Origin of the sequence: Microbispora sitophila, assembly GCF_014892245.1 — a bacterium.
GTDB lineage: Bacteria > Actinomycetota > Actinomycetes > Streptosporangiales > Streptosporangiaceae > Microbispora > Microbispora siamensis.
Genome location: NZ_JADBGC010000017.1, coordinates 1 through 57,671, shown reverse-complemented (window position 1 = coordinate 57,671; position 57,671 = coordinate 1). Strand labels below are relative to the sequence as shown.

Genomic DNA, 57,671 nt, shown 5'->3' with positions numbered 1-57,671 from the left:
ACCGAGCGGCCGACGTTCATCAAGCTCCGCACGATCATCGGCTGGCCGGCGCCGAACAAGCAGAACACCGGCAAGATCCACGGCTCGGCCCTGGGCGCCGAGGAGGTCGCCGCGACCAAGCGCGTCCTCGGCATGGACCCCGACAAGAGCTTCGTGGTGCCCGCCGAGGTGCTGGACCACGCGCGTGAGGTCGTCGCGCGCGGCCGGGCCCTGCGCGCCGAGTGGGACAAGGGCTACCAGAGCTGGCGCGAGGCCAGCCCCGAGCGGGCGGAGCTGTTCGACCGCATCTCCAAGCGCAAGCTGCCGGAGGGCTGGGACAAGGCGCTGCCGTCGTTCGAGATCGGCTCGCAGGTCGCCACCCGCAAGGCGTCCGGCGAGGTGCTGAGCGCGCTCGCGCCGGTGCTGCCGGAGCTGTGGGGCGGCTCGGCCGACCTCGCGGAGTCCAACAACACCACGATGAAGGGCGAGCCGTCCTTCATCCCGGACGAGTACCAGACCAAGGAGTTCCCCGGCAACCGGTACGGCCGGACGCTGCACTTCGGCATCCGCGAGCACGGCATGGGCGCGATCCTGAACGGCATCGCGCTGCACAACGGCACCCGCCCGTACGGCGGCACGTTCCTGGTGTTCAGCGACTACATGCGGCCGTCGGTGCGGCTCGCCGCGCTGATGAAGCTGCCGGTGACCTACGTCTGGACGCACGACTCGATCGGCCTCGGCGAGGACGGCCCGACCCACCAGCCGATCGAGCACCTGTGGGCGCTGCGCGCGATCCCCGGCCTGGACGTCGTCCGCCCGGCCGACGCCAACGAGACGGCGGCCGCGTGGAAGGCCGTCCTCGAGCACAACGACCGCCCGGCGGGCCTCGCCCTGACCCGGCAGAACGTCCCCACCCTGGACGGCACGGGCGACCCGGACGCCGTCGCGCGGGGCGGCTACGTCCTGCAGGACGCGTCCAACGGCCAGCCCGCGGTCGTGATCATCGGCACCGGCAGCGAGGTCCAGCTCGCCGTCGAGGCCCGCACGATCCTGGAGTCGCAGGGCATCCCGACCCGCGTGGTCTCGATGCCGTGCGTGGAGTGGTTCCGGGAGCAGGACGCCGCCTACAAGCAGACCGTGCTGCCCCCCGCCGTGAAGGCCCGGGTCGCGGTCGAGGCGGGAATCACGCTCGGCTGGCGCGAGTTCGTGGGAGATGCGGGCGAGGTCCTGGGTCTCGAGCACTTCGGCGCCTCCGCGCCGTACAAGACGATCTACGAGCAGTTCGGCCTCACCGCCGACCGCGTCGTCGCCGCCGCCAAGGCCAGCCTGGCCAAGACGGGCGCCGACAAGGGCGAGACGACCGGAAACTGAGGGACGAAGGATGAATGAGAATCTGAAGCGGCTGACGGACGCCGGAGTCTCCATCTGGCTCGACGACATCAGCAGGGAGCGGCTGCGCTCCGGCAACCTTGCCGCCCTGATCCGCGACAAGAACGTGACGGGGGTCACCTCCAACCCCACGATCTTCGCCTCCGCGCTGAGCAAGGGCGACGCCTACGACGCGCAGCTGCGCGACCTCGCCACCCGCGGCGTGACGGTCGAGGAGGCCGTACGCGCGATCACCACGTTCGACATCCGCTGGGCGGCCGACGTGCTGCGGCCGGTCTTCGACGCCACCCGCGGCGTCGACGGGCGCGTGTCGATCGAGGTGGACCCGCGCCTGGCCCGCAAGACCGAGGCGACGATCGCCGAGGCCCGCGCGCTGTGGTGGCTGGTCGACCGGCCCAACGTGCACATCAAGATCCCGGCGACCGTCGAGGGCCTGCCGGCGATCACCCAGGCCATCTCCGAGGGCATCAGCGTCAACGTCACGCTGATCTTCTCGCTGGAGCGGTACCGCCAGGTGATGGACGCCTGGCTGAGCGGCCTGGAGAAGGCGAAGGCCAACGGCCTCAACCTGGCCACGATCGAGTCGGTCGCGTCGTTCTTCGTGAGCCGCGTGGACACCGAGATCGACAAGCGCCTCGACAAGATCGGCACGCCCGAGGCCGTCGAGCTGAAGGGCAAGGCCGCCGTGGCCAACGCCCGCCTGGCGTACGCCGCGTACGAGGAGGTCATGAACTCGCCGCGCTGGCAGGCGCTGCGCGCGGCCGGCGCGCACCCGCAGCGCCCGCTGTGGGCCTCCACCGGGGTGAAGAACCCCGACTTCCCCGACACCCTGTACGTGGAGCAGCTGGTCACGGCCGGGGTCGTCAACACCATGCCGGAGAAGACGCTGGACGCCTCGGCCGACCACGGCCGGATCTCGGGCGACACGATCCGCCCCTTCTACCAGCAGGCGTGGGACGTCATGGCCTCGCTCAAGCAGGCCGGCATCGACTACGACGACGTCGTCCGCGCGCTGGAGGAGGAGGGCGTCGAGAAGTTCGAGACGTCCTGGAGCGAGCTTCTCGAAACCGTCGACGGCGAGCTGCGGAAGGCCTGAGCTGCATATGACAATCGAGGTGACCCTCGGCGACGAGGCGGACGCCGTCAAGGCGGTCAAGGACAAGCTCGTGGCCGAGGGGGTGCCCGCGGCCCTCGCCGCGGGCGACTCCACGCTGTGGGGCCCGCAGGCGCAGTCCGAGGCCGCGATCCGGCTGGGCTGGCTCGGCCTGCCCCACAGCAGCCGGGAGCTGCTGCCGGAGATCGCCAAGCTGGTGGAGCGGGCCCGCGCCGACGGCCTTGACCACGTGGTGCTCGCCGGCATGGGCGGCTCCTCCCTCGCTCCCGAGGTGATCTGCGCCACCGAGGACGTGCCGCTGACCGTCCTCGACACGACCGACCCGCACCAGGTGCGGCGCGCGCTCGCCGACCGGCTCGACCGAACGATCGTGGTGGTGGCGAGCAAGAGCGGCGGCACGATCGAGACCGACAGCCACCGGCGCGTCTACGAGCAGGCGTTCCGCGACGCGGGGATCGACCCGGCCGAGCGGATCGTGGTCGTCACCGACCCCGGCTCCCCGCTGGAGCGGACGGCGATCGAGGCCGGATATCCGGTCGTGCTCGCCGACCCGAACGTGGGCGGCCGCTACAGCGCGCTCACCGCGTTCGGCCTGGTCCCGAGCGCCCTGGCGGGCGCCGACGTGGCCAAGCTGCTCGACGACGCCGCCGCGGTGGCGCCGCTGCTCGCGCAGGACGAGGGCAACCCGGGCCTGGAGCTCGGCGCGCTGCTCGGCGCGCGGGCACTGCACGGGCGCGACAAGCTGATCCTGCGCGACGCGCCGTCCGACATCACGGGCCTGCCCGACTGGATCGAGCAGCTGATCGCCGAGTCGACCGGCAAGGAGGGCAAGGGCATCCTGCCCGTGGTCGGCGCGGAGGCCGCGGAGGCCGACGACCAGTTCCTCGTCACCATCGGGCCCGACAGCGGCACGACCGTCGACGGCCCGCTCGGCGCGCAGTTCCTCGTCTGGGAGTACGCCACGGCCGTCGCCGGCCGGGTGCTCGGGATCAACCCGTTCGACCAGCCGAACGTCGCCGAGTCGAAGGAGAACACCACCCGGATCCTGCAGGAGGCCGGGGACGGCCCGCTGCCGACCGGCACCCCGGTGCTCACCGACGGCCCGGTCGAGGTGTACGGCGACCTGCCCGGCGACCTGAAGAACCTGGCCGACGTCCTCACCTGGCTGCTGCGCGCGATTCCCGAGCGCGGCTACCTGGCGATCATGGCGTACCTCGACCGCGAGGCCGCGTTCGACGCGGCGGTCGTCGGCGAGGCGTCCTTCGAGGAGATGACCGAGACCTGGGCGAGCGCCGATGTCGCCACTCTGCGGGCGCTGCTCGACTACCGCACCGACCACGCGGTCACGTTCGGCTGGGGCCCGCGCTTCCTGCACTCCACGGGCCAGTACCACAAGGGTGGGCCGGCGTCGGGGGTGTTCCTGCAAATCACCGGGGCGGTGACCGACGACGTCGAGGTCCCCGGCAAGCCTTACACGCTGGGCAGGCTGCAGCTTGCGCAGGCGCTGGGAGACCTGGGAGCCCTGACCTCCCGCGGCAGGCCGGCCGTGCGCCTGCACCTCACCGACCGCGTCGCCGGGGTCAGGCACCTGCTCTCCGTGGCGGAGGAGCTCTGACCATGCGATGCGTTACTGGCGAAGGGCCCGTCCGCAGGGAGGACACATGACGGAGCAACAGGAGCCGCAGGCCCCCGCCGACGACGCCCGGCAGGCGCCGGAGGCGCGCAGCGCCGCGCGGCAGGCGGGAGACGACCTGACGAGCGTCGAGCAGGCGGTTCTGGCCGCCGCTCAGGCCGCCACGACCGCGACGACCGAGCTGACCATGGCCGCCAACCCGCTGCGCGACCCGCGCGACCGGCGCCTGCCCCGGGTCGCCGGGCCCTGCGTGCTCGTGCTGTTCGGCGTCACGGGCGACCTCGCCAAGCGCAAGCTGCTGCCGGCGATCTACGACCTGGGGAACCGGGGGCTGCTGCCCCCGGGCTTCTCCCTGGTCGGGTTCGCCCGCCGCGACTGGGCGCACGAGGACTTCGCCCAGGTCACGTACGAGGCGGTCAAGGAGCACGCGCGGACGCCGTTCCGCGAGGAGGTCTGGAAGCAGCTCAGCGAGGGCATTCACTTCTGCCCGGGCGAGTTCAACGACGACGGCGCCTTCGACGTGCTCGCCATGATGCTCAAGGAGATCGACGAGACCCGGGGTACCGGCGGCAACTACGCCTTCTACCTGTCGGTGCCGCCGAAGTTCTTCCCGCTCGTGATCGAGCAGCTCAAGCGGACGAACCTGGCCAAGGCGCCCGAGGGCTCCTGGCGCCGGGTCGTCATCGAGAAGCCGTTCGGGCACGACCTGAAGAGCGCCAGGGAGCTCAACGAGATCACCAGCGCGGTGTTCCCGGAGAGCTCGGTCTTCCGGATCGACCACTACCTCGGCAAGGAGACGGTCCAGAACATCCTGGCGCTCCGCTTCGCCAACACGCTGTACGAGCCGATCTGGAACCGGGGCTACGTCGACCACGTCCAGATCACGATGGCCGAGGACATCGGCATCGGCGGCCGGGCCGGCTACTACGACGGCATCGGCGCGGCCCGTGACGTGATCCAGAACCACCTGCTCCAGCTCCTCGCGCTGGTCGCGATGGAGGACCCCACCTCCTTCGACGCCGACGCGCTGCGCCGGGAGAAGGAGAAGGTGCTGCGGGCCGTCAAGCTGCCCGCCGACCTGGCCACCGGCACCGCCCGCGGCCAGTACGTCCGGGGCTGGCAGGGCGGCGAGCCCGTCGTCGGCTACCTGGAGGAGCAGGGCATCTCCCCCGACTCCGCCACCGAGACGTACGCCGCGGTGAAGCTGGAGGTGGCCAACCGCCGGTGGGCCGGGGTGCCGTTCTACCTGCGTACGGGCAAGCGGCTCAGCCGCCGGATGACCGAGGTGGCCGTCGTCTTCCAGCGGGCGCCGCATCTGCCGTTCAGCAAGGACGACACCGAGATCCTCGGGCACAACGCGCTGGTCATCCGTGTCCAGCCGGACGAGGGCATCACGGTGCGCTTCGGCTCCAAGGTGCCGGGCACGGCCATGGAGGTCAGGGACGTCAACATGGACTTCGCCTACGGCGAGTCGTTCATGGAGTCCTCCCCCGAGGCGTACGAGCGGCTGCTGCTCGACGTGCTCATCGGCGACCCGCCGCTGTTCCCGCACCAGCGGGAGGTGGAGCTGTCGTGGAACATCCTCGACCCGATCGAGGAGTTCTGGGCCTCCCAGGGCAAGCCCGAGGGGTACGCGTCCGGCTCCTGGGGCCCCGCCTCGGCCGACGCGATGCTGGCCAGGGACGGACGCGCCTGGAGGCGGCTGTGAGCGTGGCTGTCAGCGAGGCGCATCCGGGGTGGAGCGAGCGGAGAGCGGTGTGACGACCTTCAACCTGACCGAGACGACCGCGTCGAAGATCTCTTCGACGCTCACCCGCCTGCGGCACCAGATGGGCGCACCCGCCGTCGGCATGGTGCTCACCCTCGTCGTGGTGGTGGACGAGGCGGGGCAGTACGACGCCCTGCGCGCGGCCACCGAGGCGGCGCGCGAGCACCCCTCGCGCATCCTCATGGTGATCATCCGTGACCCGGCCGAGCCCAACCGGCTGGACGCGGAGATCCGGGTGGGCGAGTCGGCGCCGGGCGAGGTCGTGCTGCTGCGCCTGTACGGCGAGTTGACCGAGCACGCCGACTCGGTGATCACACCGCTGCTGCTCACCGACACGCCGGTGGTGGTGTGGTGGCCGGGCGAGTGCCCGGAGATCCCCGCCAAGCACCCGATCGGGCACCTGGGCAGCCGCCGGATCCTGGACGCCAGGTCGGCCGGAGACGCGGTCGCCGCGATCTCCTCGCGGGCCGGCAGCTACGTCCCCGGCGACACCGACCTGGCCTGGACGCGGCTCACGCCGTGGCGCAGCCTGCTGGCCGCCGCCTTCGACCAGCCCATGGGGAAGATCACCGGGGGTGTGGTGGAGGCCGCCGCGGGCAACCCCAGCGCGCCGCTGCTCGCCGCCTGGCTGTGCGACCGGCTGGAGGCGCCGATCGAGGTCGTCGGCTCCGGCGGCCCCGGCCTGACGGGCGTGCGGCTGTCGATCGAGGGTGGCGGCGAGTTGACGGTGAGCAGGAGCGACGCCAGGCTCGCCACGCTGTCGCGGCCCGGCCACCCCGACCGGCGGGTCGCCCTGGCGCGCAGGCCGACCTCGGAGCTGCTGGCCGAGGAACTGCGCAGGCTCGACCCCGACGACATCTACGCCGCCTCGATCCGCCGCCTGGCGGAGATGAAGGGGCGGGGAGGGGCGTGACCGGCGTTCCCACCGTCATCGTCCACCGCGACGCCGAACTGCTGGCCCAGGCCGTGGCCGCCCGCCTCATCACGCGGCTGGTGGACACGCAGGCGGCCCGCGGTTCCGCGCACCTGGTGCTGACCGGCGGCACCGTGGGCATCGCGACGCTCGCCGCCCTCGCGGGGACGGCGGCGCACGACGCCATCGACTGGCGGGCGCTCGACATCTGGTGGGGCGACGAGCGGTTCCTGCCGACCGGCCATCCCGAGCGCAACGAGACCGGGGCACGCCAGGCCCTGCTCGACCACGTCGACGTGGACCCGGCTCGGGTGCATCCGATGCCCGGCCCCGACTCGGGGATGACCGCCGAGGAGGCCGCCGACGCGTACGCGGTGGAGCTGGCCAAGGCGGCCAGGCCGGAGGACCACGGGCCGGTGCCCTCGTTCGACGTGCTGCTGCTCGGCATGGGCCCCGACGGCCACGTGGCCTCGCTGTTCCCGGGCCAGCCGGCCGTGTACGAGGAGGATCGGCCGGTCGTGTCCGTGCACGGTTCCCCCAAGCCGCCGCCGACCCGGGTGTCGCTGACGTTCCCCGCGCTGCGGGCCGCCAGGGAGGTCTGGGTCGTCGCGGCGGGCGAGGAGAAGGCGCAGGCCGTCAGGATGGCACTGTCGGACGCCGGACCGTTCCAGGTTCCGGCCGCCGGGGCGCGCGGGCGGCAGCGCACGCTGTTCCTGCTCGACCGCGCCGCCGCGCACAAGATCCCACCGTCCCTGGGGCGGATCGCTTCGCCCTGACAGGAGATCACAAGGGAAACGGCCGGGCCGGCGTCACGCCTCGCCCGGCCGTTCCAGGTCGCCTGATCGGGCCTCGTCGAGGGCGGCACGGGCCTGGTCGGCACTCTGGCGGGCGGACCGGGCGGCTCGTTCGGCGTTCGTCTCCTCACGGCGGGCGACCTCCAGCCGGTGTTCGGCCGCGTTCAGCTTGTCCTTGGCCTTGGCCAGCTTGGCCGTGAGCGTCTCGACCTTGGCCACGCGCTGCTCGTGCTCGCGTACGGCCTCGGCCCGCTCGGCCTCCCAGTCGGCGCGGCCCCGCTCCGCCTCCCGCACGGCCTGCTCGGCCTCGGCGAGGGCGTCCTCCATGCGCTTGATGTGACGCTCCCGCTCCGCTTCCCGCCGTTCCCGCTCCGCTTTGTCGCGTTCGGCCTTCGGCGCGGGCCGCTCCCGCGCCGCCGGTTCGGGGGCGGGCCGTACGACGGGGGCCGGAGTGAAGCCGCTGTAGCTCAGGGGGCGGGTCAGCCGGCCCAGGCGCACCTGCTCGGCCGCGTCCTCGTCCACCACCGCGGCGTCGAGGGTCTGCTCGATCTCCAGATCGGCCGCCGGGGCCAGCGGATGCCCGGCCGCCTCCGCCTCCTCCCGTACGGACCGCACGAGGCGGGCGATGAGCGGGGTCCGTTCACGGCCCGCCTCCGCCAAGGCGTCGGCATCCTGGCCCCGCCACGCGTCCCGCAGCCGCCGGCCGAGGTCGAGCAGCCGACCGAGGTCCTCACCGCGTTCCCGAGCGGTCCGGTTGACGGCCCAGGCCACGACGGTGGGCTTGCGCAGTGCCTTGATCCGCTTGGCCAGCGCGGCGTCGCCGGCCGCCTTCGCCTCCTTGGCCAGCGCGTCGCGGGCCGAGGTGAACTCCTCGGGCACCATGCCGTAGAGCCGGTCGGCCGCCTCGTCGAAGTCCACAGACCACCTGTACCTGAGTTCCCCGTGGCGTTCCACCATGCTAGGAACTCTCCGCATGGAGTTCTTCTGTTATCACCGCGATCGGCCCGGCTCGGGGGCGCTGCGCGACGAACTGGTGGAAAAGCACTGGTCCTACATGGACCGGTACGCCGCGGAGATGATCGCCCGCGGCCCGACCTTCGACCGCGTCACCGACATCGCCACCGGCAGTGTGCACATCGTGGACTTACCGGATCCCGCCACGGCGCGTGCGTTCGCCTTGGACGAGCCCAACTACCAGGCCGGTGTGTATCGGGACGTGATGGTACGGCGATGGCGCAACGTACTGGGGCGCACCATGGGGGATTTCCCCGGCGGCAGGGACGGCGGCAACCGATATCTGGTGCTGGGCCTGGGCTCCGGGGAGGCCGCCGACCTCGTCCCGCCGCCCGGCCGGGACGAGCTGATCGCGTACGGACCTCTGCTGTCCGACGACGGCGCCACCTGGCTGGGTACGGCGGTGCTGGTCCGGGCGCCGGACCCGGACGCGGCACGCGCCGTCCTGACCCGCAACCGGTACGCCGACATCGAGGTGCACGACTGGGAGTTCGGCGGGCGGCGGTGACGAATCGCGGCGATCCGTCCTGGTCCGGTGCCCTGAGCTACACCGGACCAGGAGGATCACCCGTGAGGGCGTCAGCTCGGGGAAGCCGTCGCCATCACGCCCACGGCGATCCGCGCCTCCATCACACCGGGATCCTCGGTGTGGGTGAGCGTCGCGCCGAGGGAGCCGAGCAGCCTGCGCATGCGCGTGTTGTCGTACAGGAGGGTCGCCCGCACCTCGGCGAAGCCGAGGTCCCTGGCCTGGGCGAGGAGCATGCGTGCGAGGTGGGTGCCGAGCCCCCGGCCCTGCCAGCGGTCCTCCACGAGGAAGGCGATCTCCGCTATGCCGGGGTCTGGGGTGAACATCAGCGACGCGAGCGCGACGACCTGGCCGTCGTGCCCCGCGACGAGCGACTGGCCGCGGCCCCGGTCGCACAGCCGGTCGAACGTGCGCGGCGGCAGGGTGGGGTTGGCGGTGAAGTAGCGGAACCTGCGCGTCTCGGGTGAGCAGCGCTCGTGCAGGTCGCGCAGCGCCTCGCGGTAGAGCGAGGTCAGCGGCTTGACCTGCACCTCCGCGCCGTCGGCGAGCCGCACCGGCCCCTCGGCCGCGGACGGTTCGGCCGGCGGCTGCGCCAGCCTCACCATCGCGGCGGCACGGGCCGCCTCGGTCAGGGTGAACGGGAGCCCGGAGCGGCGCAGCCGGATCGACCGTCGCGGCGCCACGGGCACCACCAGCAGGGTCGGGTCGGGCAGCTCCGGCGCCTCCCCCTCGTCCCGCTCGCCGTCCTCGTTCCGCGAGCGTACGGCGGTCGCGCCGTACACCCAGCGGGCGTCGTCGGCGCGCAGCAGCTCGCCGAGGATCTCCGGCAGGCGCCACGGAGCCGAGCGCAGCCGGGCGGCGAGCAGCAGCGTACGCGTCGGCTCGTCGGTCAGTTCGTGCGCGGTGGCGGGTACGATCCGCACCCGCCTCCCGCCCGCGGCCTCCAGCGCCTCGCGTACGGCCTCGGGGGAGGCGGGGATGTCCGTGACGAACTCGTCGACCGTGCCGTCCGTGTCGGGCTGCACCGACAGGCCCAGGATGTTGCCGCCCTTGTCTGCCAGGGCGGTCGCCAGCGACGCCAGCCGCCCGGGCCGCTCGTCCACGGTCGTACGAATCCGGAAGAACCCCATGGGTATCCGCTCCCTCCGTTGCGCTGGTCTTCAGCCTGCCGGAGGGTTGTTACACGTTTGCTACACAGCGGTGAGCCGATCGTTTCCTTCCGATGGATCATGTTACGACTACGGTTATCCGCATGTGTCTCCACGGATCTCCACGACATCCGTCGCCGAATGGCGAGATGAGCACGGATATAGCAGGATGTGCACCATGACCGCTCCCCTGTCCCCCGGATTCGTCAACGGTGAGGTGTCCTTCTGGTACCGGTCGCTGGGAGTGCCCGCGCCCGGAGAGCCGCTCGGCGGCGACCTGCAGGCCGACGTGGCCGTGGTCGGCGCGGGCTACACGGGACTGTGGACCGCCTACTACCTGAAGAAGTCCGACCCGTCGCTGCGGGTCGTCGTGCTGGAGAAGGAGTTCGCGGGCTTCGGGGCGTCGGGCCGCAACGGCGGCTGGCTGACCGGCGCACTGGCCGGCTCACCCGAGCGGTACGCCAAGACCCACGGCCCGGACGGGGCCCGGCGGCTGCAGCGCGCGATGTTCGAGGCCATCGACGAGGTCATCCGCGTCGCCCGGGAGGAGGGCATCGACGCGGACATCGTCAAGGGCGGCCTGCTCACCGTCGCCCGCGGCCCGGCGCAGGGCCTGCGGCTGCGCGAGGAGCTGACGGGCCAGCGCGGCTGGGGCTGGGACGCCGACGACGTCCGGCTGCTGACCACCGACGAGATGAACGACCGGTTGCGCGTGGCGGGCGCCACCGGAGCCACCTGGAGCCCGCACTGCGCCAGGATCCAGCCGGCCAAGCTCGTCCGCGGCCTGGCGCGGGCGGTACGGGACCTGGGCGTCGAGATCTACGAGCGGACCCCCGTCACCGAGATCGCGCCGGGCCGGGCGGTCACGCCGTACGGGACCGTGCGGGCGGACCACGTGCTGCGCTGCACCGAGGGGTTCACCGCCACCATCGCCGGTCACCACCGCGACTGGCTGCCGATGAACAGCTCCATGATCGTCACCGAGCCGCTGCCCGAGCAGGTCTGGGCGGAGATCGGCTGGCAGGGCCGCGAACTGCTCGGCGACATGGCGCATTACTACATGTACGCCCAGCGGACGGCCGACGACCGCATCGCCTTCGGCGGGCGCGGCAGGCCCTACCTGTACGGATCGAGGATCGACGAGCGGGGCCACACGCACGCCTGGACCGTGGACGCGTTGTGGGAGCTGCTGGTCGCGTTCTTCCCCGCGGTCGCCGGGTCGCGGGTGGAGCACGCCTGGTCGGGCGTGCTCGGCGTGCCGCGCGACTGGTGCTCGGCCGTCCACCTGGACCCCGCGACCGGCCTCGGCTGGGCGGGCGGTTACACGGGCCACGGCGTGACCACCACCAACCTCGCCGGGCGCACGCTGTGCGACCTGGTGCTGCGCCGCGAGTCCGACCTGACCCGGATGCCGTGGGTGGACCGCCGAGTGCGCTCTTGGGAGCCCGAACCGCTGCGCTGGCTCGGCGTCCACTCGATGTACCGTCTCTACCGCCTGGCCGACGCCCGCGAGAGCAGGGGCATGACCAGGACGTCGGTACTGGCGAGGATCGCCGACAAGATCACCGGGCACTGAAAGGCATCACGTGAGCTCCTCCCTTCTGTTCCGCGGCGGCCGCGTCTTCGTCCCCGGCGGCTTCGCCGAGGCGGTCCTCGTCCGCGACGGCGTGATCGCCGCCGTCGGCGCCGAGTCCGACCTCGTACGGCTGGCGCCGAACGCCGAGCCGGTGGACCTCGGCGGCGGCCTGCTGACCCCGGGATTCACCGACGCCCACGTCCACCCGGTGCAGGCCGGGCTGGAGCGGGCCAAGTGCGAGCTGTCCGAGGTGTACGGGCTCGACGCCTACACGGCCAGAATCGCCGACTATGCTGCGAAAAATCCGGACAAGGAGTGGATCGACGGCGGCGGCTGGGACATGTCGGCCTTCCCCGGCGGCCTCCCCCACCGGTCCCAGATCGACTTCCTCGACCGGCCGGCGTACTTCGTGCAGCGCGACCACCATGCCGCCTGGGTGAACACGCGGGCGCTCGAGCTCGCCGGGATCACGAAGGACACCCCCGACCCCGCGGACGGCCGCATCGAGCGCGACCCGGACGGCACGCCGAGCGGCGTGCTGCACGAGGGCGCCATGGACCTGGTCGGCCTGCTCACCCCGCGCCCGACCCCGGCCGACGTCGACGCCGCTCTGATGGACGCGCAGGCCCACCTGTTCTCGCTGGGCATCACCGGCTGGCAGGACGCCATCGTCGGGTCGTACGCCGGGTCGGACGACCAGCTGCCCACCTACCTCGCCGCGGCCTCCTCAGGACGGCTGAAGGCGCGCGTGGTCGGCGCCCTGTGGTGGGACCGCACCCGCGGCGCCGAGCAGATCCCCGGCCTGGTCGAGCGGCGTGCGATGGCTGAGGGTCTGGACCGGTTCCGGGCGACCTCCATCAAGATCATGCAGGACGGCATCCCCGAGAACTTCACCGCCGCCGTCATCGAGCCCTACTGCCGCTGCGGCGGCACCGGCCTGTCGTACATCGACCCTGTGCTGCTCGGCGGGTACGTCAAGGAGCTCGACGCGCTGGGCTTCCAGGTGCATTTCCACGCCATCGGCGAGCGGGCCGTGCGCGAGGCGCTCGACGCGCTGACCGGCACCGACCCCGCCAACCGGCACCACATCGCGCACGTGCAGATCATCACGCCGCAGGACGTGCCGCGCTTCGCCGAGCTCGGGGTCACGGCCAACCTGCAGGCGCTGTGGGCGACCCACCACCTGCAGATGGACGAGCTGTGCATCCCCTACCTCGGCGAGGAGCGCGCCTCCTGGCAGTACCCCTTCGCCGACCTCGTACGGCACGGCACCCGCTTCGCCGGGGGCTCGGACTGGCCGGTCTCCTCGGCCAACCCCCTGGAGGCCATGCACGTGGCGGTCAACCGCACCGAGCCGGGCAGTTCGGTCCACGCGACGTACCCCACGGCGCAGACTCCCTTCCTGCCCGAGCAGAGCCTCGACCTGCGGACGATCCTGACGGCCTACACCGAGGGATCGGCCTGGATCAACCGCTCCCCCGCCGGGGTGATCGAGGAGGGCCGCCCCGCCGACCTCGTCGTGCTCGACCGCGACCCCTTCGCGCTCGACCCGAAGGACATCTGGACCACCAAGGTCGTCATGACGTTCCTCGACGGCGAGCCGGTGCACGGCGGGTGACCGGGGCGAGCGCCTCCGCGTGAACCTCAGGCGGGCCGGCCGCCCGCGTCATGCGGGGTGTTCGGCGCACAGGCAGCCGACGCCCTTCTCGATCCACTCCCGGCCGGCCCACTCCGGGTGCCGCTCGATCATGAGCGCTCTGACCTCCTCGACGATCGTCTGCTCGCTCACGGCCGAGTCCCGGCGCGCCCAGGTCTCGTCACGCAGCAGTTCGAGGTAGTCGCGGACGTCGGCGAGCAGCCGCGGGCCGCCGACGTCTCCGTGGCCGGGCACCACCACCCGCGGCGACGCATCGGCCAGCCGCCGCATCACGGCGATCCAGCGGGTGCCGGACACGTCGGTGTCGTGCGGCGGGAACCACGGGAAGATGGCGAACTGCCCGGCCTCCACGAGATCGCCGGTGAACATCACCCCGGCGTCAGGGACCGTGATCACCTGGTCGCCCCGGCTGTGCGCCCGACCGGCGGCCCGCAGCCGCACCACCCGGCCGCCCAGGTCGAGGTCGTACGCGTCGTCGTAGACGACGTCCGGGGTGGCGATCTCGACGCCCTCCAGCTGCCGGGCGACCGGTTCGCCGAGTCCCCTGAACATGTCGAGGTAGGCGGCGCCCTTCGCGGCCAGGTCCTCGGCCTGCGCCCGGTTCACCAGGAATGTCGCCTCCCCGGCGAACACCTGCGCCCCGAACGCGTGCTCGGGGTGGAAGTGCGTCGTGGTCAGGTAGAGCCTGCGGCCCGCCGCGTACTCCGCCGCGAACCCGAGCACGGTCTCGGCGTTTCGCGGGCCCATTCCGGTCTCGACGACCAGCACGGAATGGGTGCCGCCGATGACGCCGACGTTGGGCACCAGTTGCACCCGGCGATTGGGGATCACCACCAGGTCGCGGGCGAGCTCCCGCACCTCCTCGATCCGCACGACGGGCTCGGGCAGCGTGTATTCGGACATCGCATCCAATCCTCTGGAAAGCCTGAAAAAGGGCAGCTCCAGTCCATTACGGGATCCTCTGCCGCGTCCAACACCGGTTGCGCACGCCCGATACCGTGCCGGTATCGTCGCCGGTGATGGACCTACGCTCGCTGCGCTATTTCGTGGCGGTCGCCGAGGAACGCCACTTCGGGCGGGCCGCGGCGCGCCTGCACATGACCCAGCCGCCGCTGAGCCGCGCCGTCAGGCAACTGGAGGCCGACCTCGGCGCCCTCCTGCTGCACCGGTCGCCCACCGGCGTCACGCTGACCGCCGCCGGCGCCGCGCTCTACGACGAGGCACGCGCGCTGCTGGAGCAGGCCGAGCGGGTGCGCGCCCGGGTCGCCGCGGCGGCCGGCGCCGCCACCCTGACCATCGGCACGATCGCGGACAGCGCCGAACAGGCCGGAGCCCGGCTCGCCGCGGCCTTCCGCCGGCGTCACCCCGGAGTCCAGGTCCGCGTCCGTGAAGCCGACTTCACCGACCCGACCACGGGCCTTCGGGCCGGGCTCGTCGACGTCGCCCTCACCAGGGCGCCCTTCGACGACACCGGGATCACCACCTGCCTGCTGCGCTCCGACCCCATGGGCGTGGTCCTGCGGGCCGACGACCCGCTCGCCCGCCGCGAGACCCTGCACCTGAACGATCTCGCCGATCGCCCGTGGTTCCGGCTGCCCGACGGCACCGATCCCGTCTGGCGCGCCTACTGGAACGCCGTCACGCCCGGCGGCGAGCTCAGGGACGGCCCGGTGGTGCGCACCGTCCACGAGTGCCTGCAGGCCGTTCTGTGGAACGGCACGGTCGGACTGGCGCCGACGGCCCACGCGCTGCCCGAGGGGCTCACGTCGGTGCCGCTGGCCGACATGCCGCCCAGCCGCCTCGTCCTGGCCTGGAACAGCTCCGACGCCAGCCCGCTGATCCGATCGTTCGCCCACATCGCCACGGCCGTGTACCGCTCCGCCGGCCGGGAGCCGGCGCATACGTGAAGGCCCTCCCCGCCTGAGCGGGAAGGGCCTGCACTGTCGTCCGGATCAGTAGATCGGGCGTCCGGATCAGTAGATCGGGCGGGAGGAGGAGCGCAGCCGCTCCAGCGCCTCGGCGAGGATCTGCGCGCCGTCCTTGTCGCTACGGCGCTCCTTCACATACGCGAGGTGCGTCTTGTACGGCTCGTTCTTCGGCGGAGCAGGCGGGTTCGACTGGTCCTGCCCGGCCGGCAGTCCGCACCGCGGGCAGTCCCAGAACTCGGGGACGGCCGCGTCGCTGGCGAAGCTCGGGCGCGTCTCGTGCATGTTCGCACACCAGAACGAGACCCGCACACGGGGGGCGGCCTCGCCGCGTTCGGCCTCTCCCATGGGGCCGGCGCCGACTCGGCTGCCACGGATCGCGTTGCCACTACCCACCGATGAACTCCTTGCTCGATCGCCCCGCGGACGGGGGGAGGTGAATCTCTGTCACGCGTGGCCGGAGGCCGTCCGCTACGGCTTGAGCAGCAGGCCCAGCGCGATGATGCAGACGAACCAGACGATGCCGGTGATGATGGTGAGACGGTCCAGGTTACGCTCCACCACCGACGAACCGCCGAAGGAGGACGAGAACCCGCCTCCGAACAGGTCGGACAGGCCGCCGCCCTTGCCCTTGTGGAGCAGGACGAGCAGCACCATCAGAGCGCTCGACAGGATGAGGGCGATGGAGATTCCGATTGTCACCGTAGACCTGTTCCTATGTCCGGGCGTGCACGACGCGTTGTGCACGATGCCATCGGCGTGACGATTCAATTGTGTTCTTTGAGGGTACGTCCTGATGTCAAGTCGCACCCCCCAAACGGCTCAGCTAGCCGGCGGTCTCGCCAAATCGGCAGATCTTGGCGAATTCTCCCGCGTCGAGGCTGGCCCCTCCCACGAGGGCGCCGTCGATGTCGGCCTCCGCCATGATGCCGGCGACGTTGTCCGACTTCACCGAGCCACCGTAAAGGATACGGACAACAGAGGCCACATCGGCACCGTAAAGCTCGGCGAGTCGCGTCCTGATGGCGCCGCACACCTCCTGGGCGTCCTTCGGCGTGGCGACCTCACCGGTGCCGATCGCCCAGACCGGCTCGTACGCGATCACGATGGACTTCGCCTGCTCGGCGGGCACGCCCTCCAGAGCGCCGTCGAGCTGCGCCAGCGTGTGCTCGACGTGGCGGCCCTCCTGGCGCACCGGCAGCCCCTCGCCGACGCACAGGATGGGCGTCAGCGAGTGCCGGTAGGCGGCCTTGACCTTGGCGTTGCACAGCGCCTCGTCCTCGCCGTGGTACTGCCGCCGCTCCGAGTGCCCCACCAGCACGTACGTGCAGCCGAGCTTGCCCAGCATGGCCCCGGAGATCTCCCCGGTGTACGCCCCGGAGTCCTGCGCCGACAGGTCCTGGGCGCCGTAGACGATGCGGAGCTTGTCGGCGTCCACGAGCGTCTGCACGCTGCGCAGGTCGGTGAACGGCGGGATGACCGCGACGTCCGCCTTGTCGTAGTCGCGGTCGGTCAGTGTGAACGCCAGCTTCTGCACCAGGTTGATGGCCTCGAGGTGGTTGAGGTTCATCTTCCAGTTGCCGGCGAACAGCGGCTTGCGGGCCATCTACTCCTCCAGCGCCGCGAGTCCGGGCAGCGTCTTGCCTTCGAGGTACTCGAGGCTCGCGCCGCCACCGGTGGAAATGTGCGAGAAGCCGTCCTCGGGCAGGCCGAGCCTGCGCACGGCCGCCGCCGAGTCGCCGCCGCCGACCACGGTGAACGCCTTGGAGCTCACCAGCGCCTCGGCCACCGCGCGGGTGCCGCCGGAGAACGCGTCGAACTCGAAGACGCCCATCGGGCCGTTCCAGAACACGGTCTGGGCGTCGGCCAGCTTCGAGGCGAACAGTTCCCGGGTGCGGGGGCCGATGTCCAGGCCCTCGCGGTCGGCCGGGATCGCGGTGGCGTCCACGACCTCGTACGGCGCGTCGGCGCCGAACTCCGTGGCGGCCAGCACGTCCACCGGCAGCACCAGCTCGACCCCGCGGGAGGCCGCCTCGTCGAGGAAACCCTTGACCTGGTCGATCTGGTCCTCCTGCAGCAGCGACTTGCCCACCTCGTGGCCCTGCGACTTCAGGAACGTGTAGGCCATGCCGCCGCCGATGAGCAGGCGGTCCACCTTGGACAGCAGGTTCGCGATCACGCCGAGCTTGTCGGAGACCTTCGCGCCGCCCAGCACGACGACGTACGGCCTGGCCGTGTCCTCGGTGAGCTTGCGCAGCACCTCGACCTCGGCGAGGACCAGATCGCCCGCCGCGTGCGGCAGCCGCTTGGGCAGGTCGTAGACGCTGGCGTGCTTGCGGTGCACCGCGCCGAAGCCGTCGCCGACGTAGAGCTCGGCGAGGGCGGCCAGCTTGTCGGCGAACTCGCCCCTGACCGCGTCGTCCTTGGACTCCTCACCCGGCTCGAAGCGCAGGTTCTCCAGAAGGGCGACCTGCCCGTCCTGCAGGCCCGCCACCACGCTCTGCGCGGACTCCCCGACCACGTCGGTGGCGAACGCCACGTCCTCGCCGAGCAGCTCGGCCAGCCGCCGGGAGACCGGGGCGAGCGAGTACTTCGGCGTGACGGAGCCCTTGGGGCGGCCGAGGTGGGCGGCGACGACGACCTTCGCGCCGCGCTCGATCAGCTTTCTGATCGTCGGCACCGACGCCCGGATGCGGCCGTCGTCGGTGATCGTCTCCCCGTCGAGGGGGACGTTGAGGTCGGCGCGCACGAACACGCGCCGGCCCTTCACGTCGAGCTCGTCGATTCCGATCATCAGAGGGAGGCGCCCACGTACTCGATGAGGTCCACGAGGCGGTTGGAGTAGCCCCACTCGTTGTCGTACCAGCCGACGACCTTGACCTGGTTGCCGATGACCTTGGTGAGGCCGGCGTCGAAGATGCAGGACGACGGGTCGGTGACGATGTCGCTGGAGACGATCTCGTCCTCGGTGTAGCTGAGGTAGCCCTTCAGCGGGCCCTCGGCGGCGGCCTTGAGCGCGGCGTTGACCTCCTCGACGGTGGTCTCGCGGCCGACCTCGACCGTGAGGTCGGTGGCCGAGCCCGTCGGGATCGGCACGCGCAGCGCGTAGCCGTCGAGCTTGCCCTTCAGCTCCGGCAGGACCAGGCCGATGGCCTTGGCGGCACCGGTGGAGGTCGGGACGATGTTCAGCGCGGCGGCGCGGGCGCGGCGCAGGTCCTTGTGCGGGCCGTCCTGCAGGTTCTGGTCCTGCGTGTAGGCGTGGATGGTGGTCATCAGACCCTTCTCGATGCCGAAGGTGTCGTTGATGACCTTGGCCATCGGGGCCAGGCAGTTGGTGGTGCAGGAGGCGTTGGAGATGATCGTGTGAGCGGCCGGGTCGTACTTGTCGTGGTTCACGCCCATGACGATCGTCACGTCTTCGTTCTTCGCCGGAGCGGAGATGATGACCTTCTTCGCGCCGTTGTCGGCGTGCACCTTGGCCTTGGTGGCGTCGGTGAACAGACCGGTCGACTCGACGACGACGTCCACGCCGAGGTCGCCCCAGGGCAGCTTGGCGGGGTCGCGCTCGGCGAACGCCTTGATCGCCTTGCCGTCAACGGTGATCTCGTCCGCCGAGGCCTTCACCTCGTACGGCAGGCGGCCCAGGATGCTGTCGTACTTCAGCAGGTGGGCCAGCGTGGCGTTGTCGGTGAGGTCGTTGACGGCGACGACCTCGATGTCCTTGCCGCTGGCCGCCACAGCGCGCCAGAAGTTGCGGCCGATACGGCCGAAGCCGTTGACGCCTACGCGGATGCTCACGGATCCGATCTCCTCGTACGTCGTGCGCCGGAGTACCGGCGCCAGGGCTGTGTTAAACCTCAATGACAGACCTTATCGGACCCAAATTGGTGTAGACCACCGGGCCACGCTTTGACGGCGTGTCAGGCCGGACGAGCCGGTGAGCGGGCCCTTTCCGCACGACGGCGACCCCGACCCACCCCTTCCGCGCGGCCCTCGCCCGGGCGCCAGCGGACGCCCGGCCGGACGGCGCGAGGGCGGCATGGCGGACCGTCCCGGCGGCCGAGACGGACCCGGGGAAGGAACGTCGAAGGCGTCGCTACTGCGCCAGCATGTCGGCGGTGAGGTTGGCCTCGGTGTTGGCGATGCCGAGGTCCTGGGCGCGCTTGTCGGCCATCGCGAGCAGGCGCCGGATGCGCCCGGCGATGGCGTCCTTGGTCAGCGGCGGGTCGGCGATCTGGCCGAGTTCCTCCAGGGACGCCTGCTTGTGCTCGACCCGCAGCCGGCCGGCGATCACCAGGTGCTCGGGGGCGTCGTCACCGAGGATCTCCAGCGCCCGCTGCACCCGCGCCCCGGCGGCGACGGCCGCCCTGGCCGACCTGCGCAGGTTGGCGTCGTCGAAGTTGGCCAGGCGGTTGGCGGTGGCCCGCACCTCGCGGCGCATCCGCCGCTCCTCCCAGGCCAGCACGCTGTCGTGGGCGCCGAGCCGGGTCAGCAGCGCGCTGATCGCGTCGCCGTCGCGCACGACCACGCGGTCGACGCCGCGCACCTCGCGGGCCTTGGCGTGGATCTTGAGCCGCCTGGCCGAGCCGACCAGGGCCAGCGCCGCCTCCGGCCCGGGACAGGTCACCTCCAGTGACATCGACCGGCCGGGCTCGGTCAGCGAGCCGTGCGCGAGGAACGCGCCCCGCCAGGCCGCCTCGGCGTCGCAGGTGGCCCCGGAGACGACCTGCCGGGGCAGCCCCCGCACCGGACGCCCGTGGTTGTCGATCAGGCCGGTCTGCCGGGCCAGCGCCTCGCCGTCCTTGTAGACGCGCACGACGTAGCGCGAGCCCTTGCGCAGTCCCGCGGGGGCCAGGACCAGCACCTCGGCCTTGTGGCCGAAGACCTCGCCGATGTCCTTGATCAGCCTGCGGGCGGTGGCGTTGGTGTCGAGCTCGGCCTCGATCACGATGCGCCCGCCCACCAGGTGCAGCCCGCTGGCGAACCGCAGCAGCGTCGAGACCTCCGCCTTGCGGCAGCAGGGCTTGAGCACCGGAAGGCGGCTCAGCTCGTCTTTCACCACACCCGTCATGGCCATCAGCTCGTGTCCTCCCCCAGACAGACTCTGCCCGTCAGTCTCTCGCACCTTGCGAGCACGCAATCACCGCTTCTCACGGAAAATCTCATCCAGGACAGCGGCAAGACGTGGTCCGTCGTGCCGTGCAGATCCGTCAGAGGCGGCCACATCGGCCAAAACGACTCGGCCGCCCATCGACCAGGCCGCCTTCTCCAGCGCCCTCGGGTCCGCGACCACACCGCCGTCCGCGATCACCGCGTCGACGACCAGCGCGGGGGCGTGCTCCCTGAGCACCTCCAGGTGCCGTTCCGGCGAGAAGCCGTCGGTCTCCCCCGCCTGCGGCGCGAGGTTGAGGATCACCAGCCGCCTGGCGCTCGTCTCGTGCAGCGCCCGGGCGAGCTCGGGCACCTTGAGATGCGGCAGCACGCTGGTGAACCACGAGCCCGGCCCGAACACCACCCAGTCGGCCGTCTCGATCGCCTCGATCGCCTGGGGGCAGGCGGGCGGGTCGGACGGCAGCAGCGAGATCGAGCGCACCAGCCCGGGCGTCAGCGCGCAGGCGACCTGCCCGCGCACCGTCGTGATCGTCCCGTCCAGCTCGACCTCCGCCTGGATGTCGAGCGGCACCGAGGCCATGGGCAGCACCCGGCCGTGCGCGCCGAGCAGCCGGCCCACCCACTCCAGGCCGACGACGGGGTCCTCCAGCAGCTCCCAGAGTGCGACGATGAGGAGGTTGCCGACGGCATGGCCGTGCAGTTCGCCCTCGCTTCTGAAACGGTGCTGGACGACCTCGCTCCAGGTCTGGCCCCACTCGTCGTCACCGCACAGGGCCGCGAGCGCCATCCGCAGGTCACCGGGCGGCAGGACCCCCAGTTCGCGCCTGAGGCGCCCGCTGGAGCCGCCGTCGTCGGCGACCGTCACCACGGCCGTCAGGTCGTCCGTGACGGTCCTGAGGGCCGACAGGGAGGCGTACAGGCCGTGGCCGCCGCCGAGCGCGACGACCTTCGGGCCGCTCGCGGCGGTCGCGGGGTGCGGGGGAAGCATCGGGCTGCCGGGGGTTGGGGACTTCCGGGGATGATCGGGGACGGAGGGGTCCGCGGGTTCGGGGGCGGGGTCCTTCATCGTCCTCCTCGCCTCGCCACGAGCACCGCTCTGCGGAGCCGTGGCGCTCATGTCGTGCTGATCGGCCCGGCCCCGGCGCCCGCCGGGGCTCGCCGTACGAGGTTCCGCCCGCGGGCCCGCGGGCGGCCCGGGCGGGGGCCGTCACTCGCGGCCCGTGTCCCTGTGGCTGACCTGGACGTCCATGCCGCGCTCGCGCAGGCGGGCGCCGAGTTGCTCGGCCATCGCGACGCTGCGGTGCTTGCCTCCGGTGCAGCCCACGGCGAGGGTGGCGTAGCCCTTGCCCTCGCGCGTGTATCCGGCGGCCACGACGCCGAAGACCTCCTCGTATCCGTCGAGGAACTCCTTGGCCCCGGGCTGGCTGAGCACGTAGTCGCGCACGGGCGCGTCGAGCCCGTTCATGGGCCGCAGTTCCGGCACCCAGTGGGGGTTGGGCAGGAACCGGCAGTCCACGACGAGGTCGGCGTCGACCGGCAGGCCGTACTTGTAGCCGAAGGAGACGACGTTGACCTTGAGACCCGGCCGGTCCTCGCCGCCGAAGAACGACACGATCTTCTTGCGCAGCTCGTGCACGTTCAGCAGGGACGTGTCGATGACGAGGTCGGCGTTGGCGCGGACCTCGCGCAGGATGCCGCGCTCGCGGTCGATCCCGTCGACGAGCCGCCCGTCGCCCTGGAGGGGGTGGGGACGCCGGACGTTCTCGAACCTGCGGACCAGTTCCTCGTCGCTCGCCTCAAGGAACACCACCCGGACGCCGACGCCGCGCCCGTCGAGTTCCTCGATCGCCGCGTTCAGGTCGGTGGTGAAGGCGAGGCTGCGCACGTCGACCACGGCCGCGACGCGGTCGGTCGCCATGTTCACCCGGCCCGCCTCCTCGGCGAGCGAGGACAGCAGCCCCGGCGGCAAGTTGTCGATCACGAACCAGCCGAGGTCCTCCAGAGCCTTCGCGGCGGTGCTGCGCCCCGCCCCCGACATTCCGGTGATCACCACGAATGCCGGCTCAGTCGTGCTCATCGCCCGCTCACCGCCTTGCCGCCCATGTCAGCTCGCCCAACGTCAGCCCCGTCGCCGTCCGCCGCCCACGCCGGGATGGCCGACCCGCCCCGCGGGGACCGGGCCCGCTCCCCATGGGAGGGACCCTCTGGTGCCGGAGCATGACACCTCTTCACCTGATCACGCCACCGCCACGCCGGGCGACTCCCACGGCGCCCTCCCCGGGGCGGGACATGCCGCGGTGCTCGCGCGGGCACCTCACGACCCCTGCCCCGCGGGGGACGGGCTCTCACCGCGCAGCGCCGCGACGATGGCCTCGGCGGTCGCACGGCCGATGCCGGGGACCTCGCGGATCTCCTCCGCGCTCGCCTCCCGCAGCCGCTTCACCGAGCCGAAGTGCCGCAGAAGGGCCTGACGGCGTGCCGGGCCCAGGCCCGGCACGTGGTCGAGCGCGCTCTCCTTGAGCGATTTCGACCTCTTCGTCCGATGGTAGGTGATGGCGAACCTGTGTGCTTCGTCGCGGACGCGCTGTAACAGGTAGAGGCCCTCGCTGCTGCGCGGCAGGATCACCGGCTGGTCGTCGCCGGGCAACCAGACCTCCTCCAGCCGCTTGGCCAGCCCGCACACCGCGATGTCGTCGATCCCGAGCTCGTCCAGGGCGCGCTGGGCGGCCGCCGCCTGCGCCGGGCCGCCGTCCACCACCACCAGGTTGGGCGGGTAGGCGAACTTGCGGGGGCGGCCGGTCTCCGGGTCGATCGGAGTCCCCGCGCCGCCGCGGCCGACCGCGTCGTACCCGTCCGCGTCGTACCCGTCGGCGTCGTGCGCCGCCCCGTCGTGCGCCGCTCCGTCGTGCGCTGCCGCGTCGTCCGTCCCCGCGTCCAGCTCGCCCGTCGCCGCCCGCTCCTCCAGGTAGCGCTTGAACCGCCGGCAGATGACCTCGTATATCGAGGCGACGTCGCCTTCCGCGGTCCTGATGGAGAAGCGGCGGTATTCGCTCTTGCGGGCCAGGCCGTCCTCGAAGACCACCATCGAGGCCACGACGTTCTCGCCCTGGATGTGCGACACGTCGTAACACTCGATGCGCAGCGGCGCCTGGTCGAGGTCGAGGGCGTCCGCGATCTCCTGCAAGGCCCGGCTGCGCGTGGTCAGGTCGCTCGCGCGGCGCAGCTTGTGCTGGGCGAGCGACTCCTTGGCGTTGCGCTCCACGGTCTCCATGAGGCTCTTCTTGTCGCCGCGCTGGGGAACGCGCAGGTCGACGCGGGAACCTCGCTGCTCGCTCAGCAGCTCGATCAGCGCGGCCTCGTCCGGGGGCTGCGCCGGCACGAGGATCTCGCGAGGGATCGCGGCCTCGCCGTACATCTGGAGCAGGAACTGCTCCACCAGCTCGCCGGGAGTGGCCTCCTCGACCTTGTCGACCACCCAGCCGCGCTGCCCGCGGATCCGGCCGCCGCGCACGTAGAAGACCTGGACCGCCGCCTCGAGCGGGTCCTCGGCGAGGGCGATCACGTCGCAGTCGGTGCCGTCGCCGAGCACGACCGTCTGCTTCTCGAGGGCCCGTTGCAGCGCCTGGATGTCGTCGCGCAGCCGCGCGGCCCGCTCGTACTCCTCCACGGCCGCGGCCTCGCGCATCTCGCGCTCCAGCCGCTTGATGAAGCGGCCGGTGTTGCCGGCCATGAAGTCGCAGAAGTCCTCGGCGAGGGCGCGGTGCTCCTCGGGGGTGACCCGGCCGACGCAGGGCGCGGAGCACTTGTCGATGTATCCCAGCAGGCAAGGACGTCCGATCTGGCCCGCCCGCTTGAAGACCCCCGCCGAGCACGTCCGTACGGGGAAGACGCGCAGCAGCAGGTCGACGGTCTCCCGGATGGCCCAGGCGTGCGAGTAGGGGCCGAAGTAGCGGGTTCCCTTCCTCTTGGCCCCGCGCATCACCTGCACCCGGGGGAAGTCCTCCCCCATCGTCACGGCCAGGTACGGGTACGACTTGTCGTCGCGGTACTTGACGTTGAACCGGGGGTCGAACTCCTTGATCCAGGAGTATTCGAGCTGGAGCGCCTCGACCTCGGTGCCGACCACCGTCCAGTCCACGGACGCCGCGGTCGTCAGCATGGTCTGCGTCCGCGGGTGCAGGCCGGCGAAGTCCGCGAAGTACGAGTTGAGCCGCTGCCGCAGGCTCTTCGCCTTGCCCACATAGATCACCCGGCCGCCCGGGTCGCGGAAGCGATAGACGCCTGGCGACTCAGGAATCGAACCGGGCGCCGGTCGATAGGTTGCCGGATCCGCCACACCCAAAGACTACTGGCCCCCGCCGACATTCCCGTCGCCCTGACGGCGATGGAAGACGAACTGGCCTTTACGCTGTAGATCAAAGACGTGGGGAGCGAGAACCCTGCCGTGGACCGGCCAGGGAACGGAACCCGTACGCCGATCCGCTGGTGCAGGTGCCCCCGTTCAGCAGCAGGCGGCGGGCGGTGGATCTTCCGGAAGGAACCGCGGCGGTGCCGCGCTGCCCCGTGAAGCCGTGGCGAGCGGCTGCCGGTGCTGCCGCGCTTGACAGATCAGGATGGCTGGACTTCCTCGAAGAGGGCGAGGGCTTGGGTGGGGTCCGGGCTCACGAGCCGTTCCAGACCGGCCATCGTGATCTTCGCCCACCTGCCGGCCCGTGCCCACATCTGCTCCTCGAAAGCGAGGACGGCCTCGTCCAGATCGCCAGGGCCGGGGGCGGCGACGACGGACTCGGCGAGTTCGGCGCCTTCCAGCATCGCGAGGTTCGCGCCCACTCCCAATGGAGGCATCAGGTGGGCGGCGTCGCCCAGCAGCGTCACCCCGGGGACGTGGGTCCAGGTGTGGGGCACGGGCAGGACATAGAGGGGGCGGTGGACGAAAGCGGTGCCGTGGCGGAGGAGGTCGAGGACGGGAGCGGCCCAGCCGTCGAACAGGGCCAGCAGGCTTGATCGCACGGCCTCGACGTCGGCGAGATCCAGTCCTGCGTCCAGGCCCGCACGCCGGTTCAGGCCCATATGCCGGTCCAGGTTCGTGTGCCAGTCCCGCGGCGCGCGGAACTGGGCGTACACCTTGACGTGGCCGCCGCTGTTGCGCTGGGCGACGAGATTGCGGTTCACGCCGTACACAGCCATGGCACCGTCGCCGATCAGCCGGGCGAGGTCGGGGTGGCGGGTGTCGACGTCGTCCAGGGAGGTCTCGACCGCGGTGACGCCGGTGTAGTGCGGCGTCGCGGACGAGACTGCCGGGCGAACCCGGGACCAGGCGCCGTCCGCGCCGACCACAAGATCGAACGTCTCCTGTCGCCCGTCCGCGAAACGGACCAGCACGCCGTCCCGGGTCCCCGGCACCACCTCGGTCACACTCCGCCCCCACTGAACGTCCAGGGGGCCGAGCAGCAGGTCACGGAGTTGTCCACGGTCGATCTCGGGATTGGCCCGGTCATCCGCACGGGGTCGCCAGTCGCGGAGGACGGTCCCGTCCGGGTCCAGGATGCGCATGGCCTGCCCCTCGGGGCGGGACAGCGCCTGGAACTCCGCCAGCAGCCCCGCCTTGCCCAGCGCGAGCTGGCCCAGCTTTTCGTGCAGGTCCAGCGCGCCGCCCGGGGGACGGGCGTCGGGGGCGGGATCGCGTTCGAGGACGGTGACAGGGTGATCGTGGCGGTGCAGGACGCGCGCGAAGGTAAGGCCGGCGGGGCCGCCCCCGATCACGGCGATACGATGTCTCATATCTATACACTGTATTTTTCTAAGACGGTGTATCGCAACCAGTACGATGCATGCATGACTGTGTGGGACCGGCCGGAGCCGCCGGCTCGCCCAGCACCGCTCGATCGGGAGCGAATCGTCGCCGCCGCCATCGCGCTGGCCGACGAGGGCGGGCTGGAGGCGGTGTCGTTGCGCAAGGTCGCCGCCCGGCTGGACGTCGGCCCGATGCGGCTGTACGGATACATCTCCACCAAGGAGGAGCTGTTCGACCTCATGGTGGACGAGGTGTACGCCGAGATCCTCCCCGAGGAGCAGCCCGGCGACTGGCGGGAGGTGCTGCGCGTCCTCGCCCACCGCACCAGGCAGGCCACCCGCCGTCACGAATGGCTGGCCGACCTGCTCGGCGGCCGTCCGGCCCTGGGCCCGAACGCCCTCGCCGTGACCGAGGCCACGCTGGCCGCCTTCGACGGCCTCGCCGACCTCGAGACCGTCATGCGTGCTGTGGAGACCGTCAGCGCCTACTTCACCGGCGCGATCAGGCGCGAGATCGCGAACCTGCGGGCCGAGCGTGCCACGGGCCTGTCCGAGCGCGACTGGCAGCGCGCCTCCGGACCGCATGTGATGAGGATGCTGGCCACGGGCCGCTTCCCGGCGCTGGCCAGGTTCGTGCACGACGGCACGGAGGTGGATGCCGAGGTGTCCTTCGCGACCGGCCTGGACTGGGTCCTCGACGCCGTGGCCGCCAAACTCGCCCGGCCGCCGGCGTGATGTTCAGGCCGCGGTCGGCCGGTTCCTGCACGAGTTGAGGACCTCGCGCAAGTTGCGGCCAAGGCGTGCGGCCAAGGCGTGCGGCCAAGGCGATCGAGCGTGTGCACGACGATCGTGTCGCCCGCGCGCGGGCGAGCGACCGCCGCTGCAGGCCGTCCCGCTCGGCCGAGGCGCCGGGCCTGCCAGAACAGCAGGCCCGGCAGCTCCCCGTCAGGCGAGGGTGATGCTGTCGCCGCTCACCGTGATCTTCTTCTCGGCGAGCGGCTTGGTCGCCGGGCCGTTGGTCACGGAGCCGTCCTTGGCGCTGAACTTGCTGCCGTGACACGGGCAGACGATCTCGTTGTTCGAGACGCTGGCGACCGGGCAGCCCTGGTGGGTGCAGGTCGCGCTGAACGCCTTGAACTCGCCGGACGCCGGCTGCGTGACGACGACGTCCTTGTCCTTGAAGACCTTGCCGCCGCCCTCGGGAATGTCGGCGGTCTTCGCGAGCTCGCCCCCGCCCTGTGCCGCCTGAGACTGGTCGCTCTGGGACCCGTCCTGGCCCGCCGACGCCGTCGTGTCGTCCCCGTCGGAGGCGCCGCACGCGCTCAGCGCCACGGCCAGCCCGGCGCCTCCGGCGCCGAAGATCACGGTCCGGCGTGTCGTATCCGTCATGCTCATCCTTCCCTGATGCGGCGGCCCGGGACGTCCACGGCCCCGGGTCCTTCCCCTGCGCGACGCGTCACCCTGTGTGTCCTCAGGTACGGCCATCACCCCGTGGCCGGTTCAGAGTGATGCGGTCGGAAGGAGAACAGTAGGGAGAAATCATGAGACGAATACTCATACGCCCAGGATCTTGCGGAGGAACGCGCCGGTGTGGCTCTCCTCGACCCGGGCGACCTCCTCGGGCGTGCCGGCGGCGATGACCCTGCCGCCGCCGGACCCGCCCTCGGGCCCCATGTCGACGATCCAGTCGGCGGTCTTGATGACGTCGAGGTTGTGCTCGATCACGATCACCGTGTTGCCGGCGTCCACGAGCCGGTTGAGCACGCCGAGAAGCCGCCTGATGTCCTCGAAGTGCAGGCCGGTGGTGGGCTCGTCCAGCACGTACACCGTGCGGCCGGTCGAGCGCCGCTGCAGCTCGGAGGCGAGCTTCACCCGCTGCGCCTCGCCGCCGGACAGCGTGGTCGCGGGCTGGCCCAGCCGTACATAACCGAGACCGACGTCGTTGAGGGTCTGCAGGTGGCGGCGGATGGCGGGGATCGCCTCGAAGAACTCCAGTGCCTCCTCGATCGGCATGTCGAGGACCTCGGCGATCGTCTTGCCCTTGTAGTGGACCTCCAGCGTCTCCCGGTTGTACCGGGCGCCGTGGCAGACCTCACAGGGGACGTAGACGTCCGGCAGGAAGTTCATCTCGATCTTGATGGTGCCGTCGCCGGAGCACGCCTCGCAGCGCCCGCCCTTGACGTTGAAGCTGAACCGGCCCTGCAGGTAACCGCGGACCTTCGCCTCGGTCGTGGCCGCGAACAGCTTGCGCACGTGGTCGAAGACGCCCGTGTACGTGGCCGGATTGGACCTCGGCGTGCGGCCGATCGGCGACTGGTCGACGTGGACGACCTTGTCCACCAGGTCGGTGCCGACGACCCGGGAGTGCCGTCCGGGCACGGTCTTCGCGCCGTTCAGCTCCTTGGCCAGCGCGGCGTAGAGGATGTCGTTGACCAGCGTCGACTTGCCGGACCCCGAGACGCCGGTGACCGCGGTGAAGACGCCGAGCGGGAACTCGACGTCCACCCCCTTCAGGTTGTGCTCACGGGCGCCCTTCACGACGAGCTGCCGCTTCTTGTCCCGCGGGCGCCGGATCTCCGGCACGATGATCGCCTTGCGGCCCGACAGGTACGCGCCGGTCAGCGACTCCTCGCTGGCGAGCAGGTCCTGCACGGTGCCGGACACGACGACCTGGCCGCCGTGCTCGCCCGCGCCGGGGCCGATGTCGACCACCCAGTCCGCGGCGGCGATCGTGTCCTCGTCGTGCTCGACGACGATCAGCGTGTTGCCCATGTCGCGCAGCCGGATCAGCGTCTCCAGCAGGCGCTGGTTGTCCCGCTGGTGCAGGCCGATGGACGGCTCGTCCAGCACGTACAGCACGCCGACAAGGCCGGAGCCGATCTGGGTCGCCAGCCGGATCCGCTGCGCCTCGCCACCCGCCAGCGTGCCGGCGGCGCGGTCGAGCGTCAGGTAGTCGAGGCCGACGTCGAGCAGGAAGCCCAGCCGGGCGTTGATCTCCTTGACCACCCGCTCCGCGATGTGCATGTCGCGCTCGGACAGCCGCAGGCCGGACAGGAACTTGGCGCAGTCGGCGATCGACATCGCCGAGACCTCGGCGATCGAGGCGTCCCCGACGGTCACGGCGAGCGAGACCGGCTTGAGGCGGCGGCCCTTGCAGGCCGGGCAGGGCACCTCGCGCATGAAGCCCTCGAACCGCTCCCGGCTGGCGTCGCTCTCCGACTCGGCGTGCCGGCGCTGGACCCAGGGGATCACGCCCTCGAACTCGGTGTAGTAGGACCGCTGCCTGCCGTACCGGTTGCTGTAGCGGATGTGGACCTGCTCGTCGTGGCCGTGCAGGATCGCCTTCTGCGCCTTCTTCGACAGCCGCTCCCACGGGGTGTCCAGGTCGAAGCCGAGCGCGTTGCCCAGCGCCTCCAGCAGCCGCACGAAGTAGTCGCTGGTGTGGCCGTTCGCCCACGGGCTGATCGCGCCGTCGCCGAGCGTGCGCTCGGGGTCGGGTACGAGGAGGTCGGGGTCGACCTCCATGCGGGTGCCGAGGCCGGTGCACTCGGGGCAGGCGCCGAAGGGCGAGTTGAACGAGAACGACCGGGGCTCCAGCTCCTCGAACGACAGGTCGTCGTAGGGGCAGTAGAGGTGCTCGGAGTAGAAGCGCTCACGGTTGGGGTCGTCGTCCGGAAGGTCGACGAAGTCGAGCGTGATCGTGCCGCCGGACAGCTGCAGCGCGGTCTCCACGGAGTCGGTGAGCCTGCGCCGCGCGCTCTCCTTGACCGACAGCCGGTCGACGATCACCTCGATGTCGTGCTTCTCGTACTTCTTGAGGGTGGGCGGCTCCTCCAGCCGCACGATCGTGCCGTCCACGCGGGCGCGGGCGTAGCCCTTGGTCTGCAGCTCGCGGAACAACTCGGCGTACTCGCCCTTGCGGCCGCGGATGATCGGGGCGAGCACCTGGAATCGGGTGCCCTCCTCCAGTTCGAGCACACGGTCGACGATCTGCTGCGGCGTCTGGCGGGCGATGGGGCGTGCGCACTGCGGGCAGTGCGGCTTGCCGATGCGCGCCCAGAGCAGACGCAGGTAGTCGTAGACCTCGGTGATCGTGCCGACGGTCGAGCGGGGGTTGCGGCTGGTGGACTTCTGGTCGATGGAGACGGCCGGGGAAAGGCCCTCGATGAAGTCCACGTCGGGCTTGTCCATCTGACCCAGGAACTGCCGGGCGTACGCGGACAGGGACTCCACGTACCGCCGCTGTCCCTCGGCGAAGATCGTGTCGAAGGCCAGGCTGGACTTGCCGGAGCCCGAGAGCCCGGTGAAGACGATCAGAGCGTCTCGCGGAAGGTCGAGCGAGACGTCCTTCAGGTTGTGTTCGCGTGCGCCACGCACGATCAGGCGGTCAGCCACGGTGGTCCCGATAGGTCGATGAGGTGAATGGAGGTGCACGGGCAGGCTATCCAGAGCCACCGACAATTTCGGGGGGCATCGTCCGGCGGCCGGAGGGGGCGGCCCCGCGTGCTTCCGTGGGACACGCTCCGTGAACCAGGGTATGAGCTTCGTCAAACCCGTGCCCGGCATCCGCGCGAAACCCCTGCTCATACAACCGCCGGCGGCGCCCTCCTCTTCCCGCGCGGTCACGGGGACGGCGGCCGGGGACTCCAGGGTCCATGATTCTTGCCATGTCCGTTATCGACGAGATCGCGCGGGAGCTTGCCGAGGCGACCGAGCGCCTGCTGGCGACCGCCGCCCGCCTCACCGACGAGGATCTCCGCGCACCGTCCCTGCTGCCCGGGTGGACGAGGGGACACGTGCTCACGCACGTCGCCCGCAACGCCGACAGCTACGTCAACCTGCTGGACTGGGCGCGCACAGGAGTGCGCACCCCGCAGTACGCGTCGGCGCGGGCCCGCGAGGCCGGCATCGAGGCGGGCGCCGGCCGCCCGGCCGGTGAACAGCTCGCCGACCTGCGCGACAGCGCGGAGCGGTTCGCGGCGGCGGTCAGGCAGATGCCCGCCGACGCGTGGACCGCGCCGGTCTCGGGCATGAACCCGCCCGAGCACCCCGCCTGGTACGTCCCGATCCGCCGGCTCAGGGAGGTCGAGGTGCACCACGCCGACCTCGGGGCAGGCTACGGATGGGCCGACTGGCCCGAGACGTACGTGAGACGAGAGCTGTACGACACGATGCTCTGGCTCGGCGACGAGAGCCCGGTGGGCGAGGTCGTCGCCCGCGACCCGGGCACCGGCGAGGTCCTGAGGACGTGGACCGGCCTCGGCGACGGCCCGGCCGTGGAGGGGACGCCGCGCGAGCTGCTCGCCTGGCTCGCGGGCAGGACCGACGGCGCGGGCCTGCGGCTCGCCTCACCGCAGACGCATCTCCGGCAGACCGGGAGGCTGCCGTCCCCGCCGCCCTGGCCGAAGCCGTCCCCGGCGGGGCTGCCCGCCGAGCCGCCGTCGTCCTGGCCGCCCGCCGGGAACTAGAGAGGAACGATCATGACCTATACCGGAAACGTCACCAAGGGCGGACCCGCCGACGTACGCGAAGTCCCCGGGCTGACGATCTCGAAAATCGAAGTCGGCGACTTCGGCAACAACGCGTACCTGCTCCGGTGCGCCGAGACCGGCGACGGGCTGCTGATCGACGCGGCGGCCGAGCCCGACCGGCTGCTCGATTTCATCGGCGACATGCCGATCAGCTCGATCGTGACCACTCACCGGCACCCCGACCACTGGGGAGCCCTGGAGGATGTGGCCCGGGCCACCGGCGCGCAGACCGTCGCGCACCCTCTCGACGCCCCCGAGCTCCCCGTGGAGATCACCAGGGAGGTCGAGCACGGCGACCGGGTGACGGTCGGCGTGGTGACGCTGGACGTCATCCATCTGCGCGGCCACACCCCCGGCTCGATCGCGCTGCTCTACCAGGATCGCCACCTGTTCACCGGCGACTCCCTGTTCCCCGGCGGCGTCGGGAACACGCAGAAGGACCCGGCGCGGTTCGAGCAGCTGTTCACGGACGTGGTGGAACGGATCTTCGACCGTCTGCCGGACGAGACGTGGGTCTATCCCGGCCACGGCAGGGACACCACCCTCGGCGCCGAGCGGCCGCACCTCCCCGAGTGGAAGGCCCGCGGCTGGTGACGTACACCTGACGTACGCCCGGACGGCCGGCGTCCCGCGGCGGGACTCTGGCTCGTCCCCGCGCCCCGGTTCCCCAGTCAAGTTCAGGCCGGGGCGCGTGACCCGGTTCTGCGTGATTCGGGGGGCTCCTGCGGGGCAGCGGCTACCGCACGGACCGTCGGAGGAGCCCCCGGATGACCCCCCTCGTGACCACCCCTCTCGCGAGCGCGGCCGCATGGAGCGGCCATGACACCCGTCTCATCGTGGCCGCCCTGGCCGGCATCGCGGTCATCGTGCTGCTGATCACGAGGCTGCGGACCCACCCGTTCCTCGCCCTCGCGCTCGGCTCGGGCGTGCTCGGCCTGGTGGCCGGCATGGCCCCCGAGAAGCTGATCGACAGCTTCTCCGCCGGGCTCGGCTCGACCGTGGCCGGCGTCGGCGTGCTCATCGCTCTCGGGGCGATGCTCGGCAAGCTGCTGGCCGACTCGGGCGGGGCCGAGGAGATCGTGGACGGCATCCTGCGCCGCAGCGGCGACCGGGCCCTGCCGTGGGCGATGACCCTGATCGCGGTGCTCATCGGACTGCCGATGTTCTTCGAGATCGGGCTGGTCCTGCTGATCCCCGTCATCCTGCTGGTGGCCCGGCGCAGTGGCCGTCCGCTGCTGCTGATCGCGGTCCCCGCACTGGCGAGCCTGTCCGTCCTGCACGGCCTGGTGCCCCCGCATCCCGGACCGCTGGTCGCGATCGACACGCTCAAGGCGGACCTCGGGCTCACGCTCGGGCTGGGGCTACTGGTGGCGATCCCGACCGTGATCGTCTCCGGCCCGCTGTTCGCCAGGTTCGCCGCCCGCTGGGTGCGGCCGGCGCCGCCCGAGCGCCTCGAACGCGAGCAGACCCAGGAGTCTGAGAACACGGCACCGGGAGAGGCGGACCGCCCCCGGCCGGGGTTCGGTGTCACGGTGGCCACGATCCTGCTGCCGGTCGTGCTGATGCTGGGCCGGGCCGTCGCGGAGATCGTCCTGCCGAAGGACCACGCGGTGCGCACCGTGTTCGAGGTCCTCGGCACTCCCCTCATCGCCCTGCTGATCGGGGTGATCGTGGCGATGTTCACGCTGGGCCGCGCCGCGGGCTTCGGCCGGGCCCGGATCTCCTCGGCGATCGCCGACTCGCTGCCGCCGATCGCCGGGATCCTGCTCATCGTCGGCGCGGGCGGAGGATTCAAGCAGACCCTGGTCGACTCGGGCGTCGGCAGGGTCATCGGCGAGGCCGCGCAGAGCGCGAGCGTGCCCGTGCTCGTGCTCGGCTGGCTGATCGCCGTCGGAATCCGTCTCGCCACCGGTTCCGCCACCGTCGCCACGATCTCCGCCGCCGGGATCGCCGCCCCGCTGGCGGCCGGGCTCTCCCCCGCCCACGTCGCCCTGCTCGTGCTCGCCATCGGCGCCGGGTCCCTGTTCTTCTCCCACGTGAACGACGCCGGGTTCTGGCTGGTCAAGGAGTACCTCGGGATGTCCGTCGGCGAGACCGTCAAGAGCTGGTCGATCATGGAGGCGATCATCTCGGTGGTGTCGTTCTGCTGCGTCCTCCTGCTCGGGCTGGTGCTCTGAGGACCTCCAGGGAACCTCCGTATAGTGGTCGCGCAAGCCGTCCTTCCCCTGGAGCCCGGGCACCTCATGGAGATCACTGGAATCGAACTGCGCCGGATCGCGATGCCGCTCGTCGCGCCGTTCCGGACGTCGTTCGGCACCGAGACCACCCGCGACGTCCTGCTGGTGCGGGTGGTGACGCCGGAGGCCGAGGGCTGGGGCGAGTGCGTGGCGATGTCCGAGCCGCTGTACTCCTCCGAGTACGTGGACGGTGCGGCCGACGTGCTGCGGCGTTTCCTGATCCCCGCGCTTCCCCTCGAGCTGAATCCGCAGGCCGTCGGTCCCGCCCTCGCGCCGTTCAAGGGCCACCGGATGGCCAAGGCGGCGCTGGAGGCCGCGGTGCTCGACGCGTCGCTCCGGATCACCGGCGAGTCCTTCGCCCGCTACCTCGGCGCCACCCGTGACCGCGTCCCCTGCGGCGTCTCGGTCGGGATCATGGGCTCGGTGGCCGAACTGCTCGACACCGTCGGGGCGTACGTCGAGGAGGGCTACGTACGCGTCAAGCTGAAGATCGGGCCGGGGTGGGACGTGACGCCGGTCCGCGCGGTCCGCGAGCGGTTCGGGGAGGACCTGCTGCTCCAGGTGGACGCCAACGCGGCCTACACGCTCGCGGACGCCCGTCATCTGGCCCGGCTTGACGACTTCGACCTTCTGCTGATCGAGCAGCCGCTGGCCGACGACGACCTCGTGCAGCACGCCCGGCTCGCCCGGTCGATCCGCACGCCGATCTGCCTCGACGAGTCCATCGAGTCGGCCGCCCACGCGGCGGCGGCGATCAGCCTCGGCGCGTGCTCGGTGGTCAACATCAAGCCCGGCAGAGTGGGCGGTTACCTGGAGGCCCGGCGCATCCACGACCTGTGCCGCGCCCACGGCGTCGCGGTGTGGTGCGGCGGCATGCTGGAGACCGGGATCGGGCGGGCGGCCAACGTCGCGCTGGCCGCGCTGCCCGGCTTCACGCTCCCGGGCGACACCTCCGCCTCCCGGCGCTACTTCCACACCGACGTGACCCCGCCGTTCGAACTGGACGGCGGGCACCTCGACGTGCCGGACGGCCCGGGGCTGGGCGTGGACCCCGTCCCGGACGTCCTGGACAAGGTCACCACGGCGACGGAGTGGATCCGGCTGTGACGGACTGAACCGGTCGGGCGTCGCCGAGAGCCCAGTCAGGCGTCGCCAAGGGCAGGGTCGACCCGTCAGGCGTCGCCAAGGGCAGGGTGCGGCCGGGGCTCGCCGGTGGTGAACACCTTCACGATGCGGTCGGCCGCGAGAGCGGGCTCCTCCGCGCTCTCCACCACGTCGCCCCAGGACCAGCGGTAGAACCAGCCGTCCGACATCGCGACGCAGTCCACGGTCTCGGTGAACAGCGCCGCGTCCGGGTCGCGGACCTTCAGCGAGGGCGGGTCGGGGCGCAGCGACGCCTCCAGCCCCCGCAGTTCAAGCTCCCGGGCCAGTTTGCCGAGGAAGTACGTCCGAGTGTGCTCACGAGGCATGGCGACCAGGGCTCCATTGGACTAGGCGTTTTCTCCAGTGATTGGCCGGGCCCAAGGTGGCGGGCCCCAGCCGACCGGGGCCCTGTTCGTGCGACGACGTCAGCCCGCGTTCTCCGAGCGTCGTTCCCTGCGCTGCTGCTGTTTGAACATGAGAACGCGAAGCGGAATGGCGGACACGATCGCGATCTGCATGGTGGCGCCCACCTTGATGAGCTGGTCGCCGCCCGCGAGACCGGCCGCCCAGATCGTCAGGCAGGCCACGTTGATCAGCATCCAGGCCAGCACGACGGCGGCCAGGTTGCCCTTCGGCTTGGGGTATTCGATCCGGCTGACCATAAGCCAGGCCACGGCGAAGATGGCGGCGAGCGTGACGTAGTTCGGCTGGAAGAGCAGCACGATCGACACCACGGTCATTGCGCCCATCGGGATCGGCAGGCCCATGAAGTCGCCGCTCTTGGTCTTCACGCAGGCGAAACGGGCCAGCCGTACGACGCCGGCGAGCAGGACGGACCCGGCCGCGCACAGCACCAGCCACAGTGGGAGCTTGCCGGAGAAGCCGGCCCAGATCATCACCATGAAGGCGGGCGCGAAGCCGAAGCTGATCACGTCGGCGAGGTTGTCCAGCTCGGCGCCCATCGCGGACGCGCGGAACTTCCTGGCCACCAGGCCGTCGAACAGGTCACAGGTCGCGCCGATGAGCAGCAGCACCACGGCCGTGCCGAAGAAGCGCGGGTCGGGGGCGAACTTGCCGCTGGCCTGCAGGTCGCTGATCGCCGACCAGGCGAGCACGCAGACGGCGAGGAACCCGCTGAGGGCGTTGCCGAGCGAGAGGGAGTCGGCGGCCGACAGGCGGAAGGCCTTGCCGACGGGCCCGCGCGGCTCCTCGGCCACCTCCTCCACAGGCCAGGAGGCTTCGGCTCCGAGGTCAGACGTGGTCAAGGCGCGTCACCCCCGCGACGGTCCGGGTGCCGACGGTGACCGCCGGCCTGATGCCCTCGGGCAGGTAGAGGTCCACCCGGGAGCCGAAACGGATCAGGCCGACCCGCTCGCCCTGGACGACCTTCGCGCCCGCGAACAGGTACGGCACGATGCGACGCGCGACGGCGCCGGCGATCTGCACCATCTCGATGTCCCCGATCGCGGTGTCGAAATGCCAGACGACACGCTCGTTCTTGTCGCTGTCCTTGTTGAACGCGGGCACGAAGCCGCCGGGCACGTGCTCGACCGAGGTGACCGTGCCGGCCGCGGGCGCCCGGTTCACGTGCACGTTCAGCGGGCTCATGAAGATCGCGACCCGGGTGCGGCCGTCCGGCCACGGGTCGATGCTCTGCACGACGCCGTCGGCGGGTGAGATGAGCCTGCCCTCGCCGGGCGCGCGCTCGGGATCGCGGAAGAACCACAGCATCCCGCCGGTGAGTGCGGCGAGCGGCGCCGCGGCCAGCGCCCAACGGGGCGACCTGCGGGTGAGGACGGCGGTGACGGCCGCCGCCGCGGCGGTCGGAGCCAGCCACGGGGACACCCCGCGTGCGAGCCTGACTCGGCCCCGGGCACTTCCCGCGAGCCCGGATTCAGGGCCGCGGGGCAACGATTCGTTGGACACAGATGACCTTTGTACTCTTCTGGCGACTATGGAGCGGCATGCGAGCTAACGATCGATATTACCGATCCGGCAGTCAATGCGTGGCACAACGAGAACAAGCAAACAGGGTCGAGTGCCCGGTTCGCTAGCCCTGCGGGGCTTCCGCCTGAGACGCCTCCGCTTGAGACGCCTCCGTCTGAGAGGCTTCCGCCGGAGTAATGGTCCTGTCGTCGCGGCGAGCCTTGATGAGACTGGCGACGGTGGTCACGGCCATGGTCACGCCGATGACCGCCAGCGACACCCAGATGGGGATCTGAGGAGCCCAGGAGACCTCGTTCTCGTGAAGTGCTTCAAGAATCAGCTTAACCCCGATGAAACCGAGGATGAACGCCAATCCGTAGCTGATGTAGACCAGCCGCTGCAGCAATCCGCCGAGCAGGAAGTAGAGCTGACGCAGTCCCATCAGGGCGAACGCGTTCGCGGAGAACACGATGAAGGCCGCCTTCGTGAGGCCGAAGATGGCCGGGATCGAATCGAGGGCGAACAGCAGATCCGTGGTGCCGATGGCGATCATCACGATCAGCATGGGCGTCACCATGCGCTTGCCGTCCACGCGCACGCTCACCCGGGAGCCGACGTAGTCGGGGGTGGTCGGGAAGACCCGCCGGGCCCAGCGCAGGAGGATGTTCTCGTTGAACTCCTCGTCCTCCTTGTTGTGGTCCCTGATCAGCGTGTACGCCGTGTAGATGAGGAAGACGCCGAACGCGTACAGCAGCCAGCCGAAGCGGCTCAGCGCGGCGGCCCCGATGGCGATGAAGATCCCGCGCATGACGAGCGCCAGGACGATGCCGACCAGCAGGACCTTGTGCTGGTAGATCCGAGGGACCCCGAAGCGGGTCATGATGATGTAGAAGACGAACAGGTTGTCGACGCTGAGGCTGTATTCCGTCAGATAGCCCGCGAAGAACTCGCCACCTGTCCCGGGACCGGCCCAAACCGTCAACCCGATGCCGAACAGCACGGCCAGGCAGACGTAGAAGCCCACCCAGATGCCGGCCTGCCGCATTGAGAACTCGCGTGGTTCACCCCGATCGACGATCAACAGGTCGACGGCGACCACGACAAGAAGACCCACGATGACCAGGGCCCACAACCACAGGGGCGCATGTACCACGACTACCTCCGGCGCGCGCTGAACACACTGCCGGAGGTCTCTCCCGCCCGTACGCGCACGGCGGACCGACGGCCCCGGGTGCTGACACCGTGATGACGGGACCGCCGCGAAGGGATACTCCCCCCCAACCCGTCCAGTATATGGATCAGACTTAGCCTCGCCTAATCCTTGCCGGAACCTCGGCGCTCGTCCGCAGGAACGCGCGACGGCTCACCAGGCCGCCGGTCTTGTGTCACCGGCGCGAAAGGGTGGTGGCACCCTCGCGCCAACCCCGCCGCTACGAGGCGAGCCCGTACGCCGCGAGCACCGCTCGCAGCGCCGCGTCCTCGTCGGGCAGCTCGCGGCCACGCCGTACGGACGCCTCCGCCAGGCGGGCGGCCAGGGCGGGATCGCCGAGCAGGCGGCCGATCTCCCGGCTCAGCGCGCCGGGGTCCTGCGGCGGCACCAGCAGGGCCGCCTCGCCCACCATCCCGGGCACGCCGCCCACCCGGGTCGCGATGATCGGCCTGCCCGCCCGCAGCGCCTCCTGGACGCTCAGTGGCTGCCCTTCCCATCTGCTGGGCACGATCACCGCCGTCGCGACCTGGAGCAGGTCGGCCGGCTCGGCCCAGCCGTACAGGACCACGGGCAGTTCCTCGGCCTCGACGCGGGCCTGCAGTTCCTTGCGCAGCGGCCCGTCGCCCGCGATCACGAAGACCGGGTCCCCCTTGTACGGCCCGGCCGCCGCGTCGAGCAGTGTCTCCAGGCCCTTCTGCTGGGCGAGCCGGGCGACGGTGAGCAGGATCGGCCGCTCCTGCGCGGCCTGCGGCACGTCCGCCCCGCCGGACAGCCGGGCGGCGATCTCGGCCCGCACGTCCTCGGCCGGGCGAGCGGGTTCGGCCAGCGGCGGCGCGGGCACCACCGCGAGGTCCACTCCCCGGGCGCCCCTGGCCCTCATGCGCTCCGCGACGTCGGGCGAGATGGCCAGAACCCGGTCCGCACGCCGGGCGACGATCCGTTCCAGCAGCCGGTAGACCGCGCCGATCGCGCCGCCCGCCGTGACCGCGTTGTGCAGGGTGACCACGAGACGCGGCCACCCCCGCGACCCGGTGAGAGCGAGGGCGGCCAGCGCGCCGGCCCGCAGGCCGTGGGCGTGGACGACGTCGGCGCCGCGGGCGAGCCCGCGCAGGCGCAGGGCGGTCCGCAGGTCGTGCGCGGGGTGCGGCCGCTCGGCGATCTCGACCTCGGCGAAGCCCGCGCCGGTGCCGCTGAAAGAGAAGACCTCCTCGGTGCTGCCGGGACCCGCGACCAGCACACGGTGCCCCCGCGTGACCAGCCCGCCGGCGAGCATCCGCACGTGCCGGGCCACGCCTCCCACGCTCGATCCCAGCACGAGCACGATACGACTCATGCCACCTCCTCGCCTCCGGCTCGGAGTCCGGTCGTGCCGGAGGCGCGCGATTGGGCGCCTCGCCGGACGCTGTGCCTACTGATCCGCTCGCTACGCTCGCTCATGCCACCTCCCCGCCTCCGGCTCGGAGTCCGGTCGTGCCGAAGGCGCGCGATTCGGCGCCTCGCCAGACGCTGTGCCTACTGATCAGCTCGCTCAAACCGTCTCCTCGGCCGGTGGCTCCGCCGGGCTCGCGCCTCTCCCACGTCTCACTCCGGACAGGGCGCCGGTCAGGTCTCTCCGATCCACGAGTGCGGCGACGAGCATCCCCGCGGCCACGGCCGTCAGGCCGGCGAGAGCGGCCGTCAGAAGGCCACCCCACGGGCCCTCGCCCGACAGGGGAAGCCGCGCGGCCGCCGCGCCCGCGAGGAAGCCCGCACCCCCGCCCAGCAGGGCGGCCAGACCGGCCCGCGGGACGCCGTGAACGGCCCGCGCCCCTCGCGCCCGCACGACCGATGCCAGCAGCAGCCCCGCCCCCACCGTCATGCCGGCCGCCTGGCCGAGTGCGAGCCCGCCCAGGCCCCAGCCGTCCGGCAGCACGAGGACGAACGCCACCTGGGCCACGGCCACGACCAGCCACCCGGCGACCTGCCCCCGAGCCGCCGCCCTGCCCTGTCCCGCGGCGTACAGCACCCGGCTGAGGTGGGCCACCAGGCCATACCCGATGAGTCCCGGCGCGAACAGCGCGATCCCCCGGGCGAAGTCCGCCGCGTCGACCGCGGTGTCGGCCCGGGCGAGGAAGACGTGCGCGACCGGTTCCGCGACCGCGGCGAGCGCGCCGGCTGCCAGGCCGCAGACCAGCACGACCGCGCGCGTCGTCCGCGCCGCCAGCGCCGCGAAGCCCTCGCCCCCGTCCTCGGCCTGCGCCCGCGCGGCGAGCGCGGGGAACGCGCTGGTCGCGATGGGCACCGCGAGCACGGCGTACGGCACCTGGTAGATCGCCCACGCGTAGTTGTAGGCGGGCAGCGCGCCGCCGCCGACGCGGTTGGCGATGGGAATCAGGATCGCCGCGGCGGCCTGCTGGGCGACCAGCGCGCTCAGCCCGGCCAGGGCGAGCCGCCGCACCTGTACGGCGACGCCCTCGGGAAAGCGGAGCGTGGGCCGCCACCGCAGCCCGAGCCGCCACGTGGGCCCGACCACGGTGACGACCAGAGCCAGCACGCCGAGCGTCGTGCCCGCAGACAGCGCGATCTCGGCCGGAGCGGGCACCGCGGCGGGGTCCTTGTGGCCGCCGCTGAGCGGCCCGAAGGCCAGGTAGGCGATGATGACCACCACGCTCGACACCAGCGGCGCCAGCGCCGGCCCCGAGAAACGACGGTGGGCCTGCAGCACGCCGTAGAGCACCACGGCCATGCCGTACAACGGGATCTGCGGCGCGAACACGACCAGCATGCGCGCGGCGACGGCGGCGACCTGGCCGACATCGCAATTCCCGACCCCGAAGGCGACGAGGAGCCGCGCCAGCGGCGCCGCGACCAGCGCGGTCAGCGCCGCGAGCGGCACCAGCAGCACGATCACCCAGGTCAGCAGCGCGGAGGCGATCCGTCCGACCTCCGCACGCGCCCCGCCGTCCGATCTGGCGGCGGCGCCGGCGAGCACCGGGACGACCATCCCGGCGAGCGCGCCGCCCACCACCACCTCGAACACGATGTTCGGCACGTTGTTGGCCGTGTAGTAGGCGGTGGCCAGGCAGTTCGTGCCGACCGTGCGCGCGAACGCCAGTTGCTTGGCGAAGCCCGTCACCCGCGCCAGGACCGTGATGACCCCGATGAGGACCGCCGCCCCCGCGATCCCCGCCCCGAGCCGTCTAACCATGCCGGTGCCGTACGCCTCCGCGGACGGCCCTGGTCGTCCAGGTCACCCGCGCGACCCCGGCGTGCCGGGGGCGGTCTGGGGAGCGCGCCGGCCGAGCATGTCCAGGCGGTTGAGCACCCGGTTGCCGGCGATGACCTTGGTGAAGCTGACCTTCTCCGAGGCGGCGGTGAGAGCGGCGACGACACCGAGGGCGGCGATCCGGCCGGGCCTGCCCAGCCGGGCCGTGGCCGCCAGGCCGAGCAGCGCGCCGAGCGCGTTCGCCCCGGCGTCGCCGAGCATCGCCCGCTCGCCCAGGTCCTCCGGCAGCAGCGCCGCCGCCGCGCCCAGCGGGACAGCGGTCAGCGCGGCGGCCTGACGGGAGCGCGGGCCGTACGGCGCGGCGATCGAGGCGGCCAGCAGGGGAACCCCGGCGAGCAGCCCCACCTTGATCGCGCGGCCGGGCCGCAGGTCGAACAGGTTGGCCAGATTGGCGCTGCCGGCGATCAGCGCGCCGTCGACGAGCGTGTCGAGGGACCGCGCCACCACGCCCCCGTCCTGGGCGTGACGGGGGGCGAGCGCCGCCGCGGCGAGCCCGGTCGCGCCGATGCCGAGGATCTTGACCGCTCCGCTGGTCACCTCGCCGCGCGCGAGCGCGGCCAGGTGCCCCTTGAACCCCTTCGACGAGGTCGTGCCGAACAGGTCGTCGTACGCGCCGAGGACGCCGCTGCCCGCGCCGGCGAGCACGGCGGCCGCGCGGGCGCGTACGGGAAGGCCGGGAGCGAGGGCGGAGGCGGCCACGGCGCCGGCGGCGAACGCGGGGCCCTCCAGCAGCGTGACCGGCTCGCCCCGGTGGTTGACCCGGGTCCAGTACTCGTCGGCGGTCTTCTCGTCGCCGATCGGCGGGCGGCGCCGGAAAGCGGCGAAGGCGGCGCGCGCGGCGGCGGCGCCGAGCGCGGCGCCGACGGCGGCCCCGAGCGCCGCGGCGGCGCGGGTGCCGGCCTGGGGACGTCTGGCCACGGCTGTTGCCCTTCTCTGCGTATTCGTCAGGCGTGATGTGCCGGTCGGCGGCTCAGCCCCGGCTCGCCGCCGGGGTGGGGGTCTGGCTGGGCGCGGTCACCGTGGGCTCGAACGCCGTCGCGCCGCTGCCGATGCCGTAGGAACCCGAACGGCCGGCCAGTTGCTCCCGCAGAGCGTAGACCACCACGACACGGCCCGCGGCGAAATCGACGGTGTCGACGGTCGAGACCGCCGAGGCCACGCCGCCGGTGTCGTGCAGCGCCGCGATGGCGCCGCCGTTGGCGGAGGCGGTGACGGTGCCCGCCAGGACGGTGCCGAGAGCGCCGCCGTCGAGGCCGGCCGCGACCGAGACGAGCGCGTTCGTCTGCCGGTCGGCGTCCTCCCCCTCGTACGGCTGGGCCGGCGCGAGCACGATGGCCATCGTCGCCCGCTGCTCGGGGTCGCCGTTCAGGGTCAGGAAGTCGCCCGCCTGGAACGCCTCCAGCACGCCGGTGGCCGCGGGGTTGGCCCGGCCCGCCTGCGCTCGGTCGTTGGTCACGATCGCGCCGGCGAGCATCGCGGCGGCCTTGTCGTACGGCGTGGCCCCGTCGGGAAAGGTGGTGCCCGCCGGGGCGAGGTTGGTGGCGAGCCCGTCCACCACGCTCGCCTGCTCGGCGTCGACGAACTTCTCGGTCAGGCTGACCCTGCCGCTGTAGGCGGCGCCCGCGCTCGTGACGAGCTTCTCGATCGGGTCACGCAGGGCGGCCGACGCACCGGGAGCCTCGACGAGCACGACGCGCTCGCCCGCGAGCTGGCCGCGCACGAGCTCGGGCAGGTGAGTCGTGACCAGCGAGTCGGAGCCCTCCTCGCGGCTCTGCAGCTGCGAGATCTGGGCCAGGTTGCTCTCGTTGGCCTTCCGCAGGGACGCGGTCATCTCCTCGGCCGACTTGAAGAAGGTGGGCTCGAGCACGGTGCTGCCCAGCACGATGCCGACCGTGAGCGCGAGGAAGATCGCCACGATCGAGACGAGGTGATAACGGAAATCGATCACGAGAAGAGTCCGACCAGCCAGAAGATGAAGCCGTTCCAGGCCACGCGCAGTCCGTTCAGCCACACCTGGCCGATCGGCGATACCGAAAGCACGACGCCGATCGTGACCAGCGTGGTGGCCACGAGCAGCAACAGGGAGGGCGTGGAGATCCGGCTGCGGTAGAGCCTGCTCACGCCCTTGGCGTCCACGAGCTTGCTGCCGACCCGCAGGCGGGTGAGGAAGGTGCTCGCCGCGCCCGACCTGCCCTTGTCCAGGAACTCGTCGAGCGTCCAGTGGGTGCCGACCGCGACGATGAGCGTGGCGCCCTTGTCGTCGGCCAGGAGCATCGCGATGTCCTCGCTCGTCCCGGTCGCGGGGAACACGACCGCCTCCTGGCCCAGCTTGCGCACCCGCTCGAGCCCCGGCGCCCGCCCGTCGCGGTAGGCGTGGACGACCAGTTCGGCGCCGCAGCACAGCGCCTTCTCCGACACGGAGTCGAAGTCGCCCACGATGATGTCGGGCACGTACCCGGCCTCGAGCAGCGCGTCCGCCCCGCCGTCGACGCCGATCAGCACCGGGCGGTACTCCCGGATGTACGGCCGGAGCGTGGCGATGTCCTCCTTGTAGTGGTAACCCCGCACCACGATGAGGGCGTGGCGGTTCTCCAGGGAGGTGCGGATGTCGGGCACGCCGACCCCGTCGATCAGAAGGTCGCGCTCGCGCCGGACGTACTCCATCGTGTTCGCGGCGAAGGCCTCGATCTGGACGGCGAGGCCCGCGCGGGCCTCGGTCATCGCCGCTTCGACGCTGTCGGCGGTCTGCGGCTCCCCCTTGCCGACGAGTTCCTCGCCGAGGTAGACCATGCCGTCGTGGACGCGGATGACGTCGCCGTCGGCGATCCGCTCGAACAGCTCCGGCGACGCGTTGTCGATCAGAGGGATGCCCGCGTCGAGCAGGATCTGCGGCCCGAGGTTGGGGTAACGGCCGCTGATGCTCGCGGCGACGTTGACCACGGCCGCCACGCCGCACGCGACGAGAGCCTCCCCGCTGACCCGGTCGATGTCGACGTGATCGATAATCGCGATTTCCCCGGGCTTGAGGCGCTTGGTCAGCCTCTTCGTCCGCCTGTCGATTCTCGCCACTGCCGTCACCCCGGGAAGGCCGTCGGCCTTCCTGCGGCGGAGGCCCGGAACATTCAAGCTCGGGACCTTCATCATGACCATCCTGCCAGAGGCGGCGACCGCCACGCTTCCACACCCCACGGCTCGTCTGAATTGTCACTGCAAGTCAGGGATGTTGCCGAGGTGCGCCGACCGGGGGCAGCCGAGCCAACGCCCACCTTCCGCGACGCCGTCCGCCCCCCGTTCCTCCGCCCCCTCGTTGCCGGGGCTTGACTGCTTCCCGGCGCGCCCTGCTCCAAACGTCACCCCCGCGCGCGCCCCGCCGAGTGTACGCGCCGGACCGGCCGGCGGCGGCGAGCGGCGCAAGTCCGCGCGACCGCGAGACCCGGCGCGCGAAACCTCACCGCACCGCGCCCGGGCCGGCGACGGCCTCAGGCCTCAGCCGGCGGCGCGGCGGCCCGCCCGCCTGGCCGCCCCCGGGGACGCCTTCTCCCAGGCGGCCTTGTCGGCGGCGGCGATGGACAGCAGCTCGGCGGCGTGCGCCCGGCCGAGCTCGGAGTCCTCCAGGCCGGCGAGCATCCGCGACAGCTCCCGCTCGCGGCCCTCCTGGTCGAGCGTCACGACGCCGCTGCGGACCACCCTGCCGTCGCTCGCCTTCTCGACCACGAGGTGCTGGTCGGCGAAGGCCGCCACCTGCGGCAGGTGGGTGACCACGATGACCTGCGCCGTCCTGGCGAGCTTGGCCAGCCGCCTGCCGATCTCCACGGCCGCCTTGCCGCCCACCCCCGCGTCGACCTCGTCGAACACGAACGTCGGAACGGGGTCGGCGCCGGCGAAGACCACCTCGATGGCGAGCATCACCCGGCTCAGCTCGCCGCCGGAGGCGCCCTTGGTCAGCGGCAGCGGCGGCGCGGCGGGATGGGATGCGAGCCGGAGCTCGACCTCGTCCACGCCGTGCGGGCCGAAGCCGTCGGTGGCGCTGATCGCCACGCTCACCCGGGCGTGCGGCATGGCGAGCGCGGTCAGTTCCTGGGTCACCGCCTGGCCGAACCGGTCGGCCGCGACGGTGCGGATGGCCGTCAGCTCACCGGCCAGCTCGCCCAGCCGCTCGGTGAGCTCGCCGTGCTCCCGCGTCAGCTCCTCGATGCGCTCGTCGTCGCCTTCGAGCTCCGTCAGCCTCTCGGCGGCCCGCTGCGCCCAGGCGAGAACCGCCGTGACGTCCTCGCCGTACTTGCGCATGAGCCCGTTCAGCGCAGCCCTGCGCTCCTGCACCGCGGCGAGCCGCACCGGGTCGGCCTCGACCGACTCGGCGTACGCGGCCAGCTCGGTCGCCACGTCGGAGACCAGGTAACCGGCCTCGGCCAGGCGGTCGGCGAGCCCGGCGAGCGCGGGATCGAAGTCGCGCACGGACTCCACGGCCGCCTTCGCGTGACCGAGCAGCGACACGGCGTCCTGCACGTCCTGCGCACTCGACATCGGATCGCCGAGCAGCGCCGCGTGCGCGGTCGTGGCGGCGGTGCGCAACGCGTCGGCGTGGGAGAGCCGCTCGGCCTCCTCCTTCAGCTCGGCGTCCTCCCCCGGCCTGGGCTCGACCTTCTCGATCTCCTCCAGGCCGAACCGCAGCACGTCGGCCTCCTGCGCCCGTTCCCTGGCCTTGACGGTCAGCTCGTGGAGCAGCTCGCCCACCTGCTTGTGCCGCTTGTAGGCCTGCTCGTAGGCCCGCAGGGGTTTGACCAGCTCGTCACCGGCGTAGCGGTCGAGCGCCGCGCGCTGCCTGCCGGGCTGCAACAGCCGCTGCTGGTCCATCTGCCCGTGCACCGCCACGAGGTCGTCGGCGATGTACGTCAACGTGCCCACCGGCACGGCACGGCCGCCCAGCCAGGCGCGGGAGCGGCCCTCGGCGGAGACCGAGCGGGAGATGATGAGCTGCCCGTCCTCGACCTCGCCGCCGACGTCGGCGACCTGCTGGGCCACGCGGCCCCCGGGCTCGATCACGAGCGTGCCCTCGATCAGCGCCTTGTCGGCGCCCGGCCGGACCCTGGCCGGGTCGGCCCGCCCCCCGAACAGCAGGCCGAGACCGGTGACGACCATCGTCTTGCCGGCCCCCGTCTCACCCGTGACGACGGTGAATCCCGGTGACAGCTCCAGTACGGCCTCGTCGATCACGCCGAGCCCCTGGATGCGGACCTCCTCGACCCGTGGCCGCACTGGTCCCTCCCGTTTTGCCGACCGAACTCGCCAGAGATCCTACGCGTAACTCGTCAAGATTTTCGAGGACAGCGTGTCCGGACCGCGGCCCGAACGAGAATCTGTGGACACGAAAGCCCTGCTCACCCGGCATATCACCATCAACCGCAGCAACTCGCTGTGGACCGCGGCGTCTCTCGCGGTCAGCCGGAGCGTACGCGGCCCCGCCAGCCCTGCACCGGCAGTCCGAACTTCGCGACCAGGCGGTCGGTGAAGGGCGCGCCGGTGGTCTCCACCCCGAGCAGGCGGGCCAGCCGTACGGGCACCTCGCCCCTGCGGACCTCCACCCGGGCGCCGGGCGGGATGTCGAAGCGGCGGCGGCCGTCGCACCACAGCACACCAGCGCTGGTGTCGGGGAGGATCTCCAGCGCGAGCGTGGACCTGGGCGACACCACCATCGGCCGGGCGAACAGGGCGTGGGCGCTGTTGGGCACCAGGAGCAGCGCCTCCACCTCGGGCCAGACGACCGGACCGCCCGCCGAGAAGGCGTACGCCGTCGATCCGGTGGGGGTCGCGCAGATCACGCCGTCGCACCCCCAGCGCGACAGCGGCCGGCCGTCGATCTCCGCGACGACCTCCAGCATGCGGTCCTTCTTCTCGACCGACGCCTCGTTGAGCGCCCAGGTCCGCGCGAGCACCGAGCCGTTCAGGCGCACGACGACCTCGATCGTCATGCGCTCCTCGACCTCGTAGCGGCCCTCGACCACCAGGTCCACCACGGACGACAGGTCCTCCACCTCCGCCTCGGCGAGGAAGCCCACATGCCCCAGGTTCACGCCGAGCAGCGGCACCGCGGCCGGGCGGGCCAGTTCGGCGGCACGCAGCAGCGTGCCGTCACCGCCCAGGACGATGATCAGCTCGGCCTCCTCCAGTGCCGCCCCGTTATCCGGGACCACCTCGACATGGGCGCAGCCGAGCTCCTCGGCCTCCTCATCGAGCACCCGTACGTTGATGCCCGCCTCGATAAGCCGTTCCATCACCAGGCGGGCGCTGCGCACGGCCGCCTCCCGGCCCGTATGCGCCGTGACCAGGACGGTCCTCTTGGCGTCCGCCCGGTCGTCCGCCGCGCCGCCCATGCTCATCGCGCTCATCGTCTCCACGCCTCGCCGCCCGCGCTCACCGGGGTCCCTCCGCGACCGCCGTGTCGATGGCCGCGTCCACGTCGGGCACGGGGTCGTGCCCCGGCCCCTTCCCGAGCCACAGAACGTATTCCACGTTCCCCGACGGCCCCGGCAACGGGCTCGCCGTCACGCCCTTCACCGTCAGGCCCAGCGAGCCGGCCGCCGCCGCGACGTCCCGCACCGCCTCCGCCCGCAGGGCCGGGTCGCGTACGACGCCTCCCGGGCCCACGCGCTCCTTGCCCACCTCAAACTGCGGCTTGACCAGCATCGCGAACTCCGCCACCTCGGCCGCGCAGCGCACCAGAGCAGGGAGGACGAGCCGGAGGGAGATGAAGGACAGGTCCCCGACAATCAGGGTCGGCGGCTCGCCCACCATCTCCGGGGTCAGGTCGCGGACGTTGACCCGCTCCATCACCGTGACCCGCTCGTCCGTGCGCAGCGACCAGGCGAGCTGGCCGTATCCCACGTCGACCGCGAGCACCTGGGCGGCGCCGTGCCTGAGCAGCACGTCGGTGAAGCCGCCGGTCGAGGCTCCCGCGTCGAGGCACCGCCGCCCCTCGACGCGGAGCCCCTCGAACACGCGCAGCGCGCCGAGCAGCTTGTGCGCGCCCCTGGACACGTAGTCGGGTCCCTCGGCCGCCTCGGCGACCACGATGGGGGCGGCGGTGTCCACCTGCGTGGCCGCCTTGCCCGCCACCCGGCCTGCGACGCTGACCCGTCCCGCCTCGATGAGCTGGACCGCCTGCTCTCTGGACCGGGCGAGCCCGCGGCGTACGAGCTCGCTGTCGAGCCGGACGCGCTTCACCGGGCCCGCCCGGCCGCGCCGTCCCGTGCCGCCCGCCCGGCCGCGCCGTCCCGTGCCGTCCGGACCGGCGTCCGCGTCCCTCTCGTGGCGTCCGCGGCCGCTCCCATGGCGCTCACTGAGCGCTCTCCCGGCCGTCGTGGGCTTCGGGCTGTCGCCCACCGGCATCCTCCACGGACGCGAGCACCGCTTCGAGGTCGGCGAGGACCTGTTCGAAGACGCCCACGTGCTCGGACACCGGCGCGTGAGCGAGCCGTCCGAGAGGCGACAACGCGGCCTGCACGCCGTCGGCGCCCGAGGCGAGGTGTTCCCCGGCCGCGATCCCGCTGTCCGTCATGGTCCCTTCCTGCTCCGATCAGGCGCCCCGTCACGCTTGCGTGTTCCGCTTCCCCGTGCGGGGCCTCACGCTCGCGCCGTGGCTGGTCGCCTCGACGCTATCGGACGCCACCGACGGTCGTGCGCCATCCGGCCCTTCCACGGAGGAGCGCGGGCCTGCCGTCGCATGATCTCGCCTCAGCTGCCTGAGAGAGGCCACGCTCACCTCGCCGTCCCTTTGGTTGCGAAATCTACGGCTCGCGGACCGCCGAACTCGTGCCGTTGCCTTTCCATGACCCGACGCGGATTTCGCGCAGGCCGCCCGTGGAAAGCTACTGTCGGTAGGTAGAGGGGAATCACATCGTCGACCGGTGATCCGTGCGCGGTTTCGCAAGGAGACATGGTCCGCGAAGAGACACGGTCCGCGAAGAGAAAGGCAGGCGCATGGCGACCGTCGAGGAATGCCGGGCGGCGCTGGACAAACTCGTCGAGCAGTTCGACGAGATAAGCGAGGAGGACCGTGCCAAGCACGTGGTCGAACGCCGGCTGGCCTGCCGGATCTCCGATCTCGGCGTGACCTTCTACGGCCGCATCCACCGGGGCGGGCTCGACCCCTTCAAGGAGGTGCCCCCGGAGGACGGCCGGCCCGCCGAGGTCAAGCTGACGCTCAAGAGCGAGGACCTGGTCTCGATGGTCAACGGCGAACTCGACATGGGCCGTGCGCTGCTGGGCGGCCGGGTCAAGATCGACGCGAGCCTCGGCGACCTGCTGCGCCTGCGCAAGCTCCTCTGACGCGAGCTCCTCTGGCCGCCTCCGCGCGGACCACGCCACCCACACCACACGCCGGGCAGACCACGCCGCGCAGACCACGCCAAGCGGAGCGCGGATCCGGAGCACGAGAACAGGCGTGTCCGAGCGGACGGGGTTGCGAGGCGGCGGCCTCGAAACACAGGCGGACGCCGTGACCTGTGGGGCGCGAGGCGCCACCGCGCCCACGCCGGTCAGCGGCCGAGCGCCGCCAGGGCGGCCTTCACCGCGTCCTCGTCCGCTTGCCCGTCCCCCGCCGCCTCCCAGGTGGCGGCGCACGCCGCGCGCAGCCCCTCGACGGGGTCGCCCTCCCCGGTGAGCACGAGTTCCCCGTCCCCCCACGCGGCCGTCCAGCCGCCGCAGGTCCAGCCGTCCGAGCCATGGCGCACGGGGACCACGGGAGCGTGCAGGCCGGACAGGTCGGCGGCGATGTGAGTGGGACGGTGGTGAGGCGCGGCGGTGAGCACGTCGAGCGGAGTGGCGACGCCGGTCAGCACGAGGAGGCTGTCGACACCGGCCCGGGTCGCGCCCTCGATGTCGGTGTCGAGCCGGTCGCCGACGATCAGCGGCCTCTCGGCGCGGGTGCGAATCATCGACTCGCGGTGCAACGGCGGCTCCGGCTTGCCCGCGACCACAGGTTCGACGCCGGCCGCGGTGGCGATCACGCGGCTCATCGACCCGTTCCCGGGCTGCTCGCCCCGGCCCGTCGGCATGGTCGTGTCGCCGTTCGCCGCGACGAACCACGCCCCTTGACGTACGGCGAGCGCCCCTTCGCAGAGCAGCCCGTAGGACAGGTTGTCGGCGATGCCCTGCACCACGGCGGCGGGCGCGTCCAGGGCCGTGGTCACGGGGCGCAGGCCGTGCTCGCGCAGCGCCATCCGCAGTCCCATGCCGCCCACCACCAGGACGGCCGAGCCCGCCGGCACGTGCTCGGCGACCAGCCGTGCCGCGGCCTGTGCGGACGTCACCACGTCCTCCGGGGCGGCCGGAATGCCGAGATGGCTGAGGTGCTGGGCGATCGCCCCCGGCGTGCGGGACGCGTTGTTGGTCACGAACGCGAGCCGCACGCCCTGGTCCCGGGCCTTCACCAGCGCCTCCGGCGCGCCGGGGACCGCGTGTTTACCGAGATATACGACACCGTCGAGGTCGAGCAGCAGCGTGTCGTAGGCGCCCACGAGCACGCCGGTGGTTTCTGGCATGTCGGAAGTATGGCCTACGGTCACGCCCGCCTCGCCCGTAGCGTGGCCCTGACCTGCTTCAGCGCGGACACGTAGTGCCGCAAGTCGGGGCGCATCGCGACCGCCACCGCGAGGGGCTCCTGCGCTCCCTCGATGTCTCCGCTGCGCCACAGGGACAAGCCGAGACCGAAGTAGGCGTAGTCCTCGGCGGGGTTGGCGTCGACGATCCAGCGGAAGCTGCCCGCGGCCTCGTCGTAACGCTTCGAGTTGAACTGGGCCCGCGCGAGGGCCTCACGGAGGCTCCGCGAGTCGGGCTCGGCCCGTACGGCATGCTCCAGGATCGCCGCCGCCGCGGCCGGGCTGCCCTCTTCGAGCAGTTTCATGCCGCGCTTGAACCACTCATAGACGCCACCGGAAGGCGTACCGCCCGGATCATTGGAAGAAGCAAAGGCCTCGTTTCGCCCTTCGATCATGGGGTAAGCCCTCCTACACTCCGATTTCACAAGCAACCGGGCACCGCAGCGTCGGGGAGTCCGGGCACTTATGGCAACATGCCCGGTATGGAGAGTTCTGAACGGGCGGGACTGGTGCTACGTCCGTTCCACGGCGTCCGTTACGCGGTGGACGATCTGGCCGCTGTCACCTCCCCGCCGTACGATCTCATCTCCCCTGACGAACTGCGGGAACTGCTCAGTCGTCATCCGAACAACGTAGTGCGCCTGATCCTTCCCGGGATCAGCCACTACGGTGAGGCGAGCGCCGCGCTGAGCGAGTGGCTCGCGGACGGGGTGCTGACGGTCGACTCCCTGCCCGGTCTGTACGTGTACGAGCAGAGCGGTGTCGGTTTCCTGCAGCGAGGCCTGATCGGAGGCGTCGGGGTCGGGTCGACCTCGGTCCTGCCGCATGAGAACGTCCTGCCGGAGCCCGTCGCCGACCGGCTCGCCCTGATGCGGGCCACACAGGCCAACTTCGAGCCGATCTTCCTGTTGTACGAAGGCGGCGGCACCGCCTCCCGGCTCGTCGACGACGTGGCGACACAGCGCTTCCCCCTTATGGACGTCCGGACCCGTGAGGGCGTGCACCATCGGCTCTGGGCGGTGACCGACCCCCACGAGATCGAAGCCGTCGCGGAGGACCTGCGTGACCGTCAGGCGCTGATCGCCGATGGTCACCATCGTTACGCCACCTACGAGGCGCTGCAGAAGGACCACATCGGGCCCGGCCCCTGGGACTACGGCCTGGCCTACCTGGTCGACTCCACGGTCTACCCGCCCGACCTCAGGGCCATTCACCGCGTCATCCCGGGGCTGCCCCTGCAGGAGGCCGCCGCCCGGGCCAAGGGCGCCTGGCAGGTCCACGAGTTCCCGCTGGTCGAAGACGCCCTCGCGGGGCTCGCCACGGCGACCGGCCCCGCCTTCGTGCTCGCCGGCGAGGGACCCGCCCACCTGCTGACGGATCCGGACCCGCTGCAGGTCGAGCACGCCGTGCCGTCCGGGCAGTCCCCGCGGTGGCGGACGCTCGACACCTCGATCCTCACGACGTTCCTCCTGCCCAAGGTGTGGGGGATCACCGACAGCGAGCAGTCGGTGATGGTCGTGCACCACGACGCGCTCGCCGCCGTCGAGAGGGCGCGCCGGCTCGGCGGGACGGCGGTGCTGCTGAATCCGCTGTCCACGGAGGACGTCCTCACTGTCGCGGCGCAGGGCGAGCGGGTGCCGCGCAAGTCGACGTCGTTCGGCCCCAAGCCCCGTACGGGCCTGGTCATGCGGACCTTCGCCACTGATTGATCACCTCGTCGGCGGGCTCAGCCGAGACGGCGTCATTCTGGTGATCACAGGACGACGTCGCCGGAGCGCCGACGGCCTGACCGCCCGAAGAGCCTGCCGGCAGGCCCCCGGGCTTCGCCTCATGTCCGGAGGCGCCGGAGAACGCATCACCGCCGGAGGCCGCCTCCTCGGTCGCGCCCGCATCGGCGACCACGCCCCCATGATCGGCCTGACCGGTCTCGGCGACGGTGCCGTCGTCGGCGTGCGGCTTTCTCCTGCGCGGCCTGCTGCGGGGCACGGCCGCTTCGACGCGGCGTGCCGTACGGACCTCGATCTCGTAACGGCTGCTGCCGCGCCACCAGCGGCGGCGCAGCGCGCCTTCCACCTCCACCAGATCACCGAGTTGCCAGCCGGCCAGCATGTCGCGCACGACGTCGTCGAGCGTCGCGCACTCGATCGCGTCCGACCGCTGATGGCCCGAGCGGCCTCCCGGCCTGCGGACCGCGAGACGCCACCGCGTCAGCAGGGCTCCGCTCGGCAGTTCCCGGTGTGCCGGCTCCATGGACAGCCGCCCGGCCAGCACCACCTCGTTGCGGTGCATGTGATCTCCTCTCTGCCGTGGAGATCACTATGCGTGGCCAGGTTGGGCCGGCGCGGCCCTGAATGCCATTCTGTGAATACCGGTTCTAGTTTCAGGGGTGGCCTGTGGACAACGTGACTCCACTCGGCGGCGACGTCTACGAGATCGACACACGGATGGCGGGCTATTCCGGCATCACCGCGGGCTATCTGATCCTCGGCGACCGCCCCTGCCTCGTCGAGACGGGCACCTCGACCTCGGCTCCTGTGGTCAGGGACGCTCTGTCCTCCCTCGGGGTGGGACCGGACGATCTCGCGACCGTCGTGGTCACCCACATCCACCTGGATCACGCCGGCGGCGTGGGGGACATCGCGAACCACTATCCGTCCGCGGAGATCGTCGTCCATGAGAAGGGCGCCCGCCATCTCGCCGATCCGTCCCGGCTCATGGCGAGCGCCAAGATGGTCTGGGGCGACAGGCTCGACGTACTGTTCGGCACTCTGGCGCCCACCGACGCGGCCCGCATCAGGGCCCTCGGCGACACCGGGACGATCGATCTGGGCAACGGCCGCACCCTGGCGAGCCACTACTCCCCCGGCCATGCCAAACACCACGTGGGTCTGCTCGACTCGCTCACCGGTGACCTGTACGTGGGCGACGCCGCCGGCGTCTATCTGCCCGAGACCGGAGACCTGCGGCCCGCCACGCCGCCACCGGACTTCGACCTCGACGTGGCCCTCGGCTCGATCGCGCTGTTCACGGCCCTGAAACCGCAGCGGCTGCTGTTCAGCCACTACGGACCGGTGGAGGACGTGCCCTCGACCCTCGAACGGTCGGCCGAGGAGCTCCGGATCTGGGTCGACCTCACCAGACGGGCCAGGGCCGAGGGACTCGACCTCGATCACGCGGTCGCCATGGTGCGCGACCGGACGCGGGAGCGGTACGCCGCGTTGCGCGCCGACGAGGCCACCGCTGAGCAGTTCGAGCTGCTGAGCGGCGCACCGTCGAACGTCGCGGGAATCATGCACTGGCTGGACCGCACCCCGCGCTGACTTCCGGATCCCTGAAAGCGCCGCTTCTCCCGGCGCAAAAATAAACGGGCGCCGCCGAGGCGGCGCCCGTACAAAACGTCAGGGCTGACGCTTCACCCGATCCTCGGAATCCTCGGAATCCTCGGGGCCGTCGAGCACGTCACCGAAGTCCGGCTCGATGAACGCGGGGCCGTAGGACGGCGCGCTTTTGGCGGAAGGCCGCTCGGCCACCTCATCGGCGTCGCGCGACTCCTCCCCGGCCGGTGCCGACGGTACGGCCGCTGCGGGCACCTCGCCGGCCGAGGACGTCGCGGCCGCATCGTCGGCTGCAGGCTCGCCGTCCGCCGCGTCATCGGTCAGATCGTCCTCGTCGGAGAGGTCGCCGTCCTGGGGGCCGTCGGAGATGTCCGCCTCGTCCTCCTCGTCCTTGACCGCCTCGCGAATTTCCTGGTCGTCGATTTCCTCTTCATCGTCGGCAAGGTCGTCCAGGAGGTCACCGGACTCGGCGCCGGACTCGTCGTAGCTCTCCTCCAGGTCCTCGATGAGTCCGCCGGTCAGCTCGGCGTAGCGCTCGGCCGCATCGGTCTCGCCGTCCTCGTCGAACGCCATGGCACGAGCGAACCAGTCGGTCGCCGCTTCCTCGTGCCCCGCGTCGGCCAGGGCGTCCGCGTACGCGAACGCGAGGCGTGCCGACCACGGCTTCGGCTGAGGGTCGCGCAGTTCCGGAACCCGCTGCAGCGTGATCACGGCGGCGTCGTGCTGGCCGAGGTCGCGGCGGGCCCCGGACTCCACGATGGCCAGTTCGATCTTGCCTGCGCGGTCCAGCCGTTCGGCCTCACGCGACCGGACGAGGTCGAGCGCCCGCTCGGGCCGCCCGAGCCCACGCTCACAGTCCGCCATGATCGGCAGGTACTCGTCCGAGCCGGTGATCCGTCTGGCGGCCCGGAGGTCGCCCAGCGCCTCGGCGTACTGACCGGCGTGGTAGGCGGCGATCCCGGTGGCCTCGCGGACCACGCCGATCCTGCCCGCGAAGCGGCGGGCCACCTTGGCGTGCTCGTAGGCCTTCTCCGGGTCCTCCGCACCCAGCGCACGGGCGGCCGCCACGAGGTGGCCGGCCACGAGGTCCGCCAGGTCGTTCGGCAACGAGCGAAGCTCCGCACGCGCCTCCCGGTCCAGCTCGTCCGGCGTGATGTCCGGGTCGAGCGGAGGAATCTCCTCCCGCGTCCTCGGCCTGCTCTGCTCGTCCGGCCTGCCATAGCGGGTACGGCTGCCGCCCCGATCGTCGCGGCTGAAGGGACGCGCCGCGCCGCGGTCGCCGCTGAACGGCCTGGACTCGTCACGGTCCCTGCCGAACGGCCGGGCACCACGATCGCCATCGAACTGGCGTCGTGGCCGGTCGCCGGAGCCCGGCTCACGCCCACGGAACGTCCGAGCCCCTTCCTCACGGTCGCGGCCGGGACGTCTGTCATCGCGATCCCGGAAGGATCCCCCGGGCTTGTCCCCCGGCGTACGGCGCGGCCTGTCGCGGAACGAGTCCCGGTCGCGGTATCGGTCACCACCGGTGTCCTGCCGGTCCCCATAGGGGCGCCTGGGCCTGTCCCCGCCGCCCCTGCCATCGCGATCGCCGAACGAACGCCGCGGCCGCTCCTCGCCGCCGAAGGCGCGATCGGTGCCCCGGTCGCCACCTCGATCGCCGTACGGACGCTGGGGACGGTCCTGCCGCTCGTAGCGGCTTCCGCCCCTGTCGTCACGGCCGTAACCGCGCTCCTGGTCCGTACGCCGCGGCGGGCGACTGCCGGACCCGTCACGATCGTCGCGCTCGTACCGAGGCGTGAACGAACGGCCTTCCCGGCTCTCCCGGCCCTCACGGCCGTCACGCTCGCGGAAGCCGTAGCGCCCGCCGAAACCGCCGCCCTGGCGCTGCGGGCGGTCTCCGTATCCGCCGCCTTCCCGCCGATCACGGCGCTCACCGTACGGCCGGCTGCCGCGGTCGTCCGAGCGGAACGGGCGTCCGCCCCGTTCCTCGCGGTCCCGGGAGGAACCCTGTCCGCCGCGGAAGCCGTCGCGGTCCCCATAGGAGCGACGCGGCCGATCGGTACGGAAGGCGTCCCGGTCCTGATACACGCGCTCCCTGCGTCCTTCGGAGCCTCCGGCTTCCCTGCGTCCTTCGCCGCCGCCGGATTCCCGGCGTCCCTCGAAGCCGCCCGCCCCGCGCGGCCGGTCGCCACCGCGGTCGAAGCTCCGCCCTCCGTCGCGGTCGCGGTATCCGCCGCGGTCGTCGCCACGGCCACCCGCGCGATCCCCGGTGCCGAAGGGACGGCGACCGCGGTCATCCCGGTCACGGTAGCCACCACGCCTGTCACGATCCCCATAGGAGCCGGTCGCCCTGTCGTCACGATCACGCGAACCGAACCGTCCCCCGGACGGTCCGCCCTGGTCGCGGTTGCCGCGTCTGTCGGACTGGAACGGGCGCTCGCCGCGCTCGCCGCGGTCGCTCCGGAAGCCTTCTCGCCGCTCTCCATAACGACCGCCGAAGCCGCCGCTTCCTCCGTTACCGCGGAATCCTCCGGAGCGCTCAGCCCGGTTTCTGCTCTCTTCGCGGTTGTCTCCGCCACGGCCCGCGCCGTCGCGCCCGTCTTCTCTGTTCACTTCTGTCCTCTGTTGCTTGCTCACCGCGTCCGGTTCGCCGGCCGCAGGGCTCTGTCTTCCCGCTGTCCTGACTAGTGGGGATCTGCCCCATACCCGATGAGTTCCAGGGAAGACACGTTGTTTGCGCCGCAGGTCCGCTGGGATCGCGTCCGCCGCAGCCTTCGCTTCTCGTCCGATGCGACGAAGGCCACCCGTGGTGGGGTGGCCCGGCATTGCCAGCCTAGCGCGCCATCACCACCGCCCGGGCCTCGACGGGAGCTTTCGTTCCCGTCGACGCGGTTTCCGCAGGGTGAAGACATGGCCTCATAAACACAGAAGGGCCACCCCGCCTGGGGTGGCCCTTCTCGAAAGATTGTCCGGCGGTGTCCTACTCTCCCACACCGTCCCCGGTGCAGTACCATCGGCGCTGGCAGGCTTAACTTCCGGGTTCGGAATGTAACCGGGTGTTTCCCTGCCGCTATGACCGCCGTAACC

The 57,671-nt window shown here is 71.7% G+C and carries 50 protein-coding genes and 1 rRNA gene (1 of these 51 running past the window's edge); 18 read left to right on the top strand and 33 right to left on the bottom strand.

Going from position 1 to position 57,671, the window contains the following annotated elements; all coding sequences use genetic code 11:
- From tkt to pgl, 6 genes are all read left to right on the top strand, one after another.
- Positions 1-1,350, top strand: partial view of a transketolase gene (gene tkt / locus IL992_RS28790; protein ID WP_193206510.1) — the 3' portion only. 792 nt of this gene lie to the left of the window's left edge; only the last 1,350 of its 2,142 coding nucleotides appear in the window; the start codon falls outside the window, past its left edge; the stop codon is at positions 1,348-1,350.
- A gap of 10 nt (positions 1,351-1,360) precedes the next feature.
- Positions 1,361-2,464, top strand: a complete 1,104-nt coding sequence (gene tal, locus IL992_RS28785; RefSeq protein ID WP_193206509.1) for a transaldolase — start codon at positions 1,361-1,363, stop codon at positions 2,462-2,464.
- 7 nt (positions 2,465-2,471) lie between these two features.
- Positions 2,472-4,097 carry a glucose-6-phosphate isomerase gene (locus IL992_RS28780; RefSeq protein ID WP_193206508.1) on the top strand — a complete coding sequence of 542 codons (1,626 nt, stop codon included), beginning with the start codon at positions 2,472-2,474 and terminating at the stop codon, positions 4,095-4,097.
- Positions 4,098-4,302: 205 nt separating this feature from the next.
- On the top strand, positions 4,303-5,823 hold the full coding sequence (gene zwf, locus IL992_RS28775) for a glucose-6-phosphate dehydrogenase (RefSeq protein WP_193206639.1): 1,521 nt from the start codon (positions 4,303-4,305) through the stop codon (positions 5,821-5,823).
- Between the two features lie 49 nt (positions 5,824-5,872).
- The gene (locus IL992_RS28770; RefSeq protein WP_193206507.1) at positions 5,873-6,796 is read left to right on the top strand and encodes a glucose-6-phosphate dehydrogenase assembly protein OpcA; all 924 of its coding nucleotides are present in this window, start codon (positions 5,873-5,875) and stop codon (positions 6,794-6,796) included.
- A complete protein-coding gene (gene pgl / locus IL992_RS28765; RefSeq protein WP_079319890.1) occupies positions 6,793-7,572 on the top strand; it encodes a 6-phosphogluconolactonase in 780 nt (259 codons plus the stop codon). The genes IL992_RS28770 and pgl overlap by 4 nt, the downstream gene beginning before the upstream one ends.
- 33 nt (positions 7,573-7,605) lie before the next feature.
- Here pgl and IL992_RS28760 read toward each other — a convergent pair whose 3' ends face one another.
- On the bottom strand, positions 7,606-8,508 hold the full coding sequence (locus IL992_RS28760) for a hypothetical protein (protein WP_193206506.1): 903 nt from the start codon (positions 8,506-8,508) through the stop codon (positions 7,606-7,608).
- Positions 8,509-8,545: 37 nt separating this feature from the next.
- On the opposite strand from IL992_RS28760, the gene IL992_RS28755 reads away from it, so the two are divergent.
- A complete protein-coding gene (locus IL992_RS28755; protein ID WP_226873958.1) occupies positions 8,546-9,112 on the top strand; it encodes a YciI family protein in 567 nt (188 codons plus the stop codon).
- A gap of 71 nt (positions 9,113-9,183) precedes the next feature.
- Here IL992_RS28755 and IL992_RS28750 read toward each other — a convergent pair whose 3' ends face one another.
- A complete protein-coding gene (locus IL992_RS28750) occupies positions 9,184-10,260 on the bottom strand; it encodes a GNAT family N-acetyltransferase (protein ID WP_193206505.1) in 1,077 nt (358 codons plus the stop codon).
- A gap of 196 nt (positions 10,261-10,456) precedes the next feature.
- Between IL992_RS28750 and IL992_RS28745 the strand changes: the two genes are divergently transcribed.
- Together IL992_RS28745 and IL992_RS28740 are read left to right on the top strand one after the other, a co-directional pair.
- A complete protein-coding gene (locus IL992_RS28745; protein WP_193206504.1) occupies positions 10,457-11,854 on the top strand; it encodes an NAD(P)/FAD-dependent oxidoreductase in 1,398 nt (465 codons plus the stop codon).
- A 10-nt stretch (positions 11,855-11,864) separates the two neighbouring features.
- A complete protein-coding gene (locus IL992_RS28740; protein WP_193206503.1) occupies positions 11,865-13,472 on the top strand; it encodes an amidohydrolase in 1,608 nt (535 codons plus the stop codon).
- Positions 13,473-13,520: 48 nt separating this feature from the next.
- Here IL992_RS28740 and IL992_RS28735 read toward each other — a convergent pair whose 3' ends face one another.
- The gene (locus IL992_RS28735) at positions 13,521-14,414 is read right to left on the bottom strand and encodes an MBL fold metallo-hydrolase (RefSeq protein ID WP_193206502.1); all 894 of its coding nucleotides are present in this window, start codon (positions 14,412-14,414) and stop codon (positions 13,521-13,523) included.
- Between the two features lie 116 nt (positions 14,415-14,530).
- Here IL992_RS28735 and IL992_RS28730 point away from each other — a divergent pair, with 116 nt between their 5' ends.
- Positions 14,531-15,418 (top strand): LysR family transcriptional regulator, encoded by an 888-nt coding sequence (locus tag IL992_RS28730; RefSeq protein WP_193206501.1) that lies wholly within the window; start codon positions 14,531-14,533, stop codon positions 15,416-15,418.
- Positions 15,419-15,484: 66 nt separating this feature from the next.
- Here IL992_RS28730 and IL992_RS28725 read toward each other — a convergent pair whose 3' ends face one another.
- From IL992_RS28725 to IL992_RS28680, 10 genes are all read right to left on the bottom strand, one after another.
- Complete coding sequence (locus IL992_RS28725) at positions 15,485-15,832, bottom strand: RNA polymerase-binding protein RbpA (RefSeq protein WP_079319880.1); 348 nt, start codon at positions 15,830-15,832, stop codon at positions 15,485-15,487.
- 75 nt (positions 15,833-15,907) lie between these two features.
- Complete coding sequence (secG, locus tag IL992_RS28720) at positions 15,908-16,138, bottom strand: preprotein translocase subunit SecG (protein ID WP_076441471.1); 231 nt, start codon at positions 16,136-16,138, stop codon at positions 15,908-15,910.
- Between the two features lie 124 nt (positions 16,139-16,262).
- On the bottom strand, positions 16,263-17,042 hold the full coding sequence (gene tpiA / locus IL992_RS28715) for a triose-phosphate isomerase (RefSeq protein ID WP_193206500.1): 780 nt from the start codon (positions 17,040-17,042) through the stop codon (positions 16,263-16,265).
- Positions 17,043-18,230, bottom strand: coding sequence for a phosphoglycerate kinase (locus IL992_RS28710; protein ID WP_193206499.1), 1,188 nt, complete (start codon positions 18,228-18,230; stop codon positions 17,043-17,045).
- Positions 18,230-19,234 (bottom strand): type I glyceraldehyde-3-phosphate dehydrogenase, encoded by a 1,005-nt coding sequence (gene gap, locus IL992_RS28705; protein WP_169985998.1) that lies wholly within the window; start codon positions 19,232-19,234, stop codon positions 18,230-18,232. The genes IL992_RS28710 and gap overlap by 1 nt, the downstream gene beginning before the upstream one ends.
- 298 nt (positions 19,235-19,532) lie before the next feature.
- Positions 19,533-20,513: a DNA-binding protein WhiA gene (gene whiA, locus IL992_RS28700; RefSeq protein ID WP_079319876.1), complete on the bottom strand. Its 981-nt coding sequence runs from the start codon at positions 20,511-20,513 to the stop codon at positions 19,533-19,535.
- A 63-nt stretch (positions 20,514-20,576) separates the two neighbouring features.
- On the bottom strand, positions 20,577-21,536 hold the full coding sequence (locus IL992_RS28695; protein ID WP_193206637.1) for a gluconeogenesis factor YvcK family protein: 960 nt from the start codon (positions 21,534-21,536) through the stop codon (positions 20,577-20,579).
- Between the two features lie 219 nt (positions 21,537-21,755).
- Complete coding sequence (gene rapZ, locus IL992_RS28690; protein ID WP_079319418.1) at positions 21,756-22,625, bottom strand: RNase adapter RapZ; 870 nt, start codon at positions 22,623-22,625, stop codon at positions 21,756-21,758.
- A gap of 237 nt (positions 22,626-22,862) precedes the next feature.
- Positions 22,863-24,884, bottom strand: coding sequence for an excinuclease ABC subunit UvrC (gene uvrC / locus IL992_RS28685; protein WP_193206498.1), 2,022 nt, complete (start codon positions 24,882-24,884; stop codon positions 22,863-22,865).
- 272 nt (positions 24,885-25,156) lie between these two features.
- Entirely contained in the window at positions 25,157-26,329 is a 1,173-nt protein-coding gene (locus IL992_RS28680) for an FAD-dependent oxidoreductase (RefSeq protein ID WP_193206497.1), read from the bottom strand.
- A gap of 54 nt (positions 26,330-26,383) precedes the next feature.
- Here IL992_RS28680 and IL992_RS28675 point away from each other — a divergent pair, with 54 nt between their 5' ends.
- The gene (locus IL992_RS28675; RefSeq protein ID WP_193206496.1) at positions 26,384-27,076 is read left to right on the top strand and encodes a TetR/AcrR family transcriptional regulator; all 693 of its coding nucleotides are present in this window, start codon (positions 26,384-26,386) and stop codon (positions 27,074-27,076) included.
- Positions 27,077-27,286: 210 nt separating this feature from the next.
- Here IL992_RS28675 and IL992_RS28670 read toward each other — a convergent pair whose 3' ends face one another.
- Together IL992_RS28670 and uvrA are read right to left on the bottom strand one after the other, a co-directional pair.
- The gene (locus tag IL992_RS28670; RefSeq protein WP_193206495.1) at positions 27,287-27,730 is read right to left on the bottom strand and encodes a Rieske (2Fe-2S) protein; all 444 of its coding nucleotides are present in this window, start codon (positions 27,728-27,730) and stop codon (positions 27,287-27,289) included.
- Positions 27,731-27,895: 165 nt separating this feature from the next.
- Positions 27,896-30,736, bottom strand: coding sequence for an excinuclease ABC subunit UvrA (gene uvrA / locus IL992_RS28665; RefSeq protein ID WP_193206494.1), 2,841 nt, complete (start codon positions 30,734-30,736; stop codon positions 27,896-27,898).
- Positions 30,737-31,008: 272 nt separating this feature from the next.
- Here uvrA and IL992_RS28660 point away from each other — a divergent pair, with 272 nt between their 5' ends.
- The 4 genes from IL992_RS28660 to menC all read left to right on the top strand — a co-directional run bounded on the left by IL992_RS28660 (position 31,009) and on the right by menC (position 35,216).
- Positions 31,009-31,809 carry a maleylpyruvate isomerase family mycothiol-dependent enzyme gene (locus tag IL992_RS28660; protein ID WP_193206493.1) on the top strand — a complete coding sequence of 267 codons (801 nt, stop codon included), beginning with the start codon at positions 31,009-31,011 and terminating at the stop codon, positions 31,807-31,809.
- Between the two features lie 12 nt (positions 31,810-31,821).
- Positions 31,822-32,466 (top strand): MBL fold metallo-hydrolase, encoded by a 645-nt coding sequence (locus tag IL992_RS28655; RefSeq protein ID WP_193206492.1) that lies wholly within the window; start codon positions 31,822-31,824, stop codon positions 32,464-32,466.
- A gap of 173 nt (positions 32,467-32,639) precedes the next feature.
- Complete coding sequence (locus IL992_RS28650) at positions 32,640-34,049, top strand: GntT/GntP/DsdX family permease (protein ID WP_193206491.1); 1,410 nt, start codon at positions 32,640-32,642, stop codon at positions 34,047-34,049.
- 66 nt (positions 34,050-34,115) lie between these two features.
- Positions 34,116-35,216, top strand: coding sequence for an o-succinylbenzoate synthase (gene menC, locus IL992_RS28645; RefSeq protein WP_193206490.1), 1,101 nt, complete (start codon positions 34,116-34,118; stop codon positions 35,214-35,216).
- Between the two features lie 65 nt (positions 35,217-35,281).
- On the opposite strand, the gene IL992_RS28640 is transcribed toward menC, so the two are convergent.
- From IL992_RS28640 to IL992_RS28580, 13 genes are all read right to left on the bottom strand, one after another.
- Positions 35,282-35,578 carry a hypothetical protein gene (locus IL992_RS28640; RefSeq protein ID WP_030507339.1) on the bottom strand — a complete coding sequence of 99 codons (297 nt, stop codon included), beginning with the start codon at positions 35,576-35,578 and terminating at the stop codon, positions 35,282-35,284.
- A gap of 99 nt (positions 35,579-35,677) precedes the next feature.
- Entirely contained in the window at positions 35,678-36,517 is an 840-nt protein-coding gene (gene pssA, locus IL992_RS28635) for a CDP-diacylglycerol--serine O-phosphatidyltransferase (RefSeq protein ID WP_193206489.1), read from the bottom strand.
- Entirely contained in the window at positions 36,504-37,163 is a 660-nt protein-coding gene (locus IL992_RS28630) for a phosphatidylserine decarboxylase (protein ID WP_193206636.1), read from the bottom strand. The genes pssA and IL992_RS28630 overlap by 14 nt, the downstream gene beginning before the upstream one ends.
- Positions 37,164-37,302: 139 nt before the next feature.
- Positions 37,303-38,331: a TerC family protein gene (locus IL992_RS28625; RefSeq protein ID WP_193206488.1), complete on the bottom strand. Its 1,029-nt coding sequence runs from the start codon at positions 38,329-38,331 to the stop codon at positions 37,303-37,305.
- Between the two features lie 277 nt (positions 38,332-38,608).
- The gene (locus tag IL992_RS28620; RefSeq protein ID WP_193206487.1) at positions 38,609-39,721 is read right to left on the bottom strand and encodes a glycosyltransferase family 4 protein; all 1,113 of its coding nucleotides are present in this window, start codon (positions 39,719-39,721) and stop codon (positions 38,609-38,611) included.
- A gap of 195 nt (positions 39,722-39,916) precedes the next feature.
- Entirely contained in the window at positions 39,917-41,575 is a 1,659-nt protein-coding gene (gene murJ / locus IL992_RS28615) for a murein biosynthesis integral membrane protein MurJ (RefSeq protein ID WP_193206486.1), read from the bottom strand.
- A 42-nt stretch (positions 41,576-41,617) separates the two neighbouring features.
- Positions 41,618-42,571 (bottom strand): hypothetical protein, encoded by a 954-nt coding sequence (locus IL992_RS28610; protein WP_193206485.1) that lies wholly within the window; start codon positions 42,569-42,571, stop codon positions 41,618-41,620.
- A 52-nt stretch (positions 42,572-42,623) separates the two neighbouring features.
- Positions 42,624-43,601 carry a copper transporter gene (locus tag IL992_RS28605; RefSeq protein ID WP_193206484.1) on the bottom strand — a complete coding sequence of 326 codons (978 nt, stop codon included), beginning with the start codon at positions 43,599-43,601 and terminating at the stop codon, positions 42,624-42,626.
- The gene (gene steA / locus IL992_RS28600; protein WP_226873956.1) at positions 43,598-44,794 is read right to left on the bottom strand and encodes a putative cytokinetic ring protein SteA; all 1,197 of its coding nucleotides are present in this window, start codon (positions 44,792-44,794) and stop codon (positions 43,598-43,600) included. The genes IL992_RS28605 and steA overlap by 4 nt, the downstream gene beginning before the upstream one ends.
- Positions 44,795-45,139: 345 nt before the next feature.
- Positions 45,140-46,909: a DNA repair protein RecN gene (gene recN / locus IL992_RS28595; RefSeq protein WP_193206482.1), complete on the bottom strand. Its 1,770-nt coding sequence runs from the start codon at positions 46,907-46,909 to the stop codon at positions 45,140-45,142.
- A 182-nt stretch (positions 46,910-47,091) separates the two neighbouring features.
- Positions 47,092-48,039, bottom strand: coding sequence for an NAD kinase (locus tag IL992_RS28590; protein WP_226873955.1), 948 nt, complete (start codon positions 48,037-48,039; stop codon positions 47,092-47,094).
- Positions 48,040-48,064: 25 nt separating this feature from the next.
- Positions 48,065-48,874, bottom strand: coding sequence for a TlyA family RNA methyltransferase (locus IL992_RS28585; RefSeq protein ID WP_319018906.1), 810 nt, complete (start codon positions 48,872-48,874; stop codon positions 48,065-48,067).
- Positions 48,875-48,986: 112 nt separating this feature from the next.
- Positions 48,987-49,208, bottom strand: coding sequence for a hypothetical protein (locus IL992_RS28580; RefSeq protein WP_193206480.1), 222 nt, complete (start codon positions 49,206-49,208; stop codon positions 48,987-48,989).
- Positions 49,209-49,630: 422 nt separating this feature from the next.
- On the opposite strand from IL992_RS28580, the gene IL992_RS28575 reads away from it, so the two are divergent.
- On the top strand, positions 49,631-49,978 hold the full coding sequence (locus IL992_RS28575; RefSeq protein WP_193206479.1) for an SCP2 sterol-binding domain-containing protein: 348 nt from the start codon (positions 49,631-49,633) through the stop codon (positions 49,976-49,978).
- Positions 49,979-50,187: 209 nt separating this feature from the next.
- Here IL992_RS28575 and IL992_RS28570 read toward each other — a convergent pair whose 3' ends face one another.
- Positions 50,188-51,192, bottom strand: coding sequence for an HAD-IIA family hydrolase (locus tag IL992_RS28570; protein WP_193206478.1), 1,005 nt, complete (start codon positions 51,190-51,192; stop codon positions 50,188-50,190).
- Positions 51,193-51,212: 20 nt separating this feature from the next.
- Positions 51,213-51,554, bottom strand: coding sequence for a tetratricopeptide repeat protein (locus IL992_RS28565; protein WP_226873954.1), 342 nt, complete (start codon positions 51,552-51,554; stop codon positions 51,213-51,215).
- A gap of 177 nt (positions 51,555-51,731) precedes the next feature.
- Between IL992_RS28565 and IL992_RS28560 the strand changes: the two genes are divergently transcribed.
- Entirely contained in the window at positions 51,732-52,958 is a 1,227-nt protein-coding gene (locus IL992_RS28560; RefSeq protein WP_226873953.1) for a DUF1015 family protein, read from the top strand.
- On the opposite strand, the gene IL992_RS28555 is transcribed toward IL992_RS28560, so the two are convergent.
- Positions 52,933-53,538: a single-stranded DNA-binding protein gene (locus IL992_RS28555; protein WP_193206475.1), complete on the bottom strand. Its 606-nt coding sequence runs from the start codon at positions 53,536-53,538 to the stop codon at positions 52,933-52,935. The two genes, IL992_RS28560 and IL992_RS28555, sit on opposite strands and share 26 nt — an antisense overlap.
- Positions 53,539-53,642: 104 nt before the next feature.
- Here IL992_RS28555 and IL992_RS28550 point away from each other — a divergent pair, with 104 nt between their 5' ends.
- A complete protein-coding gene (locus tag IL992_RS28550; protein WP_319018886.1) occupies positions 53,643-54,569 on the top strand; it encodes an MBL fold metallo-hydrolase in 927 nt (308 codons plus the stop codon).
- 78 nt (positions 54,570-54,647) lie between these two features.
- On the opposite strand, the gene IL992_RS46620 is transcribed toward IL992_RS28550, so the two are convergent.
- Both IL992_RS46620 and rrf read right to left on the bottom strand, forming a co-directional pair.
- Positions 54,648-56,672, bottom strand: a complete 2,025-nt coding sequence (locus tag IL992_RS46620; RefSeq protein ID WP_226873952.1) for a hypothetical protein — start codon at positions 56,670-56,672, stop codon at positions 54,648-54,650.
- Between the two features lie 879 nt (positions 56,673-57,551).
- Positions 57,552-57,668, bottom strand: a 5S ribosomal RNA gene (gene rrf / locus IL992_RS28540).
- Positions 57,669-57,671: the final 3 nt, after the last annotated feature.

Bases quoted from the DNA above. Each gene is read 5' to 3' on its own strand.
- tal (WP_193206509.1), top strand. From the start codon at position 1,361: ATGAATGAGAATCTGAAGCGGCTGACGGACGCCGGAGTCTCCATCTGG.
- IL992_RS28780 (WP_193206508.1), top strand. From the start codon at position 2,472: ATGACAATCGAGGTGACCCTCGGCGACGAGGCGGACGCCGTCAAGGCG.
- zwf (WP_193206639.1), top strand. From the start codon at position 4,303: ATGGCCGCCAACCCGCTGCGCGACCCGCGCGACCGGCGCCTGCCCCGG.
- IL992_RS28755 (WP_226873958.1), top strand. From the start codon at position 8,546: ATGCTAGGAACTCTCCGCATGGAGTTCTTCTGTTATCACCGCGATCGG.
- IL992_RS28750 (WP_193206505.1), bottom strand. From the start codon at position 10,260: ATGGGGTTCTTCCGGATTCGTACGACCGTGGACGAGCGGCCCGGGCGG.
- IL992_RS28745 (WP_193206504.1), top strand. From the start codon at position 10,457: ATGACCGCTCCCCTGTCCCCCGGATTCGTCAACGGTGAGGTGTCCTTC.
- IL992_RS28735 (WP_193206502.1), bottom strand. From the start codon at position 14,414: ATGTCCGAATACACGCTGCCCGAGCCCGTCGTGCGGATCGAGGAGGTG.
- IL992_RS28730 (WP_193206501.1), top strand. From the start codon at position 14,531: ATGGACCTACGCTCGCTGCGCTATTTCGTGGCGGTCGCCGAGGAACGC.
- tpiA (WP_193206500.1), bottom strand. From the start codon at position 17,042: ATGGCCCGCAAGCCGCTGTTCGCCGGCAACTGGAAGATGAACCTCAAC.
- IL992_RS28710 (WP_193206499.1), bottom strand. From the start codon at position 18,230: ATGATCGGAATCGACGAGCTCGACGTGAAGGGCCGGCGCGTGTTCGTG.
- whiA (WP_079319876.1), bottom strand. From the start codon at position 20,513: ATGGCCATGACGGGTGTGGTGAAAGACGAGCTGAGCCGCCTTCCGGTG.
- IL992_RS28695 (WP_193206637.1), bottom strand. From the start codon at position 21,536: ATGCTTCCCCCGCACCCCGCGACCGCCGCGAGCGGCCCGAAGGTCGTC.
- rapZ (WP_079319418.1), bottom strand. From the start codon at position 22,625: ATGAGCACGACTGAGCCGGCATTCGTGGTGATCACCGGAATGTCGGGG.
- IL992_RS28680 (WP_193206497.1), bottom strand. From the start codon at position 26,329: ATGAGACATCGTATCGCCGTGATCGGGGGCGGCCCCGCCGGCCTTACC.
- IL992_RS28675 (WP_193206496.1), top strand. From the start codon at position 26,384: ATGACTGTGTGGGACCGGCCGGAGCCGCCGGCTCGCCCAGCACCGCTC.
- IL992_RS28670 (WP_193206495.1), bottom strand. From the start codon at position 27,730: ATGACGGATACGACACGCCGGACCGTGATCTTCGGCGCCGGAGGCGCC.
- IL992_RS28660 (WP_193206493.1), top strand. From the start codon at position 31,009: ATGTCCGTTATCGACGAGATCGCGCGGGAGCTTGCCGAGGCGACCGAG.
- IL992_RS28655 (WP_193206492.1), top strand. From the start codon at position 31,822: ATGACCTATACCGGAAACGTCACCAAGGGCGGACCCGCCGACGTACGC.
- IL992_RS28650 (WP_193206491.1), top strand. From the start codon at position 32,640: ATGACCCCCCTCGTGACCACCCCTCTCGCGAGCGCGGCCGCATGGAGC.
- menC (WP_193206490.1), top strand. From the start codon at position 34,116: ATGGAGATCACTGGAATCGAACTGCGCCGGATCGCGATGCCGCTCGTC.
- IL992_RS28640 (WP_030507339.1), bottom strand. From the start codon at position 35,578: ATGCCTCGTGAGCACACTCGGACGTACTTCCTCGGCAAACTGGCCCGG.
- IL992_RS28620 (WP_193206487.1), bottom strand. From the start codon at position 39,721: ATGAGTCGTATCGTGCTCGTGCTGGGATCGAGCGTGGGAGGCGTGGCC.
- murJ (WP_193206486.1), bottom strand. From the start codon at position 41,575: ATGGTTAGACGGCTCGGGGCGGGGATCGCGGGGGCGGCGGTCCTCATC.
- steA (WP_226873956.1), bottom strand. From the start codon at position 44,794: ATGAAGGTCCCGAGCTTGAATGTTCCGGGCCTCCGCCGCAGGAAGGCC.
- IL992_RS28590 (WP_226873955.1), bottom strand. From the start codon at position 48,039: ATGAGCGCGATGAGCATGGGCGGCGCGGCGGACGACCGGGCGGACGCC.
- IL992_RS28580 (WP_193206480.1), bottom strand. From the start codon at position 49,208: ATGACGGACAGCGGGATCGCGGCCGGGGAACACCTCGCCTCGGGCGCC.
- IL992_RS28575 (WP_193206479.1), top strand. From the start codon at position 49,631: ATGGCGACCGTCGAGGAATGCCGGGCGGCGCTGGACAAACTCGTCGAG.
- IL992_RS28570 (WP_193206478.1), bottom strand. From the start codon at position 51,192: ATGCCAGAAACCACCGGCGTGCTCGTGGGCGCCTACGACACGCTGCTG.
- IL992_RS28565 (WP_226873954.1), bottom strand. From the start codon at position 51,554: ATGAAACTGCTCGAAGAGGGCAGCCCGGCCGCGGCGGCGGCGATCCTG.
- IL992_RS28560 (WP_226873953.1), top strand. From the start codon at position 51,732: ATGGAGAGTTCTGAACGGGCGGGACTGGTGCTACGTCCGTTCCACGGC.
- IL992_RS28555 (WP_193206475.1), bottom strand. From the start codon at position 53,538: ATGCACCGCAACGAGGTGGTGCTGGCCGGGCGGCTGTCCATGGAGCCG.